The organism is Williamsia sterculiae (assembly GCF_900156495.1).
GTDB classification, from domain to species: Bacteria; Actinomycetota; Actinomycetes; order Mycobacteriales; family Mycobacteriaceae; genus Williamsia_B; species Williamsia_B sterculiae.
In genome coordinates this window covers 168,358-226,028 of sequence record NZ_FTNT01000006.1, presented here as the reverse complement: position 1 = coordinate 226,028, position 57,671 = coordinate 168,358, and the positions used below count along the sequence as shown (strand labels likewise).

The window sequence follows — 57,671 nt, the reverse complement described above, 5'->3', positions numbered from 1 at the left end:
GCGCGGTGCCTCGCTCGCCGTCGCGGTCCCGCTCGCCGACGTCGAGTCGGGAGACGACGAGCCACCCGAGGTGGCCGCGATGATGATCACGATGAACACGATCACCACCCCCAGTGCGGTGAGGATCTTGTGCCGCGCGAACCACGACCGCTTCCTCGGTGGCGGCCCCTGCGGATAGGGATTGTTCGGGTACGGACCGGGCTGGCCCGGGGGCATCTGGCTCATGGCGAGACCCTTTCGACGAATGGATGTCGGTCAGCCTGTCGCGGACACCCGGCCCGGCACCTCCGCCGATCGGCCCGGCATGGTCATCCCTTCGGTCGGTCGCGGGCCGTCGGTCGCCCGGATGGCCGATGCGTGTGTCCGACCGGCGCCGTAGCGTTCCGATGATGAGCAACGGGTGGGCCGGCGAGCGGCGTACCGGCGCGTCCGACGGCGTGCGGGCCGCACCACCACCGACGGCGCCGCGATCCGTGGCCGCGCGTATCCGCACGACGGCGTGGACCGTCGGCGCCGCCGCCCTGAGCCTGTTCTGCACGATCATGACCGCGGGGTTGGCGGGCTTCGCGCACACCCCCGGGTGGAACGTCGCCGCCGGATGTGTGTTGAACCTGGCCGCGGGGGTCGCGCTGATCTGGCGTCACCAGCATCCGTGGCGAGTGCTCGCGCTGGCAGTGGCCGGGCCGTTGTTCTTCGCCACCGACGCCACCGCGGCGCTCATCGCCCTGTTCGCGGTGGCGGCCGCGGTCCGCGATCGTCGTCTGGTGGTCTCGGCGGGTGCCGTGTGGATCGCCTGCGGTGTCTCGCTCACCTACGACGCGGTACGGCGTCGCGACTATTCGGTGTTGACCATCGGCAGCGCGCGACCGCGCGACGGGCAGGTGCCGGAGTGGAACCTGCCGCTGTGGCTGCCCTGGGTCGTCGCGACGGTGCTGGTGGTCGTGGTCGTGGGGCTCGCCCTGTTGCGTCGTGCGCGTTCGGATCTCGTGCAGGCGGAAACCGTTCTCGACGTCCGGACCCGCGAGTCGGAGGCGATGCGGCACCAGATGCTCAGGGCCGACGAACGGGCTCGTATCGCCCGGGACATGCACGACACCCTGGCCGCTACGCTGAGCCGGATATCGCTGACCGCGGGCGGGTTACAGGTCAACAGCGGTGACGGACCGGAACGGGTGGCCAACACGGCGTCGCTGATCCAGCGAACCGCCCACGACGGACTCGACGAACTGCGGCGCATCGTCGGGGTGTTGCGCGCGGGCGACGGTGCGGCGACGGCCGGGATGGACCGCGGTCTCGACAGCATCGGCGACCTGCTCACCGCGGGACGCGCGGTGGGGGTTCGGGTCACTCATCTCACCGATCTCGCCCCCGGGCAGGTGGGCCCGCTGACGGGGTCCATCTCCTACCGCGTGGTTCGCGAGGCCGTGACCAACGCGCAGCGTCATGCACCCGGGGCGCCGGTGTTGGTCGCCGTGCGCGGCGGGCCCGACGACGGGTTGTCGGTGGAGGTGCGCAACAGCCTTCCGGGCGCGGCCGAGGACACCGGGATCGTCGGTACCGGCACCGGACTGCGGGGACTGCGTGAACAGGCCACCGAGGTGGGAGGGAGCTTCTGCGCCGAGCGCGTCGGTGACGAGTTCGTCGTGACCTGCCTGCTGCCGTTCTTCTCCTGACGCATCCATCCGGTCGCCGCCGTGGTGGGCGCAGCTGTCCGCGGCCCCGCTACTGTCTGACCATCATGACCACACCGGCCATCACCACGGTCCTCGTCGTCGACGACGATCCGTTCGTCCGACGTGGGGTCGCCGACATCTTCGACCCCACGTCGGACATCAGGGTGGTCGCCGACGTGGACGACGGCGATCAGGTGCTCGCCGCGGCGCGGACCTTCCGTCCACACGTGGTGTTGATGGATCTGAGCATGCGGCGGATGGGCGGACTCGCCGCCATCGAACAGCTCATGACGCTGGATCACCCACCCCGGATCATCGCGATGACCGCCCTCGACGTCGACGATCAGGTGGTGTCGTCGGTGGTGGCGGGGGCGCACAGCTTCCTGCGGAAATCGGAGCCGCCTGCCACTTTCCAACTCGCGGTTCGTGCGGTGGCCGCGGGCAGCACGCTGTTCAGTGACGAGTCCCTGCGCGAGATCGTGCGCAGCGAGGCGGGTGTGCAACGGATCGGTGCCCGCGACATCTCGTCGCGCGGGGTCGCGGGCCTCTCCGACCGCGAGCGTGAGGTATTGGGTCTGGTGGCCACCGGTGCGTCCAACAGCGCGATCGCGCACCGCATGTTCGTCGGTGAGACCACGGTGAAGACCCACATCTCCAGCATCTTCACCAAACTCGACGTGACCAATCGGGTGGAGGCGGCGCTGCACGCCTTCCGTGCTGGACTGGTGCAGTAGCCGCCCGCACCTCACCGCGCACACCCCTGACCAGTGCGGACACTCACTCACGTGTTCTCACCGACCCTGCGATGAGTACGTGAGCGAAGTGTGATTTTCGGGTCACCTCGTGACAATTCCCCGCAACAACGGATTCCTACTGTGCTGTCAACGCCGACATCGCGTCGGCTTCGCGGCGCCGGTGCGTCGCGTCCGCAGGCCGTCGAAGGACTTCACCGTGACCGCACCCGCCCGTCCCCGCAAGCACTACATCACCGACTGGGACCCCGAGGACCGTGAGGCCTGGGACAACGGAAATTCCCGCATCGCCAACCGCAACCTGATCTGGTCGGTGATCTGCGAACACATCGGCTTCTCGATCTGGTCGCTGTTCTCGGTGATGGCCCTGTTCATGGGACCCGAATACGGCATCAACGCCGACCAGAAGTTCGTCATCGCGGCCACCGCGACGTTCGTCGGCGCCTGCCTGCGCATTCCCTACACCCAGGCGACCGCACGTTTCGGCGGCCGCAACTGGGCGATCTTCAGTGCGGTGGTGTTGCTCATCCCCACCGGTCTGACCCTCATGTTGATGATGAACCCCGGTGACTTCGGCTACGGCTGGTTCCTCGGGGTCGCGGCGCTCACCGGCTTCGGCGGCGGCAACTTCGCCTCGTCGATGACCAACATCAACGCCTTCTATCCGCAGCGCCTCAAAGGGTGGGCGCTGGGCCTCAACGCGGGCGGGGGCAACATCGGCGTCCCGGTGGTCCAGCTGCTCAGTCTGCTGATCATCTGGCTGTCGTCGGACCACCCGGAGATCCTCTGCGCGGTCTACCTGGTGGCTCTGGCCGTCGCGGGTGTCGGCGCGGCGCTGTACATGGACAACCTCGACCACCAGACCTCCAGCGCCAAGGCGATGGTCGACTGCCTCAAGCATTACGACTCCTGGCTGATCTCGCTGCTGTACGTCGGCACCTTCGGTTCGTTCATCGGCTTCTCGTTCGCGTTCAGCCAGGTCCTCAGCCTCAGCTTCAAGTCCTCCGGTCAGACGGCCACCGCGGCCGCGCTGTCGGCGGCTCAGATCGCCTGGATCGGACCGCTGCTCGGTTCGGTGTTCCGACCCATCGGCGGCAAGCTCGCCGACCGGTTCGGTGGCGGCAGGGTCACCTTCTACTGCTTCATCGGCATGGTCGCCTCATCGGTGTTGTTGGTGGTCTCCGGCATCGCGGCCGACGGTCATCCCAAACACAAGATCGAGAACGCCCAGCTGACCGGCTTCATCGTCGGCTTCATCCTGCTGTTCCTGATCTCGGGCATCGCCAACGGATCGGTCTACAAGATCATCCCGACCATCTTCGAGCAGAAAGCTCGGCAGAACGTGGGGCTCAACGCCCACGGCAAGATCACCTGGTCGCGGTCGATGTCCGGTGCGCTGATCGGCATCGCCGGCGCCATCGGCGCCCTCGGTGGGGTGGCCATCAACCTCGTACTGCGCAGCAGCTACAAGACGCATCAGTCCGCGACCGCCGCCTTCTGGGTCTTCCTCGGCTTCTACGTGGTCGCCGGAGTCATCACCTGGTGGTTCTACGCCCGTCGGGAGGTCGTGTTGGACGACGGGTACTCCGCTCCGGTGGACACCTCGATGTCGTCGCAGGCGCACGCCTGACGCCTCACGAATCCGCCGGTGTGGACGTTGCCGCGGTGAGAAACGACGAAGGGAAACAGACGATGGTGCGCAAGACGGTGGTCGTGATCGGTCACGGCATGGTCGGGCATCGCTTCGTACAGGCGATGCGGGACCGCGACGTCACCGGCGCGTGGCGGATCGTGGTGCTGTCCGAGGAGAGTGCCCCCGCGTACGACAGGGTGGCGTTGTCGAGTTACGTCGGTGCGTGGGACCGCGATGCGTTGGCATTGAGTGGTAACCGGTACGACGACGACACCTCGGTGGAACTGCGCCTCGGCGAGGGGGCGGCTGCGGTCGACCGCGACGACAGACGCGTCGTCACCACGATGGGCATCGAGATCGACTATGACGCACTGGTGTTCGCCACCGGTTCGTATCCATTCGTTCCACCGGTCCCCGGGTCGGACGCCGAGCGTTGCTTCGTCTATCGGACCCTCGACGACCTCGACGGCATCCGCACCGCCGCCGAGGCCGCCGGTCCGGGGGCCACCGGTGTGGTGGTCGGAGGCGGACTGCTCGGTCTGGAGGCCGCGAACGCCTTGCGACTGATGGGAGTCGAACCACATGTGGTGGAGTTCGCCCCGCGGTTGATGCCGCTGCAGGTGGACACCGGTGGCGGCGCTCTGCTGGCCGATCTGATCGGTGACCTCGGGGTCAAGGTGCACACGGGGGTGTCGACCACCGCGATCGCCGAGACCGACGACGGGTTGCGGGTCACCCTGGGTGACGAGTCCGTTCTCGACGTGTCACTGCTGGTGTTCTCCGCCGGGGTGCGCCCGCGGGACGCGATCGCCCGCGAAGCGGGATTGCCGGTCGGTGAGCGCGGTGGCGTGCTCGTCGACCAGGCCTGCCGTACCCAGGATCCCGACGTGTACGCGGTCGGTGAGGTCGCCGCGGTCGACGGGCGCTGTTACGGGCTCGTCGCCCCCGGGTACAGCACCGCTGAGGTGGTCGCCGATCAGTTGACCGGCGGCTCCACCACCTTCGCCGGCGCCGACATGTCCACCAAGTTGAAGCTGCTGGGCGTCGACGTCGCCAGCTTCGGCGACGCGTTGGCCGTGACCGAGCGCGCACTGGAGATCGTCTACAGCGACCCGGTGGCCGGGACCTACGCCAAGGTGGTCGTCTCCGATGACGCATCCACGCTGCTCGGCGGCATCCTCGTCGGCAACGCCGACGCCTACTCGCTGCTCAAACCCATGGTCGGGCAGAGAATTCCGGGTGATCCGTCGGCGCTCATCGCGCCTGCGGCCGGCAGTGCGGAGATCGGCCTCGGTGCCCTGCCCGACGATACGGAGATCTGTTCGTGCAACGGAGTCTCCAAGGGCACGATCTGTGCGGCCATCTGCGAGGGTGCCGCCGACGTCGCGACCGTGAAGGAAAAGACCTGCGCGGGCACCACCTGCGGCGGATGTCTGCCCAGCCTCAAGAAGTTGCTCGCCGACGCCGGGGTGGCGCAGAGTTCGGCTCTGTGCGAACACTTCTCCCACTCCCGACGTGAACTGTTCGAGATCGTCGTGGCCACCGGTATCCGACGCTTCTCGGAGTTGATCACCCGATACGGCACCGGCGCGGGTTGCGATATCTGCAAACCCACCGTCGCGTCCATCCTGGCCTCCACGTCCAGCGATCACATCCTCGACGACGACCGGGCTGCTCTGCAGGACACCAATGACCACTTTCTGGCCAACATGCAGAAGAACGGGTCCTACTCGGTGGTGCCGCGGATGCCGGGGGGCGAGGTGACGCCCGAACAGCTCATCGTCATCGGCGAGGTCGCCCGCGATTTCGGCCTCTACACCAAGGTCACCGGTGGCCAGCGGATCGACATGTTCGGTGCCCGGGTGGAACAACTTCCGCAGATCTGGCGACGACTCGTCGACGCCGGGATGGAATCGGGTCAGGCCTACGGCAAGAGTCTGCGCACCGTGAAGAGCTGCGTGGGCAGCAGCTGGTGCCGGTACGGGGTGCAGGACTCCGTCGGGATGGCGGTCACCCTGGAGCGGCGGTATCGAGGGCTGCGTTCACCGCACAAGATCAAATTCGGTGTCTCCGGATGCGCCCGCGAATGCGCGGAGGCACGCGGCAAGGACGTGGGGGTGATCGCCACCGAACACGGGTGGAACCTGTACGTCGCGGGCAACGGTGGGCAGCGCCCCGCCCACGCCCAGCTGCTGGTGTCCGGTATCGACGACGAGACGCTCATCCGGTACATCGACCGGTATCTGATGTTCTACATCCGCACGGCCGACCGCCTGCAGCGCACGGCGCCGTGGCTGGAATCGCTGGATGGTGGACTCGATCACCTCCGGGACGTGGTGTGCGACGACAGCCTCGGAATCGGCGGCGATCTGGAAGCGGCGATGCGGGCGCATGTGGACGGGTACCGCGACGAGTGGTCTGCGGTGCTGGAGGACGAGGAGAAGTTGTCCCGGTTCGTGTCCTTCGTCAACGCACCGGAGACCGCGGACCCGACCATCGCGTTCGGCGAGGAGTCGGGACGCAAGGTGCCGGTGTTGCTCGGTGCGCCGAGCTTCCCGGGAACGTGACGAGGGTCACGGGCCGAGCGGGTGTCCGGGCATATCGCCGGTGTGATCGGCAGGTTAATGCGGCGCCCACACGATGGAAACAAGCGGTTTACATGCGATCCGGACACTGGGTCGCGAGCACGTCGGCAGACACGAGGAGATGACGGACAGCGATGTCGGTGACGGATGACTTTCCCGCGAAGGAGCCAACCCCGGCCGCGACATGGACCGTGGTGTGTCCGCTCGATCGCCTGCTACCCGGATTGGGTGTGGCAGCGCTGCTCCCCGACGGCGGACAGGTGGCGGTGTTCCGGGTGTCCGCAGGCACGGACTCGACGAGCGGTGATCGTTTCGATCGGTTGTATGCGGTCGGCAACATCGACCCGTACGCGCGGGCCGCGGTGATGTCACGGGGCATCATCGGGGATCGTGCCGGCGAACCGACCATTGCGTCACCGCTGCTCAAACAGGTCTTCTCGCTGCGCAATGGGCGTTGCCTCGACGACGACCGCGTTGCGCTGCCGGTGCATCCCGTGCGGGTGGTCGACGGTGTGGTCCAGGTCGGTTCGGCCGTGACCGACGCCGTCGTCGACGACCGCGGCGACGGGGCTCGCGTCGGATGACGCCCGGCACCACGGTGACACCCCACCCAGACAACCCAGCCCATGCACGCAACCCCGAGCCGACAGATCACGTGCCGACGATGCGGTCCGGTAAGGAGGACGGTGTGGACACACCCGCTTCTTCCAGAACCACAGAGGTGGGCAACCCGCTCACCGGGTTCACCATCGGCATCACCGCCGCGCGTCGAGCCGACGAGTTCGCGGCCCTGCTGACCCGACGTGGTGCCGAGGTGCTGCACGCACCCGCCATCCAGATCATCCCGCTGTCCGACGACGCCGAACTCGAACGGGTGACCGCCGAGGTCATCGCCGATCCGCCCGACATCGTCATCGCCACGACGGGGATCGGCTTCCGCGGTTGGATGGAGGCCGCGGACGGCTGGGGAGTGGCCGAGGAGCTCGTCGCGGCGTTGCGTCGGTCCCGGGTGGTCGCACGCGGGCCGAAGGCCAAAGGAGCCATCCGGGCCGCTGGTCTGCGCGAGGACTGGTCACCCGCGGGTGAGTCCTCGTCCGAGGTGCTCGACCACCTCCTCGAGCAGGGCGTCGCCGGCCTGCGGGTCGGGGTACAGCTGCACGGCGCGACCACCGAGTGGGAACCGCTGCCCGACCTCGGTGAGGTGCTGAGGGAGGCGGGTGCGGAGATCGTGCCCGTCCCGGTCTACCGCTGGATCCCGCCGACGGACACCGCGCCCATGAACCGGATGATCGATGCGACCATCGCGGGTGACATCGACGCCATCACCTTCACCAGTGCCCCCGCGGTCGCGTCCATGCTCGGACAGGCCGACAGCACCGGGCGCCTCGACCCGCTGCTGCACGCCATGCGCACCACGGTGGCCGTGATGTGTGTCGGCAACGTCACCGCCGGCCCACTGCACGCTCTGGAGGTCCCCACGTACCAGCCGGAACGCTTCCGCCTCGGTGCGCTGGTCCGGTTGATCTCCGACGAGCTGCCGCGTCGTCATCCCACCTTGCGGGTGGCGGGACACGACATCAGCGTCCGCGGGTGCGCGGTGGTGGTCGACGGCGAGCTGCGCACGCCGCCCGGCGCGAGTTTCGCCCTGTTGAAGGCTCTGACGCGCATCCCCGGCCGGGTGGTGTCGCGTCGCGCGCTGCTGGCCGAATTGCCGGGCGGCGGCACCGACACGCATGCCGTGGAGATGGCCATCACCCGATTGCGTTCGGGGCTGGGCGATTCCAAGATGATCCAGACGGTCGTCAAACGCGGCTACCGACTCGCCGTCGACCTGGAGTACGACAGGGACGAACTCCTCGGTGACGATCACACCAGGGAGGACGGTGACGCCGTCCATGGCCGATGAGGCAGGAGCAGTTCTGCGTCGCACCCCGGTTCTGGTCGCCCACGGGACTCGCGCTGCCGCAGGGGTGGAGACCATCGCGCGGTTGGCCGACATGGTCGGGGAGCGGGTCGGCCCCACCCGGGTCGCCTTCGTCGACGTACTCGGGCCGTCACCGGCGGAGGTGCTCACCGAGGTCGTCAGGCCCGCGGTGGTGGTACCCGCGTTCCTCGCATCCGGTTACCACGTCCGCACCGACCTGCCCGCAGGCATCGTCGCATCGGGGCACCACGACACCGTGGTCACCCCCGCGCTGGGCCCGGACCCGGTTCTCGCGCAACTGATGATGCGCCGACTGCGCGAGGCCGGCTGGTGTCCGGGCGACGGCGTGGTGCTCGCCGCGGCGGGATCCAGCGACGCCCAGGCGCGTGCCGAGGTGCACGTCGCCGCCGACCAACTGGCCCGCCTCGTCGGTGGTGATGTCCCGGTCGGGTTCCTGACCAGTGCGGCGCCCACGGTCGTCGACGCGGTGACCGACTTTCGGCGGATCAACTCCGGCCGCCGGGTGTTCTTGGCCGCATACTTGTTGGCGCCCGGCCTGTTCCACCGCCGACTCGCCGAATGTGGCGCCGACGGTGTGGCCGACCCCCTGGGTGCGGATCCGATGATCGCGGACCTCGTCGCCAGCCGGATGGTGCTCAGTGACCAGCTGACGAGAAATCAAAGCGTGCCTGTCGCATCGACACCCGTCCGTCGTTGATCGGAACTCCCTCCGCGCGAAGGTTCTCCAACTGCGTGCGTCTGAGATGTGGTGCAGGACGCCCCGTCACACCGATCACCCGATGCCAGGGCAGGTCGGCAGAGTCGGTCCGCATGATCCACCCCACGATTCGGGGGCTCGACAATCCCGCGACGTCCGCGATGTCGCCGTAGGTGCCGACTTTGCCCGGCGGGATGGCGGCGACCAGAGCGCGTACCCGTTCGACATCGTCGTCGGAGATGGCGGCCACGTCGTCAGACCGTGTCGTCGGTGCGGTCGGCGTCGCGGATCAGGCGGCCGACCAGCTCGGGCAGTGCTTGGGGCACCATGTGGTCGCAATCCTCGGCGAGGTAGGTGAACTGCGAGCGCTCGGACAGCCCGCGGACCAGCTCGGGGCGCACGTACGGCGGCTGCACCCTGGTGGCCTGCACCAGCCAGACCGGTACCGACGGCGGCGGGATCACCCAGGGCGCGGCCAGTTCACTGAATGTGGTGACCACCGCCGCCGGACTGACCCGCCAGCCGAGCCGACCGCGATGATCGGTGATCAGGTGTTCGACGATCTCGGCCTCGACGGCCGCCTCACCCGCCTCCGACCACGCGCCGTTCAGTTTGTCGGCACGCGCGTCGGCGACGGAGTCGTAGTACCAGTGGTCGATGGTGTCGTCGGCTGCGGTGCGAGCCATCTCGGGATCGATCCCGATGGCCGGATCGAGCAGCACGAGAGAGCGGACCCGATCCGGCTCGCGGGCGGCCAGATGCAGTCCCAGCGCGCCACCGAAGGAGTGACCCACCACGATCACCGGTTCCGGACCGATCTCGTGGAGCAACTCCCGCAACGCGTCGACCTGTGCCCCGATGGACCACGGCGGGTTCCACGGCGAGAAACCGTGGCCCAACAGGTCGGGCGCGATGACCCGATGATCGGGCAGCTGCTCCGATGCCAAGGCACTCCAGCGTTTGCCGTGCCCGGTCACCCCATGGATCGCCAGGACCCGCGACCCGGACTCCGGGCCGAAGTACTCCACGTTCAGCCTGCTCATGCGCCCATCCTGCCCGAGTCGACGTGGATCGCGCAGGTCAGGGGGAGTGGATCACCACCGGTGTCGTACCCGCGTGTTCGAATGGGTGTACGCGACCGATCGGACCCGGGGAGGGGGTGGGTATGAGCATGCGTGGGCACACGCGACCGCGAGGCGCCGAGGTGCACATCGAACTGGTGTCCGCGCCCGTCACCGACCCGGTGCGCCGACGGTGGACCGGACCCGCCGCCGACCTGATCACCGGTCCCGTCACCGCTCGCCGCCCGGAGTCGGCGCCCGGTTGGGATCCGGTGGTGGTGCACGGAGGGCCGGGCACCGGCAAGACGTCGTTACTGGTCGACGTCGCGATCGCCAGGCTGACCGAGCCGTCGGTGGACCCGGAATCGGTGCTGGTCCTGGCGGGGAGTCGCCGGGCCGCGGTCGAGCTGCGTGAACAGATCACCGCCGGTGTTCTGCGTGGCGGCGGTGCCCGCGGTTCGCGGGCGACGCGGGAGCCGGTGGTCCGCACGGTGCACTCGTATGCCTTTTCGGTGCTTCGCCTTCAGGCGGCGGCGCTGGACCTACCCGCACCACGGCTGATCACCGGATCCGAACAGGACGCGGTGCTGCGCGAGTTGCTGGCGGGTGACCTCGCCGACGGGGCCACCCGATGGCCGCCCCGGCTGCGCCCCGCGCTGGCCACCGCGGGGTTCGCCCAGGCCCTACGGGATCTCATGCTGCGCGCCGCCGAACGTGGCGTGGGGCCCGACGACCTCGTCGAGCTCGGGCGCGCCCACGAACGTGAGGAGTGGGTCGCCGCCGGGCGCGCGTACCGCCAGTACGAGGAGACGACGTTGCTGCGCGCGGCGGTCGGGGTGGACAGCCCACAGACCGCCGCGGTGGACGCGGCCGAACTGATCGGTGCGGCGATGGGTGCGCTGGCGACCGACGACGTGCTGTTACGTCGAGAACGTGGTCGCGTTCGGCATCTCCTGGTCGACGACGCCCAGCACCTCGACCCGCAGGCCGCCGGGCTGATCCGGCTGATCGGTACCGGCGCCGACACCGCCGTGGTGGCGGCAGACACCGACCAGTCCGTGTACGGGTTCCGCGGGGCCAGCCCGGCCTTTGTCACCGACCTGCTCGACGATGGGCGTCGTGCGGTCGTCCTCGACACCTCGTTCCGCAGCAGTCCCGAGGTGCTCGCCGTGGGTGCGGCGGTTGCCCGACGTCTTCCTGGTGCGCGCCCGCACCCGTGGCCGGTCGTGGCCCGCGACTCGGACGCGGGGACCGCCACCGTCGCCGTCTACTCGTCGACGGCCAAGGAGGCCACCGCGGTCGCGGATCTGATGCGGCGCGCTCACCTCTTCGACGGTGTTCCGTGGTCACGGATGGCAGTGGTGGTGCGCTCGGTGCCGCGCGCCGCACCCGCACTGCGTCGGGCCATGCGGTCGGCGGGAGTGCCGGTGGTGGTGCCGACCACCGAGATCCCGCTGGCCCGCCAACGCGCGGTTGCCGCTCTGCTGCTGTCGTTACGGGCCGTCGAACACCGTCTGGACCCGGACGAGGTCACCCAGTTGCTCGCCGGGCCCATCGGCGGGGCCGACCCGACGGTGTTGCGTCGGCTGCGACGCGGGTTGCGCCGCGCGGTCACCGCTGGTGGTCGCGACGATCAGCGCACCTCGGCGGAGCTCATCGTCGACGTCATCGCCCGCGCCGCCGATCGCCCCGATGAGCCGGACCCCGTACTCACCGCCCTCACCCCTGCCGAACGCGGTCCGATCGACCGGGTGGTGGGCGTGGTCCGGGCGGCGGCCACGGGCCGCACCGCCCGACGCGGTGTCGAGGAGGTGCTGTGGGAGGCCTGGAACGCCACCCGGCTGGGCCCGCGCTGGTCGGCCACCGCACTGCGCGGCGGACCGGGCGCCGACCAGGCCGACCGCGATCTGGATGCGGTGGTGGCCCTGTTCGATGCCGCCGCCGACTTCACCGACAGCCTGCCCGCGGCGACGCTGGGCGGCTTCGTCGACCACATCCACCGGCTGCAGATCACCGGGGAATCGCGTTCGCGGCACGCCGATCTCGAAGCGGTGACCATCGTGTCCGCCCACGCCGCCGCCGGCCGCGAGTGGGACGTCGTCGCGGTCGCCGGGGTGCTCGACGGTCTGTGGCCAAGTCTGCGTAGCCGCGGAAGCATCCTCGGTACCCCTGCGTTGATCGACCTGCTCGACGGCATCGCATCCGACGCCGTGGACACGTTGTCGCGCAACGCCGTCGCGCTCGCCGACGAACGCAGACTGCTGCTGGTGGCCTGTACCCGCGCGCGGCGGTCGTTGGCCGTCACCGCGGTGGACGACGGTGGTGGTGACGCCGCTCCCTCGCGGTTCGTCGGCGAACTCGTCGCTGCGCTGCGTGGCACCGGCACCGATCTCGACGCCGACGTGCTCACCGACGACGAGCACGAGTCGGTGGAACTCCCCGTCGACCCCGGGGTGCGCCGGGTGCTCTCGTTGCCGTCACTGGTCGCGGCCCTGCGGTCCGCGGTGTGCACGGACCCCGACTCCGACCGCCGGCGCGCGGCGGCGGCCGAACTGGCCCGCCTGGCCGACGCCGGGGTGCCGGGTGCGCATCCGCGCGACTGGTACGGGCTGGCCGATCCGAGCACCGATGTGCCGCTGTGGGTGCCCGAGAACGGTCCGGTGGTCTTGTCTCCCTCGAACGTGGAAGCGCTGCAGCGGTGCTCGCTTCGATGGATGCTGGAACGTCACGGTGGTCGCGACGGTGACGCTGCTCCGGCGATCACCGGCACGCTCGTCCACACCCTGGTGCAGGCGGTGGCGGGGGAGATCCCGCCCGACGAGGTGACCGCTGCGCTCCGCGAGGTGTGGGACCGCGTCGACACCGGTGCCGCATGGTTCTCCGCGCACGAGTTGGCTCGCACCGAGACGATGTTGGTCAATTTCCAGAACTGGCTGCGACTGTCCCGTGACGACCTCGACGAGGTGGGGGTGGAGGTCGACGTCGACGCCATCCTGCCCGCGGTGGACGCTGATCCCGCCGCCCGGTCCGATGCAGTTCCCGCGCAGTCCGACCCCGAGGTGCGTCTGCGCGGTCGGATCGACCGGCTCGAGCGGGACCGCGACGGCCGGTTGGTGGTGGTGGACGTGAAGACCGCCAAGACAACCATCTCGGCGGCCGACGGTGCAGAACACCCACAGCTCGCGACGTATCAACTCGCCCTCGAGCTGGGTGGGGTCGCCGGGCAGCAGGCGGTGCCCGGAGGCGGCCAGCTGGTGTACGTCAACAACTCGAACCAGAAGACCGGGGCGGCGGTCCGCGAACAACCCGCGCTCACCCCGGAACTCGTCGACGTGTGGCGTCAATTGGTGCGCGGTGCCGCCCGGGGCACCGTCGGGCCGGTCTACCACGCGACGCCCAACCCCGGCTGCGGGCACTGTCCGCTGCACACCAGTTGTCCGGCGAAACTCCCCGGCAAGTCGGTGATCGATGACTGACGTGGACATCCGGGTGGGCGCACCGGCTCGGCCCATCTCGGCGCGCAGCCTGGCCGCGGCCCTCGGGCAACCACCGCCGACGGATGAACAGGTCGCGGTGATCGAGGCGCCGCTGGAACCGGTCCTGGTGGTGGCCGGCGCGGGCGCGGGTAAGACCGAGACGATGGCCTCCCGGGTGGTCTGGTTGGTTGCCAACGGACTCGTCGCACCCGACGAGCTGCTGGGGCTGACGTTCACCCGCAAGGCCGCGGCCGAACTCGCCGTCCGCATCCGCCGTCGATTGGCCGGGTTGGCGGCTGGGCCGGCGATGCAGAACTGGGATCCCGACGGCAGCATTCGCGCGATGTTGCGCGCGGCCGACCCCGAGGTGAGCACCTATCACGCCTACGCGGGCCGGTTGATCGGCGACTACGGGCTGCTGCTGCCGGTGGAACCGTCGGCGACTCTGTTGTCGGAGACGGAACTGTGGCAGCTCGCCTTCGGACTGGTCGCCGGTTGGCCGGGCGATCTGCAGACCACCAAGACCCCGGCGGGGGTCACCGAGGCGGTGTTGAAACTCTACGGTGAGGTCGCCGAGCACCTCGTCGACCTCGACGCGCTGGCCGACGCGGGCTCCACCTTGCGTGACCTCATCGACGACCTGCCGCCCCGAAAACGTCAGCGCGCGGACGTCCCGCAGACCCTTCGCGGTATCCAGGCCGTGATCGATGAACGCCGCGAGCTGATCCCGCTGGTGACCGAACTCGCCCGCACCATGCGTGAGCAGAACGTGCTCGACTTCGGCAGTCAGATGTCCTTGGCGGCGCGCCTGGTGCTCACCCATCCGGAGGTCGCCGAGGCCGAACGTCGCAGTGTGCGAGCGGTTCTGCTCGACGAGTACCAGGACACCGGGCATTCCCAGCGGATGTTGCTCTCGCATCTGTTCGGGACCCCGCCGGGCACCTCCGGACCGGGACCGGGGGTCGCGGTGGTCGCGGTGGGGGATCCGATCCAATCGATCTACGGCTGGCGCGGGGCGTCGGCGGCCAACCTGCCGCGCTTCACGCAGGATTTCCGAGCCTCCGACGGGTCGCCCGCGCGGCGTCTGGAGCTGTTGACCAGTTGGCGCAACGCGCGTAGCGCCCTGGTGTTGGCCAACGCGGCGTCGGAGCAACTGCGTGCCCGTGGTGTCCCGGTCAGTGTGTTGCGACCCCGCGACGACGCCCCTGCGGGGTCGGTGCGTCTGGCTCTCACCGAGACCGTCCTCGACGAGCGGGAGTGGATCGCCGACGGGATCGAGTCCGCCTACCGGTCCGCCGACGCGGGCGGGACGCGACCGCCGAGTGCGGCGATCCTGGTGCGCCGCAACGAGGATTCCGCCCCGCTGGCGGCGGCGTTGGAGAGTCGCGGTATACCCACCGAGGTCGTCGGCATCGGTGGTCTCCTGCACGTGCCGGAGATCGCTGACATCGTCGCGACGCTGCGGTTGATGGCCGATCCGTTGGCGGGCACCGCGGCCATGCGTCTGCTCACCGGTGCGCGGTGGCAGCTCGGGGCGGCGGACCTGGCCGCGCTGTGGCGCCGTGCCAACGACCTCGCCGCCATCGAACGGGCCCGTGCCGGAGGGGAACTCGTCGACGGCGACGATCTGCGGCGCGCCCTGGACGCGTCGGTGCCGACCGAGTCCGCCGACGAGGCCGGTCTCGGTGATGCGTTGGCCGATCCCGGTGAGGCCGAGCGGTACAGCCCCGACGGGTACCGCCGTATCGCCGCCTTCGGCGCGGAGATCGATGGCCTGCGCCGACGGATGGGACAGCCGTTGACCGAGCTCGTGGCCGACGCGGAGGCCACCATCGGCGTGGCGGTGGAGGCGCAGATCAAGGCCCGGCGGATGCGGGGTGCGGTGACCGGCCGCGAACATCTCGACGCGTTCGCCGGATATGTGGCCCAGTACGCCGATCGGTCGTCGGCGACATTGCCGGGCCTGCTCGCCTTTCTCGACGCGGCCGCGGCCATCGAGAAGGGACTCGAACCCGGCCGGGTGGAGGTGGCCGAGGAGCGGGTCCAGATCCTCACCGTGCACGCCGCCAAAGGGCTGGAGTGGGATCTGGTCGCGATCCCGCACCTGTGTGCCAACATCTTTCCCGGTGGACGGAGCGACGGCAGCTGGCTGGGCAGCGCACGCGAGCTGCCGCCGGAGTTGCGCGGCGACCTCGCGGTCACGGCGGGAGAGGGGTTCCCGCGGTTCGATCTCGACGGGTTCGATGATCGCAAGGACCTCGAGGAGCGGATCGCCGACCACAAGCAGGCGTTGCGGGACCGCAAGCTGGAGGAGGACCGACGGTTGCTGTACGTCGCTCTCACCCGGACCAAGGACGCGTTGCTCATCTCCGGTCACCAGTGGGGCGAGACCGGTGACAAGCCGCGCGGCCCGTCGCCGTTCCTGGTCGAGTTGTCGGACTCGATCGCGGAACTGTCGCAGATCCGACCGGAATCGGTGACGCGCGTGGTGGTGGAGCAGTGGTGCGACGCTCCCGACGACGGTGCCACCAACCCGTTGGCGGAGGTGGTCGTCAGGGCCGCCTGGCCGCCGGACCGGCTCGGCGACCGTCGACCGTCGGTGCAGGCCGGCGCCGACCTCGTCCTCGCCGCGATCGAGGAGCGGGGACAACCCACGCTGTTCGATCCCCCGGTGTCGGCGACGACATCGGACGGCGTCCCCGACGTCGAGCCGGTCGAGGCGGAGGTGGCGGAGGAGATCGCCGCGTGGCGGGCCGAGACCGATGCCCTGCTCGCCGAGTACCGCAGTGCCCAGTCGTGGAGCCTGACCCTGGAACTCCCGCACCATCTGTCGGTGAGCCAGCTGGTGGAACTGCGCACCGACGAGCAGGCCTTCGCGCGTCGGTTGCGCCGGCCGGTGCCGTTCAAGCCGAATCCGTTGGCCCGGAGGGGCACCGCCTTCCACGCCTGGGTGGAGCGACGGTTCGGCGCCACCCGACTGCTCGACGTCGACGAACTCCCCGGTTCGGCGGAGGGACCGGATGCGGTCGACGACGACCTCGCGGAGCTGCGTGCGAAGTTCCTCGCCTCACCATGGGCCGATCGCACTCCCGCGGAGGTCGAGGTGCCGTTCGAGACGGTCATCGGCGGCACCGTCGTCCGCGGTCGTATCGACGCGGTGTTCGCCGAGCCGGACGGCGGCTGGCTCGTGGTCGACTGGAAAACCGGCGCGGAGCCGTCCGCGGCGGGCAGACAGTCGGCGCAGGTGCAGCTGGCTGCCTACCGCGTGGCCTGGGCCGAGTTGGCCGGATGTGAGCTGTCGTCGGTGTGCGCGGCCTTCCACTACGTTCGGACGGGCACCACACTCGAACCGGCGGACCTGCCCGACGAACAGCAGCTCGCCGCCATGCTCATCCGCGACCGGTGATGACCGGTCGTCAGGAGGCGCGCTTCCAGACCTGCCAACCGGCCACGATCATCGGGATCTGCAGCGGCAACCGCGCCAGCATTGCCGCGCGCACCGCAGGCTTGTGCCAGTACATCCGCACCATGTTCAGGTTCGCCGGGTAGACCGCGATGAACAGGCCCACCGACGCCAGGCCGGACACCCGACGGGTCCTGGGCCAGAGGAGACCACCGGCGAGCCCGACCTCCACGACCCCCGATGCGAGCGTCGCGGTGCGTTTGTCGACGGGGATCTCGTCGGGGATGGTCTCGTCGAACCGCTCCGGTACGACGAAGTGCAACGTACCGACCGTCGCCAGCATGACCGCCAACAGCAGCGACTGTCTGCTGCCGTCGGACAGTCGAGTGGCGGAGAGCCGGGTGGCCGGGATCCAGGTCGGGGTACGACGTGTGCGCATGGGTCCACCATGCCCGATCCGCTGCGCCCGCCTACGTCGAGGTCTCGGGTACCGACGTGTCGCATCGGTGGTGGTCGAGGGTCTACAGTCCACTCCTGTGGCGACAGCTCCCGACTCGATCGGCTCGACCCTCTGATGGCCCGAGGGTTCCGGCGTAACCGGCCGGAGGAACTGACCAGCATGCCCGATCACGCCCTCGTCGGCGTGGTGCGCATCCCCGAGACCGAGAGCAGCCCGGTGACGGCGATCAGCCGCCGGGTGCTCTACGCGCTGATCGCGTTGTTCGCCGGAGTGCTGGTCGTCTACGTCGACCGGGACGGCTATCGCGACGCCCAGGGTAGTTCGATGTCCTTCCTCGACTGCCTCTACTACGCGACGGTCTCCCTCTCGACCACCGGTTACGGCGACATCACCCCGATCAGTCCGGGTGCGCGCCTGGTGAACGTGCTCGTCATCACCCCGCTTCGGGTGCTGTTCCTGATCCTGTTGGTCGGCACCACCCTGGCCGTCCTCACCGAACGGTCCCGTCAGGCATTCAAGATCCAGCGCTGGAGGAGCAACGTGCGCAATCACACAGTGGTCGTCGGGTTCGGCACCAAGGGCAAGACGGCCGTCTCGGCGCTGATGGCCGACGGGGTCAAGCCCGCCGAGATCGTGGTGGTGGACTCCAACGCGTCGGTGCTGGAGAGCGCCGCCGCGCGCGGGTTGGTCACCGTCCGTGGTGACGCCACCCGCTCCGACGTGCTGCGACTCGCCGGGACGCAGCACGCCTCGGCCATCGTCATCGCCGCCAACCGCGACGACACCGCGGTGCTGGTGACGCTCACCGCCCGGGAGTTGAACTCCAAGGCGAAGATCGTGACCTCGGTGCGGGAAGCCGAGAACACCCACCTGATGCGCCAGTCGGGCGCCGACTCGGTGGTGGTGTCCTCGGAGACCGCCGGTCGGTTGCTGGGTCTGGCGACCATCACCCCCACGGTCGTCGAGATGATCGAGGATCTGCTCACCCCCGACGCCGGTCTCGCCATCGCCGAACGTGAGGTCGACCGCGACGAACAGGGAGCATCGCCCCAACATCTGCGCGACATGGTGCTCGGGGTGCTGCGCGACGATCACCTCTACCGAGTGGACGAGCCCGAGGTCGACGCCATCGAAGAAGGCGATCGCCTGCTGTACGTGCGCCGCAGCAACTCCGAGAGCGCCCGCGACTGACCGGTGGCGGTTCCTCGAGTGCGCTCGCGCGGCGCGGCGCCGCCCGCACTCAGTAGGGTCGAGCGGGTGACCGCCTTCGAGTTGGACCTGCCTCCCTTGCTCTCCCGGTCCACCGTCGACCGGGCCGACGAGATCCGCGACGACACCGACAGACTGATCGCCGGTTGGCCGACGGCCCGGTTGGTGACCGTGGATCATCAGGGCCGGTATCCGGTCGGCGACGACGGTCCCCGCTGGATCCCGGCCACCGAACTCGGCGGCACCCCACCCGCCGGCGCGGTGCTGTTGGGGATCCGCGACGGCATCGACCTGTGGACGCTGCGGGTGGACGAGATCGAGGGCGAGTACAGCGACCTACGCGGCGGCGGTGTGCTGCTCGACGGTGATCAGGCCGGTCTGCTGGGTACCGCGGTGGCCATCCTCAACTGGCACGACGCGGCAGGGTTCTCACCGGTCGACGGCAAACCCACCGCGCCCGAGCGGTCGGGATGGGTGCGGCGCAACACCGCGACCGGTTCGCTGGAATTCCCGCGTACCGACTCGGCGATCATCACGGTCGTGCACGACGGTGGGGACCGGATCCTCCTCGGGCGGCAGGCCTCCTGGCCCGAACGGTGGTATTCGACGCTGGCCGGCTTCGTCGAGCCGGGGGAGTCGTTGGAACAGTGTGTGATCCGCGAGGTGCACGAAGAAGTGGGTATCGATGTCTGGTCTCCGCGCTACCTCGGTAGTCAGCCGTGGCCGTTCCCGCGGTCGTTGATGCTGGGATTCGAGGCGACCGCCGACCCCGACCAACCGCTGGCGTTCCTGGACGGCGAGATCGGTGACGCGATCTGGTTCCATCGCGACGAGGTGCTCGAAGCCCTCGACCGCGGGGACTGGACCCGACCCGCCACCACACTGTCACGCAACAGCGCCACCGACACCGCAGGCGCCCCCGACGCACGCCTACGGTTGCCGGGGTCCATCTCCATCGCCAGGGCGATGGTCACCGCCTGGGCGCACAACGGCAGCTGACCGGACGCCGTGCTTTGCGGCCGTTCAGGCGTCGGTGGTGACGCTCAGAGGGTGGCCAACTTCTTGGTGACGTCCACGATCGATGGATTGGTCGCGGTGGACCCGTCGGCGTACTTCACGGTCGGGACCACATGGTTGCCGCCGTTCACACTCCCGACGAACTGAGCCGCCTCGGGATGCCGTTCGATGTCCACCTCGTCCCAGGCGATGCCCTTGGCCTTCAGGGCCGTCTTCAGGCGTGCACAGAAGCCGCACCAGGAGGTGGTGTACATGGTCAACTTGGCGGGGGAATCAGTCACGGTCTGCTCAACGTCGTAACCCGAGGGGTTGTTCCGGGGGGTTGTCGGGACCGCTTGTCATACTGGCTGGCGTGCGCGCGACCGAAGGACTGGACCCCGAACAGCTCGCCGCGGTGACCGCGCCGCGCGGACCGGTCTGTGTGCTGGCCGGCGCGGGCACCGGCAAGACCCGGACCATCACCCACCGCATCGCCCACCTCGTCGGCAATGGTCACGTCGACGCCGGTCAGGTGCTCGCGGTCACCTTCACCGCGCGCGCCGCGGGGGAGATGCGCACCCGGCTGCGATCGATGCAGATCGGTGGCAGCGGATCGGTGCAGGCCCTGACCTTCCACGCCGCCGCGCTGCGGCAACTCCGCTACTTCTGGCCGCAGGCGGTGGGTGACACCCGGTGGGAGCTCGTCGACAACAAGTTCCCGCTGATCTCGCGCGCCGCACGCCGTGCCGGCCTCGACACCAGCACCGAGACCCTGCGTGACCTGTCCTCGGAGATCGAATGGGCCAAGTCGTCGCTGGTCTCGCCGGAGGCCTACCCCGAGACCGTGGCGAGGCTGCGGCGCGAGATCCCGTTCGCCGCGGAGAAGGTCGTCGCCGTCTACGAGGGGTACGAAGCCGCGAAGATCACCCCGGACGGTGACATGGGACTCGACTTCGACGACCTGTTGCTGTTCACCGCGCAGATCCTGCGAGACCATCGCAACATCCGCGAGGAGTTCGCCTCGCGATACCGCTGCTTCGTGGTCGACGAATACCAGGACGTCACCCCCGCGCAGCAGCAGTTGCTCGACACCTGGCTCGGTGAGCGTGACGACCTGACGGTGGTCGGTGACGCCAACCAGACCATCTACACCTTCGCCGGAGCCAGCCCGCGCTACCTGCTCGACTTCACCCGCCGCTTCCCCGACGCCGCGCTGATCCGATTGCACCGTGACTACCGATCCACGCCCGAGGTGGTCGGCCTGGCGAACCGGGTGATCGGGATGGCCCGCGGTCGGATCGCGGGCACCCGCCTCGAACTCGTCGGCCAGCGCCCCACGGGCCCCGGCCCGGAATTCGCCGAGTTCGACGACGAACAGATGGAGGCGCGAACCACCGTCGAGACCATCAAGAGACTGCTGGCCCAAGGGGTCCCGGCATCGGAGATGGCGATCCTCTACCGGATCAACGCGCAGTCGGAAGTGCACGAACAGGCACTGACCGAGGCGGGGATCCCATATCAGGTGCGCGGCGGCGAGGCATTCTTCCAGCGGGCTGAGATCCGCCAGGCGATGCGGTCGATCAGCCAGGCCGCCGCCCGCGACGACCTGCCCGCCGAGGCGGATCTGCTCGGTGTGTTGCGTGCGGTGCTCGCCCCCCTCGGACTGTCCGACGAGGCGCCCGCCGGTGCTCAGGCGCGACAGCGGTGGGAGTCGTTGCGGGCGTTGATGAACCTCACCGAGGAGCTGCTCGAGGTGACGCCCGATCTGACCCTCGCCGGGCTCGCCACCGAACTGCGCACCCGGTCGGATTCCCGACATCCGCCGACGGTGGCCGGGGTCACCCTCTCGTCGCTGCACGCGGCCAAAGGGCTCGAATGGGATGCGGTGTTCCTCGTCGGTGTGGTGGACGGATCGCTGCCCATCAAACAGGCGGTCGACGCAGGTGACGACGCGATCGAGGAGGAACGTCGACTGTTCTACGTCGGCGTGACCCGGGCTCGCGAACACCTGCACATCTCCTGGGCGCTGGCCCGTAACGAGGGAGGCCGGAAGAGTCGCAGGCGCTCTCGGTTCCTGGCCGGTTTGGTACCCGATGACTCACCGGCCTCCCGCATCGCCGAACCGGTCCGTAAGCGAGCGCGGCCGATGTGTCGGGTCTGCGGTAAGCCGTTGTTGGGCAAGACCGCATCGCTGCTCGGTCGATGTGAGAACTGCCCATCGGACATCGACGAGGGACTGTTCGTCGCCCTGAAGGAATGGCGCAGTGGTCGGGCCGCCGAACAGAAGGTGCCTGCCTTCGTGGTGTTCTCCGACAACACCCTGATCGCCATCGCCGAACAGCGACCCGGCGACGTGCCCGGACTGGTGGCCATCCCCGGTATCGGCCCCAAGAAGCTCGACCAGTACGGCGAGGACCTGCTCGGCCTGGTCCGTGCGCATTCCTGACCTGCACTGATCTTCCGGCGTTAAATGGGTTGTGCGGTCGTGTGCACTGCCTTTACTGTGTCTCACATAGGAACAGAGAGCGCCCTTGCCCTCTGGAAACTGCACCGGACGGACAGACGGATGACGTGGGAAGGAGTGGACCAGTGAATCTCATCAACGAGAACGCCAACGGCGGCAACATGTGTGTCGACTCCCTGCCCACTCGTGTGGGCGCGGGATCCGCTCCCATCGCCTCGCAGCGTCATCGCCACTCCTGGACCGCCGTCGCACCGGCCGCCCTCCAATTGGCAGATGCATGCAAGCCGTTGCCGCTCGACGCCACCCATGAATTCGCCGCAATCGCAGGCTTCGCCGCATTTACCGCGCGAGCCGGAAGGCGATTCCCGTGCCGCCCCGAGGACTCATGACCTTGTAGTCATCAGTCCGTCAGGGCATCCGAGGCCACGGTGAATCGCACCCCGCGAAGACCGTGGCCTTTGTCGTCTCCACCGCCGTCCGGCGGCTCCGACGAGATCGGTTCACCGATTCGCCAGCGCGAATTCCCACCCGAACCGAGAAACGTAGAACGCCGGAGGACATGACATGACCGAGACGCTCGATTTCGAATCCTGTATGGGGGCGAACTGCGCCTCCGAGATCCCCTGCCAGGTGGGGGATCCGGATCTGTGGTTCGCCGAGTCACCGGCCCGGCTCGAGCAGGCCAAGGCGCTGTGCGCCGACTGCCCGCTTCGTCGGGAATGCCTCGATGCCGCCCTCGATCGCGCCGAGCCGTGGGGTGTGTGGGGCGGAGAGATCTTCGAGCAGGGCCGCGTGATCGCGCGTAAACGCCCACGAGGTCGGCCCCGCAAGGTGCAGGCAGCGTGAACCCGCAGGTGAGCGACCGGGACGGCCGAACGGCCGTCCCGGTCGTCGTGCCTATGCGGGGTCGACACCGTCAGTCTCCGAGACCGGGAACCCATTCCTCCATGATCCTGCGGTAGGGGGCCTCGGCGTCGAGTTGCGCGGCGATGCCGACGCATCCTGCGAGCACCCGGAAGACCATCACGTATTCCTTGGGCACGTTGAGGTTTCGCGAGGTCCGGTACACGTCGCCGCGAACGTCGGTGGCCTTGCCCGCCGCATGCTGCAGCCACTTTCGGGTGAAATGAAACGACTCGCTGTACAGCGGATCGACATACGCCTTCAGGTATGCCTCGAGATCGGCCGGGGTGATCCGGTCCTCCCGCGACCGCAGGATGAAACCCTCCCGGACCATCTCCTCGCGGAGCGCGTCGTACTGACGATCGCGGGCCAACCGCAGGATCGGGCCGATGGCCGGGGGTAGACCACCGGGGTAGCGGCCGACGGCGCCGAAGTCGAACACCGCGAGTCTGCCGTCGTCGAGGACCTGGAAGTTGCCCGGGTGCGGGTCGCCGTGCAGCAACCCCACCCGTGACGGTGACGACACCTCGAACGTAGCCAGCAGGGCCGCCGCGCGGTTGCGCTGGTCCCGGTCGCCGTCGGCGATGATCTGCGACAACGGTGTGCCGACCACCCATTCGCTGACCATCACCTTGGGGGAGCTGGCCACCACCCGCGGGACCATGAAGTCGGGATCACCGTCGAAGGCCGTGGCGAACGCCCGCTGATTGGCCGCCTCACCCTGGTAATCGAGCTCTTCTGAGGTGCGTTCGATCAACTCGTCCATCATCGACCGCACGTCGGTGCCGGGCGACATCCGTTGCATCACCCCGGTCATCCGCGACAGGGTCTTCAGATCGGCCTGCAGTGCCACGTCGGCACCCGGGTACTGGACCTTGATGGCGACAGGTCGGCCATCGTGCCACACCCCTCGGTGGACCTGTCCCACACTGGCCGATGCGGCGGGGGAGTCGTCGAACTCGGTGAATCGGTCGCGCCACCGGGTACCGAGCTGTTGGTCGAGTACCTGATGCACCCGGCGGGCGGGCATCGGAGGGGCCTGGGCCTGCAGTTTGGTCAGCGCATCGCGAAATGGTTCACCGAACTCGTCGGGAACGGCGGCCTCCATCACCGACAGCGCCTGGCCCACCTTCATGGCACCGCCCTTGAGCTCACCGAGAACCGCGAACATCTGTTCCGCGGCGCGGGCCATCATCTCCTGGTTGATCTCGTCCTTGTCGCCACCGGCGATCCGCTTGCCGAACCCGGCGGCAGCGCGACCGGCCATCCCGATGGGCAGGGACGCGAGTTTGGCATTACGACGACCGCGGCCTTTGGTGATGTCCGACATCGTTCCCCTTCCGCGTTCGACCACTTCCAATGTAGTTCACCGTCCGACCGTGAATGCCGACCCGCTCGGTCGCTCTCCCGTGCAGGGACACAGCGGATGTGCAGACATGTGGCGCACGCGCATCCGCGATGGTCTCGGCCCGATCTCCACGGCTCTGTCCACGCATTGCGGCACGCCGGCCGACGTGTCGGCGAGGCCCTGCCGGATCTGTGCGACCTGATCGAACGCCACCGCCGCGACCATCGCGATCACCGATGCCGGCGCCCAACTGCTACGACCGACCCACTGGGCGGTCACCACGGGCCAATCGTGATCGTGGTCGGCCCGGTGCAGTTCGTCGCACCGCAGACAACTGCTGAGTCCGGGCAGCACCAACGGCCCGACCACCCCGACGCCGTCACACACCCGTGCCGGTAGATGAGGTATCCCATCGCGGATCATCGCCTCCACCACCAGCGGGTCGTGCACGAGGTGATCGGTGAGTATCACCAGGTCGCAGTCCCACCCGTGTAGTGACCGATGACCGTCCCGGTGGGTGCGGGGACGTTGGGTGGAACGCTCGACCTGCACACCCGCGTCACGGAGCAACGCGTGCAGAGCGGTGGTCACCGGCCCCCGGCCGTGCAACCGGATACGCAGCGATCGGGGAGTGGGTGTTGCGGGGTGCGCGTGGCCGGTGGTCGTCAGCACGTCGAGCAGATCGTCGACGTCGGCCGGGGTGAGCCCCACGGCGGCGGCGACGCGATACGCCTCGATCCGCGTGCGGGGCACACACAGGTCCTCGAGCAGGCGCAGGAACGCGTGGGAGTCGATGGATCCGGGCAGGTCGACGATCACCTCGCGGCCGGGGTGAGCACCGATCTGTACCCGACGACCGGGTCGGATGGCGATGGCCGCGCCCGGGTGCAGGGCAGGGGCGAGATCGGGCAGATCACGGGACGTCATGGCGGCACCCTGACAGGGTCGTCGTCATCGGTCGTCGCGGTGGCGGGGGTTGTGCACAGGGTCGACGGACGTCTCATCCGTCGTGGAGATCGCGTCCGCGCAGGTCAGCCCTTGGAGGAGCCCTGGTCGTCGTCGTCAGCCGGCGGCTCGGGTGATTCGTCCGGTTCTGTCGATTCCCCGGACGACTCCTTCTCTCTGGCGGCGGCCTCCTCGGCCATCGTCTTCTCCAGCTGGGCGATCGGGTCGTCGTCGAGCTCCCCGACATCGCCGCCGATGACGCGGTCGATGAATCCCGCCGGGTTGTCGAGATCACCGGAGTCGGGGATCAGGTCGGGGTGCGCCCACACGCCGTCACGGGTGGTGATGTCACTGCTCTCCACCAGCTTCGACCACAGGGTGGCCGCCTCACGCAGTTTGCGCGGGCGCATCTCCAGCCCGACGAGCGTCGCGAAGGTCTGCTCGGCCGGCCCACCGCTGGCCCGGCGACGACGCATGGTCTCGGTCAGCGCCGACGTACTCGGTAGCCGGTCATTGAGGGCGCGGAACACCACCTGCTCCACCCACCCCTCGATCAGGGCCAGCAGCGTCTCGAGTCGCTCCAGTGCGGCGGTCTGCTCGGGAGTGGCGCTCGGCTCGAAGGCGGTGCTCGCCGACATCAACTCCTCGATCTTGGAGGGATCGCTGAGCAACTGCGCCGGGTCGATGTTGGCAGCGGCGTTCTCGATCCCGGAGAAATCGATGGTGATCCCACGGGCGTACTGCTCCACGGTGGACAGCACCCGCTCGCGTAACCACGGGACGTGACTGAACAGGCGGACGTGCGCGGCCTCGCGGGCCGCGATGAAGACGATGATCTCCTGGGCGGGCAGTTCCAACCCGTCGGAGAATCCGGCGATCGCCTCGGGCAGCAGTACCGCGGTGCCCGGCGCGGCGAGCGGCAGTCCGATGTCGGTGGAGGTGAGTACCTCTTTCGCGAGCTGTCCGAGCCCCTGTCCGAGCTGGGTTCCGAACGCCATCCCGCCCATCTGGGTGAGCATGCCGAGCATCGGGCCGGCCATCTGCTTGGCCTCGGCCGGCAGGTTGTCCGTCCAGCCACCGGACAACTGTTCGGCCACCGGATCGCAGAGCCGCTTGAAGGTGGGCATGGCTTCTTCCAGCCACTGCACCGGGGTCCACGCCGCCGATGTGGTGACGCCCGCGGGCAACGAGGTCTGCTCGTCGAGCCACACCTCGGCCAGCCGCACCGCCTCGGTGACGGCCTCGGTCTCCTTGCCGGCAACCGGGGTGAAATCGCCGATCTGTTGACGCGCGAGGTTACTCGCCACCTGATAGTTGACCGGCCCCGAACCGGAGCCGGCACCGCTGGTCATGCCGGAGAACATCTGGCCGAGCTGGGAGAACATCTGGCCGAGTTGCGACGGGTCGAAGCCGGCACCGCCCGCACCGAGGTCGAAGCCGAAAGGGTTGTCCTGGCCACCGGAACCACCAGAGCCGCCGGAACCGCGCCCACTCCTGCCCTTGGCGTCGTCACCGTCGTCCCCGCTCGAGGAGAATCCGAAAGGCAAGTCGTTCATACATCCCACGGTACCGGCCCGAACGCCACGCTCCACGGGTCTGTGGTGCGCCAGACCCCTGAGTTCGCTGACAGCGCAGAACCGGCGACCGCAGCGCCGGGGCCGGTCGGGCCACGGCGGTGAACTACCGTGGTGCGGTGCCTGTGCTGCCCGCCCACCGACGGATCGTCACCGTCGCCGTCAGTGCCCTGCTGCTGGTGGTCCTGATCCTGGTCGGTGCGGTGGTGCGCGTGCCGTATGTGGCGCTGGGGCCGGGACCCACCGTGAACACCCTCGCCGACGTCGGCGGACGCGAGGTGGTGGAGGTGGAGGGAGCGCCGGAGAAGAAGACCACCGGGCACCTCAATCTCACCACCGTGTCGGTCGCGGATCGGATGACCCTGTTCGAGGCCATGGCCGCCTGGTTCTCGGGTCGACAGTCGCTGGAGCCACGCGAGACGGTGTTCCCGCCCGACAAATCCGACCAACAGGTGGAACAGCAGAACGCGCAGGAGATGGGTGGATCGCAGGACTCCGCGACCCTCGCCGCGCTGAGCTATCTGAAGAAGACGGTGTTGACCGTCGACGTGGACAACGGTGGTCCCGCGAAGGGTGCGCTGCGCTCCGGTGACCAGGTGACATCGGTGGACGGTACCGAGGTGGCCTCGCCGGAGGCGTTGCGGGACGCGGTGAGCGACAAGAAGCCCGGTACGCCGGTGCGGCTCGACATCGTCCGCGACGGGCAGTCGTCGACGGCCACCGTCACCCTCGGCTCCCGACCGGGACAAACCGACAAAGGCTATCTCGGCGTGACACCCCGGCTCCGGGCTGCCGCCGACGCGCAGAAGGTGACGTTCAACGTCGGCGACATCGGCGGTCCGTCGGCCGGTCTGATGCTCTCGTTGGCCATCGTCGACAAGTTGGTGCCGCAACAGCTCACCGGCGGCAAATTCATCGCCGGTACCGGGACCATCGACGAGAGCCGCCAGGTGGGCAGCATCGGGGGCATCACGCACAAGACCCTGGCGGCGCGGGAGGCCGGCGCCGGGTGGTTCCTGGTGCCCGCGGGCAATTGCGCGGAGGCCAAGTCGGACGCGCCGGGCGGTCTCGAACTGCTCAAGGTCTCCAGCCTGGATGACGCCATCACGACCCTCGGCGACCTGACCGCGGGAAAGCCCGCCCCGCACTGCTGAGACGCTGACCGCGGCGCGGGACGGTCTCAGAACTCGTCGGGGTCGTTCTCCAGCGTCGTCGCCAGGGCCTGGACCAGGCCGGGGGCGAGTTCGGGATGCTGCAGGAGCTCGATCGGGGCGTCGGGGTCGTCGCCGGGCGGCGGCTGCAGCTGCAACAGGCACAGGTTGCGACCGTCGCGCAGGGCACCGGCGGCCAACCGTGCGACGCGACCGTCCGGGTGTTCCTTGGCCAGTGAGATGGCGGCCCGGTCGGCGGCATCCGGGTCGTCGGCCAACAGCGGCTCGAAGGCGTCGTCGAGGTCGTCCTCGGCCTCCGGCGGCAACACGATGATCTCCTGCACCAGCGCACAACCGGCCACCGCTGCCGGCCAACTGGTGGTGGCCAACACGTGCTCGAGTTCGCCGAGCCCGCTGTCGGCGGCCACCGGCAACTGCTCCTGCGCGATGACCGTCAGCTCGGAGCCGTCATCGAGGCTGTCGGCGAGCTCGGGCTGACTCTGCGCGAGCATCGCGGTGGGGACCAGGGCGAACAAGGCGGCCGGTTGGCCCCAGCCCTCGGCGTCGACGTATTCGACGGCCTCGCGGATGGCGGCGCCCAGCGCGTCCGGAGACAGTTCGGTGCCAAAGGGATCGGTCACCGGGCAATCCTGTCATCCTCGCGGTCACCACGACAGCCGGGATGATGGTCGGTGCCCGTGTGGACACGGCACGCATCAGTAAAGTGACCGTCAACAGGGCCGGTATGTCGGTCTGGCCGACAGACGTGTGGGAGAAGACGAACGTGGGAGTACGTGGGCCGGCAGGGATGCCGACGCTGTCGCGCCGCGGCAAGATCCTGATCAGCATCGCCGTGGTGGTCCTGGTGGTGTTGCTGGTGGGGCCGCGGTTCATCGGGCTGTACACCGACTGGCTGTGGTTCGACGACATCGGCTACCGGAACGTGTTCAGCACCATCCTGTGGACGCGGATCCTGCTGTTCCTGGTGGCGGCGGTGATCAGTGCGGGCATCTTCTTCGCGGGGATGGCGCTGGCATACCGGTCGCGTCCCGTGTTCGTTCCGACGTCCGGGGCGGGTGACCCGATCGCCCGGTATCGCGCGGTGGTGATGGCACGGATCCGCTGGTTCGCGATCATCCCGCCGGCATTCGTCGGTCTGATCTCCGGACTGGTCGCCCAGGGTTCGTGGGCGACCGTGCAGACCTACCTGCACGGGACCAGCTTCGGTCAGAAGGATCCACAGTTCGGCATCGACGTGGGTTTCTTCGCCTTCGATCTGCCGTTCTACCGCTTCATCATCAACTTCCTGTTCGTGATCCTGGTGATCACCTTCTTGGTGAACGCGTTGACGCACTACATCTTCGGCGGCATCCGACTGGCCGGCCGGGCGGGTGCACTGACCACCGCGACCCGCATTCAACTAGGGGTCATCGCCGGACTGTTCGTGCTGCTCAAAGCGGTTGCGTACTGGTTCGACCGCTACACACTGTTGTCGAGCACCCGTAAGCAGGACATCTTCACCGGCATGGGGTACACCGATGCCCACGCGGTGTTGCCGTCCAAGCTGATCCTGATGGCCATCGCCATCATCTGCGCGCTCGCGTTCTTCGCGGGCATCGTGCTGCGCGATCTACGGGTGCCCGCCCTGGCGACGGTGCTGATGCTGCTCTCGGCGTTGGTGATCGGTGTGGGATGGCCGCTGATCATGGAGCAGTTCTCGGTGAAGCCGAACGCCGCGCAGAAGGAGAGCGAATACATCCAGCGGAACATCAACGCGACCAGGCTCGCGTATGGCATCGGGGACCAGAAGGTCACCTACGACCGCAACTGGACCGCCGAACCAACCGATCCGGCAGTGGTCAACGACGACACCGCGACCCTGTCCAACATCCGCCTGCTGGACCCCAATGTCATCGAGCCCGCCTTCACCCAGAGGCAGAAGCTCAAGAACTTCTACGGGTTCCCTTCGCAGCTGGCGGTGGACCGTTACACCGTCAACGGGCAGGAGCGCGACTTCGTGGTCGCCGCGCGCGAACTCGATCCGTCCAAGTTCGACGCCAATCAGCAGAACTGGCTGAACAAGCACACCGTGTTCACCCACGGCAACGGTTTCATCGCGGCGCCGGCGAACACCGTCGACGAGGCATCGTCGGATGCCGAGAGCGACCGCGGTGGCCTCCCGGTGTTCGAGGTCAGCGACCTGGAGAACTACCGGACGGCGGACTACCAGAAGACCGCGCCCATCAAGGTCACCCAGCCGCGCATCTACTTCGGCGAACTGATCTCCAAGGTGAACCCGGACTACGCGATCGTCGGATCAACCAACGGTGATCAGAAGGAGTACGACCAGGACGGTGCCAGCTTCACCTACAACGGTGGTGGCGGAGTGTCGTTGGGTAACTGGTTCAACCGGCTCGCCTATTCGGTGAAGTACACCGAACGCAACATCCTGTTGTCCGGTGCCATCAACCGAAATTCGAAGATCCTCTACAACCGGGACCCCCGCGACCGGGTCAAGAAGGCGGCGCCGTGGCTGACGGTGGACTCGAAGACCTACCCCGCGGTGATGGCGGACGGGTCCATCAAGTGGATCGTCGACGGGTACACCACGCTCGACAACTACCCGTACGCGCAGAAGACCTCGCTGCAGAACGTCACCACCGACGCGCAGGAACTCAACCAGGGGCAGACGGGGCGGACCCAGACCAATCGCGAGGTGTCCTACGTCCGCAATTCGGTGAAGGCCACCGTGGATGCCTACACGGGCAAGGTCACGCTGTATCAGTTCGACGACACCGACCCGGTGTTGAAGACCTGGATGAAGGTCTTCCCTGGGACAGTGAAATCGAAGGCGGAGTTCAACGCGGATCAGTCGTTGCGATCGCACATCCGGTACCCGGAGGACCTGTTCAAGATCCAGCGTGCGCTCCTCTCGAAGTACCATGTCAACGATCCGGGAACGTTCTTCCGTAGCAACGACTTCTGGTCGATCCCGGCCGATCCGACCAAGGACGACGCGACCGCGCAGGGCCTCAATCAGCCGCCCTACTACCTGATGGCGGCGGATCCGAAGACGCTGCAGCCCAGCTTCCAGCTCACCACCGTCATGAACGGCTTGAACAGCGGCTACCTGGCCGCCTACATGACGGCCTCCTCCGACCCGGACAACTACGGCCAGATCACCGTGAAGGCGTTGCCCACCACCAAGCAGACGGTCGGGCCGAGGCAGGCGCAGGAGAACATGAAGAGCGCCGGGCCCGTCGCATCCGACCGGAAACAGGTGGAGGACACCACTCGGGTCACGTACGGCAACCTGCTCACCCTTCCGGTGGGGCGCAACGGGATCCTGTACGTGGAGCCGATGTACACCCAGGCCAAGACCGATGATGCGGCGATCCCCAAGTTGTATCGGGTGCTGGTCTACTACAACGGGAACGTGGGGTACGCCTCAACGGTGGCCGGGGCCTTGCAGCAGGTGGGTATCAGTTCTGCGGCGGCGACCAAACCGGATCAGGACAACAGTTCCGGTCAGCAACAACAGCCCACGACCCAGCAACCGACCACCCAGCAGCCGTCGCAAGCGGGGACCACGACCCCGCCGTCATCGACGCAGAATTCGACCGTTCAACAGCAACGCGATGCGGCGGTGACGGCCATCGGCAAGGCGCTCGACGACCTCAAGACCGCACAGTCGAGCGGGGATCTGGGCAAGATCGGTGCCGCGATCTCCGAACTCGACAGGGCGCGGAATCAGTACGAGGCCGTTCCGACCAGCTGATCGGCTCCCCGGGCATATTCACAGTTCAGCGGGTGTGTCCGGGGCCACGCTGAGGCGATTTGCGTCTGTTGTGGGCGTCTGTGTAACGTTGCGTTCACCAACGCGGGGTGGAGCAGCTCGGTAGCTCGCTGGGCTCATAACCCAGAGGTCGCAGGTTCGAATCCTGTCCCCGCTACCACTCGAGAAGGATCCCGGTTCGCGCTCAACGCGGGCCGGGATTTTTCGTCGGAGCGACCGTCGATGTCGTCTTGTGCGGCGACGACGTGATCGCACTCGGTGCCGGCTGACTCACACGGCGTAAGAGATCACCAGGACACCGACTGCGAGGGCCAGAAAACCCAGGCAATTGAGCCAGAATTCCGACCCGAGGAAACGGGCCCGGATGTGCGCGTAGACAGCACATCCGAAGTAGCAGATGACGCCGACATTGGCGGTGAGACCGACACCCTCGTACCTCAACCCGGCGAGCAGTCCGGCCACGGCCAGCAGTTTGATCACGATCAGCGTCCACCACCAGTCGCGGGGAAGACCGACGCCGCTCAGACAACCGCGGATGAATGCGGGAGGGTGCATCGACATCACCGCGTCGATGAGCAAGACCGCTGCGAGGATGGCGGTCGGCCACCACAGGTCGGGCACATCGGTCATGACAACTCCTCGTGATCGGTGATGAGGCTGACGACGTCGCGGAACTGCGCGCGCCCGGACTCGTCGGACACCGCGCCGTTCGAGACGGTCATCAGGATGCCGAGGTAGGCGAGGTATATCGCCGCCGCTCGTCTGCCGGCGGAGGTCTCATCGACACCGGAGCGGACGAGCACTTGGTGGACCTCGCCGACCAGCGTGAGGCCGAGCTGCCGAAAAATCGTGGTGTCGTGGTCGCCACGGACGATGACCGCGGCGTATTCGCGGGATAGCTCGATGTCGCGTGCGAAATGGTCGACGAACGGTTCGAACAACGCGATGACGTCGTCGGGTAGGTCCGCAGATGGCATGTCGCCGAACGTCTCCGCGCGACTGCGGTGCACTGCTGCGATCCAGCTGTCGTAGATCGCGACCAGCAGTGCGTCCTTGTCGCCGACGGCCATCACGCTGCCTGCGCTGACCTCGGCCTTCGACGCGATCTGCCGCACCGTGGTCGCGGCGAAACCCTGTGAACGGAACAGGCTGTCTGCCGCGTCGAGCACCCGTCGTCGGGTCGCCTCCTTCTGGTCGACGCGCGACTGAACGTGTTCACTGAACATGTTCAGGACAATATCACCAGGTCGGTGTCCCGCGCCAACACCTGCCGAGAAGGGCCGGTGAACCCGATCGCGTCACCTCTGGCCGGACCTGTAAGCTCAACAGGTCCGACGCGGTCGGACCACCGACGCGGGGTGGAGCAGCTCGGTAGCTCGCTGGGCTCATAACCCAGAGGTCGCAGGTTCGAATCCTGTCCCCGCTACCAAATAGGAATGGTTGGAACCACGGTCCTCAGGGACCGTGGTTCTTTCTTTTTCCCACGGTAGGCGACCCCTGGGGCGTTCGACGCCATCACGACAGGTCGACGGTTGGTTGTGGCGTGCCGGCGTGCGTACGAAGGCAGGTCGCGCGGTACTTTGTGGCCCGTTTTGTCGGCACCTGTGACCTCTGGGACCGCTTCGGTCGACCTCTGCGCGGTGCTGAGGACACTGGTTTGGATTGGGTCATCCAGGGGTGTTTCCGTTCGGTCCTCAGGGTGTGCACGAGATCTGGATCGGCCAGCAACACGAATTCTGGTTGGCGGTCGCTGGCGATAATCTGATCGTCGTAGACGAAGAGTCGCTCGAAGACCGCTTGGTTCAGATCCCTGCGTCGGTCATCTGAGGCACTCTCGTCGTGCCAATGGACCTCAGTGACGAGGAAGACCAAGACGTGTTAAACAAGTCAGTTCAGAACGGCAATCAGCGTTACGGAATAAGGATCGCAAAATCTACACGTTTCAGCCGGATGGCAGGGGTGGTTATCATGGATACCCGGAGGAGCACACGCGGGACGTACCCAATGATGTTCTGAGACAATTCCGAGACAGCGGAGACATCTCCAACTCTGAGTACAACAGGCTTACCAAGGGGAAATGACGCCCGCAACGGTCGCACTGCGGCTTGAAGTGCGCGGTTCGCGGCACCCTGGAGGTCAGCACCCAGACTGGTTCGACGATGTCGTGCTCGTGGCGTACACCGTCCATCCTAATCGCGAACAGATTCTATTACGCGGCAATTTAGAACTGCAGCCAATGTTGGAATGGTTGCGCGACTGCGAGCAACAAATCAGGCAGCAACGTCCTTTGACTACGCAACGAGCGGGCGAAACAATAGGCCAGACGCTAGCTCGCTCATACGACGCAATAGGGGATAATCTGCCTCGGGATGACATCGACATCGCCTCCGAAGCTCTTTATCAATACAACGCGCATCACAACTTGTCAGTCGGCGCTCCGGGAATGAATAGTGTTCCACGACTTCTGCTCGGGCTGGGATCCGATGGAACAGAAATCGCCAATTCGATTACTGACATATCATCCGAATCTGCATGACGCTACGTGTTTAACGCGGATGAATTTTTCAAGACGTTGCCAACGCTTCCGAACGCTAGCGTGAACGACGTCTGACCGTGAACCATGTCGGGAAGGTTGGCCTCCCCGTTGGAACTGCCAAACTCCGCGGCTTGTCGACACGAGTTCGCGACCACCGCACACTCAACGGCTAAATCCAAAGTCCAACCACATGTAATCGCCACATGTGTCTGGCGCGGTAAGAACAACTCTCGATGACTTGATACTGCTCTGCGCCAACTGCCATGTCATGACTCATCGCGGCGCGACATGGAAGACGCCAGATGAACTACGCGACCTTGTCGACAGCGAATGACGGGACGTCTAGGGCGGAGGTAGACACCATCATAGTGCCGCCACGAGTCGACCCAAGTGACAGCTGATATGTAGCGACTTCCTGTGAAGGGGCAGGGTGAGGCGCCCGTCCCGGATGGTGGGGGCGGGCGCCTCTGCTTCGTTGACGTGATCGGTGGTGAGCGTGTCGTCGGTGACGCGCGGTCAGACTGATATGCGCGGGTTGATTGCCGCAGGACGGGGTGTTCGGCAGGAGCAGACCGCGTGTCTAGGATCGAGCGTCGCCCGACAGGGTCGGACTGCTCATAGCTGTTTCGCGGGTCGTTCCACGCGCTGCTTCCACCACGGTGGTCGACGAAGCGGCTTGTGGGGGTGTGACTACTCTTCGAGCACGGCCAGCGACCAGCACCAATCGGCCAGCTCGCGGGCGATCGCGACGTTGGCGACCACGTGGCGCTTGCGGCGCTCGCGGAAGAGGTTCCAGCGGCTGTGCAGTCGCCGGTTGCCGGCGTCGCCGCGGGTACGAGCAGCTGGTGAGGCGAGTTCCCAACGGTCGCGCGTGGTCTTGCCGACCACGTAGCGGGCACGGTGGTGCCAGGTGGCCTCGACGAGCAGCCTGCGGATGTGGGTGTTGCCGGTCTTGGTGATCGAGCCCTGCACCCGTGATGCGCCCGAGGAGTACTCCGAGGGAACCAAGCCGACGAAGGAGCCGATGTGTTGCTGGTGAACCGGTTCCAGTCGCCAAGTTCGACGGCGAGTGCGAGTGCGGTCAGGTTGGTGACTCCGCGCAGGCAGCCCAGTCGCCGAACGATCGGGGTGAACTCGCTGTCCGCGGCCATGACTGCGATCGCGTCGCCGAGCCGGTCACGGCGGGCCTTGACGGTGAGCACGGCGTCGTAGTCGGACTCGAAGGTCATCTGCAATGCCGGTGAATCGAACCGCTGACGACGCAGCCATGCCTGCTGGACCGTCGTCCACGCCTGGCCACCGGAGCAGACGATGCCCTGGCGCAGCAAGAGCTTCGACAACCGGGGACGGGCACGCATCAGGTCACCGCGCGCGTCCCCACGAGCACGGATCAGGTCGCGTGCGTGCTCCTGATCGACACTGCGACGAATTCGTCCAACCGGAGCAGGCGGGCCAGGTGTACTGCGTCCTTGGCGTCGGTCTTGACCCCATCACCACGGGGTCGCTAGAGCTTCGATGGCGCGACGACCTCGCACCGGGTCCCGGCTGCGGTCGGCGACTGCGACAGCCCGAACCCTGGTTGGGCCAGCCTCATAGGCCACCGCAACCGGCCCGGGAAGGTCACCGGGCCAGGATCGGATGTGCTCGTGTGATGGGGTCAGTCTGGTCTGGATGAGCTCGCCCGTGACGCCGTCGATCGCTGCTGCAACGACCGATCGTGCATGCACGTAGAGGCCCCACGCTCGTACGCTCGGTGAACACCGGGGCCTCCCACGAATGTCGGGATGTACCGAGCAGTCGACCCCTGCTCGGTACCCACGAATCTTGTGAATGAGGCCCCGGCCCGCAACCCCGTCACAGCGACCGTGCCGCTACGTACCGTCTAGGCGGCGGCCTGATCTGGTCATCGCATTCCAGACTGCATCAGCGGCAGCCAAGGAAGCGGAAGCTGACCGGGCACGCGCCGAGGCCAAAGCCGACGAGAAGCGCCAGCAGTCACACCAGGATCACTGAGGCCAAGTGTCATGGAGGGGGCCCGGCGGCGGTCGCTCGCCGGGCGCCTTCTGCATCATTCGTCAGGCTTATTCTTTGCGCTCAATGATGCGCTGGACCTGCTTGTCTCTGGCGAAGATGTACGAGCCGACTTCGCCGTCGTCGGTAATGCCCTCGATGTGGGCGCCGTCGGGCTCCCAGGTGATGTAATCACCCTCCCACGCGCACAAGAGTCCCGTCATCCGGGACGATCCTGTCGCCATCTGTGAGATCTGATATTGATACTGCCTCTGTGCGTGGAGATTCGGCCATCCCTTCACCGTTGCCTGCGGTTTCGATAGTGGTCGATGTTCGGTAGCGTCAGCTGGCCCAGTGAAGGCACGTGCTCCGTCGACTTCACGACGAGGTAATTACAGTTCGGCCGTTGGATCCTTGGCTGCGGTGTACCGGTCTCGTAGGAGTTTCATCGAGTAGGCAACGGCAGCGGTGACGAAGAACCCGGCGGTGAGCCACAGCCATCGCGCCAGATAAGGGTCTTGGGTCTGGCCAGTTGCGGCTTTGTACGCCAGCCCGCCTTGTCGGATGATGCCGGGCAGGAAGATCAGAAACGTCAGAGCGGTGGCTATGGCAGGCAGGCGAACATAGTTGCCTACGGAGTGTTGCGCCCTCGGATGTTGACCATTGTTGCGGTGCAGGATTCGATCCGCTAAAGCGTAGACGGGGAACGCGACGAGATCGTGCGCGACGATGGCGGCAACGAACCAGACGGCGATTGATTGCCACCACGAGGCGGGGTTCCAGAGTGCCGCGGGTTTCATCGTTGCCACGGCAGCCACCAGTGCGGCGAAGCCTGCAGTGAGTGTCAGCAGGTGCCACGGTGAGGAGCCATAGATTCGGGCGAATCGTGTCATAGGGCGTCCTCGAATTCGATCATGGTGACCCATTTGGTGTTGTGCACCCCGGGTAGAGCCGGAATGATGATCCGTGCCGGAAACCCGTGATCGAGTGAGAGATCTTGGCCGTTGACCTGCAGCGCCAGCAACGCGTCCGAGTCGTGAATCTGGTTTGCCTGCAGTGTCGCCTGGTTGAAGGAGCCAACGCGTTCAAGCGACGTCACACGGGTGCGGTGAGGGCTTGGCGTTCCCGCCATCCGCGCGAGGTCACGCAAGCGAACCCCGGTCCATGTTTGGGTGGTTGACCATCCCTCGACACATGCGATCGGCAATCGCGCTGTGTGCTGCGGCATTCCGGCAAGAGTTGCGCGGTCAAGCTTTATCGGGGCAGAACGGTTGCCGTGCACCGTGAGTGTCCAATTGCTTCCGGTCGTCGCTGGGTCGATGCCGGCCGCACGTGCGGTTCGATTGATTTGGAAGTCATTGGGTCCGGAACCGCTGTCTCGGCCGCGGGGGAGGAGAATCGCGAACTGGCGGGTCACACCGCCGATGGTTTGTCCGACTGTCAATGCGGCTATCAGAACAGCCCCGCCACCGACCACTCCGAGTGCGCCGCGGCGACTGATGGTCGCAGGACTGGGATCGGCTGCTACCAGACCGTCTGTGTCCGTAGGTTCTGGGTGCGTGTCGACTGTTCTAGTACGCGCCACCGCCCGCAGCGACATAGTTTTCAAAGACGACGCCATACGCGGAATCTTGAACGCGATGTGGACGATGAACCCGATGAGGAAAACCCACGCACCCCAGTAATGGGCGGTGTAGAAGTCGAATCCGAATATGTAGTCGTATTGGATGTTGAGGACGCCGGTCACGATTTCGAAGAGGATCCCGCCGACTAGCATCAGCAGTGAGAGCCGTTCGAGGAGCTGCGCGGTCGACCGCGCTGGTGGCCATGCGAACAACCGTGGAATGACCGACCACAGTTTCGCGATGACGACGGGGATGAGGATCAATCCCAGTCCGACGTGTAGTCCCTGTGTCAATCGGTACAACCATGACGGGTTGGTGGGCCAGTCGAAGTCGGGGAGTCTGAACCACCCGACGTGTGCAGGCATGGCTTGGCCGAACTGGGGTGAATACGCGCTGTAGGACAGCAGCCCCGTCACAATCACCACAGGCAAGGTGATCAGGAGGACGAGGCCGAAGACTGACGTCAACCATGGGCCGCGAAGCGGGCTGCGCCACCTGATCCGTCCCACACCCGGCGGCGGGTGCGCAGCAATCCACCGCCACAACCCACTGGGGAATCCGTACCGGTGAAAGCCTAGCGTCTGTGTCGAACGTGCGCGGCTGCCGTCGCCACGATCGTTACGGCCGGTTGGAGGGTTCTCCTGCGTCATTGGCGCGCCCGTCGTTGCGAACGTGCAGACATTTTCGTCGAACTTGTCGCGGCACGATTACCGGCGGTGCGCTCTCCGTCGAGGCGCATTCCGATGAGGTCATGCTCTTGGGGTCGTACGACAACCGACGAGCGGGACGCAGCGTGGGTGCTGATGGGACCAAGCAAATGGCGGGCCATCATTTCTCATCGACCTCCTGAGCAGCGAAGAGCTGTGCCTCGCTCAGGGCCTTAACGAGGGAACATCTGTTGGTAGCGACCGTACGAGATCCATGCCACCGACGCCACCGTCAAGCAGCATCGACTGGAAACGACCATCGCTCGCGCGCGGTTGATGTCGCCGCCGCAACCGCCGAGTCCCCACCTGACCATACAGTCCATCACCCGTGGTGGCGTACACGCGCTACCACGGTGTCAGCGGGCGAGAGTGAACACGATGACCCCGATGGCCGTGGCTGCGAACAGGATGGCTATGGCCGCGACGACAGCGATGGGAATGAGCAGTGGCCACTCACCAGCCGTCAACAGGGCCGGCCGGGTGCCGGGGGGGGGTGGCCACTGAACGACAATCGTGGAACACTGAGTGGGCGGAGAGGTTGAGGATCTGCCATCCGCATTCGACTGTTCCGGTCAACGAAGAGCTGCCATCAACAGTCGTAAATATGTTGCGGTGAAGCATTGTTGAGCTGGCCGCTCTCCCTCGCGTCTCAGGTGGTGACGGACATGAAGGCCCGCCCCTCGCAGCGACACGATCAACCTGTCGGCTGGCTGGAGCCGACCACTGAACTGCCGAGCCACGCGGTTATGGGCACGGAAGCGTTCGACAAAATCGAGCGCATAGCCCGCGAGACGACAATGCACGCCAATCACAGCTGGTTGGCGTTCGACGCCGACGGACTTCTCGTTGACTGGCAGGACATCGACTCCGACACCTGGGCGAACAACACCACACCTCAACAGTGTGTACACGTGTTCGCCGGGGGCGCCAATCGCCATTGTTGCAACGTCGTTGAGCAACAATGGCTCTTCCTGACGAAAGAGACACCACATGAGTTCGTATGTGACATTCAACCCCGCGACCGGCCGCACTCAGCGCGAGTTCGACTCGCTGACCGACAGTGACGTAGATGCGGTGCTCTCGCGGTCCGCGAGGGCGTTCGTTTCGTGGCGGGCGCTGGACCCGACTGCGCGGGCGTCCGCGTTGCGTCGCACGGCCGAGATCTACGAGGAGCGATCCGACGAGCTCGCCCAGGCCATCACCACCGAGATGGGTAAACCACTCGCGGAATCGGAGGGCGAGGTGAGACTGGCCGCGTCGATCTACCGCTGGTACGCCGACCACGGTCCCGATCTGCTCGCCGACGAGCCGCTGGACCCGCAAGGCGCCCAGGAGTCGATTGTGCAGACCGTGCCGGTGGGACCGCTGGTGGGAGTGATGCCGTGGAATTTCCCGTATTACCAAGTAGCCCGCTTCGTGGCTCCCAATCTGATGGCCGGCAACACGATCATCCTCAAGCACGCGGGTATCTGCGCGGCGTCGTCGGCGTTGATGGCCGAGATACTGCACGACGCCGGGGTGCCCGAGGACGCATACATCAACGTCTACGCCAGCTCGGATCAGGTCGCGGACATGATCGCCGATCCTCGAGTGCATGGAGTCTCGCTCACCGGCAGCGAAAAGGCCGGGGCGTCGGTCGCCGAGACCGCGGCACGCAACCTCACAAAGGCGGTCCTCGAACTGGGTGGTTCGGACCCGTTCATCGTGCTCAGCACCGACGACGTCGCCTCGGTCGCGCAGACGGCGGCCACTGCCCGCCTGTCGAACACCGGTCAGGCATGCAACTCGCCCAAGCGGTTCATCGTGCTGGACAAGTACTACGACGATTTCCTGACAGAGGTGGTGAAGGCATTCGAGGCGGTCACCATCGGCGACCCGGCTGACTCCGACACCGACCTCGGCCCACTATCGTCGGTCGATGCGCGCGACACCGTCGTCGACCAGGTTCGTACTGCTGTCGATCAGGGTGCGACCCTGCACATCGGCGGCTCACCGCTCGACGGAGACGGTGCCTTCATGCGGCCTGCAGTACTCACCGAAATCACCCCAGAGATGGACGCGTACTCCGAGGAGATATTCGGTCCGGTGGCCATGATCTACCGGGCGGAGTCCGTCGATGACGCCGTCCGGCTCGCCAATGACGTCTCGTTCGGACTCAGTGGTTCGGTGTGGGGTTCCGATCTCCAGACTGCACAGGCTGTGGCCGACCGACTCGAGGTCGGCATGGCGTATGTGAACGAGCACGGCACCACCCTGCCAGGGCTGCCGTTCGGCGGCGTCAAGCGCTCAGGCTTCGGCCGCGAGTTGGGGCGTTGGGGCATGGGCGAATTCGTCAACACCAAGCTACGCAGAACGTCGAAGGCGTGACAGTACGGCAACAGCTGTGGATTCCGTGGGGCTGGGACTCAATGGGGCAGTGATCGGTCCCTCACCTCGCCCGCGGGGGCAGAGGACGCCGATGTACTGCGGCCTGGACGGCCCTGTCAAATGCGATGGGTCTCGCGCGCAAACCGCCACGGCCCCCAGAGCGTGCGGCAAGCGTCTGAGCAGTAGCGCCCGACACTCAGTTCTCCGGGCCCGAACTGGGCTTGTGGTGATGACCTACGACTTCTCCAGGCTCGGCCCGGATGGCTTCGAGCAGTTGGTCTAGCCTCGCGCCCTCGCCAGCATCGGGGGTCGGGTTCGGATAGCGGCAACACAGGCGGTCGCTCAGACAGCGGCGAATATCGGCCCCTGGTGTGTGGGATGCGAGTATGGAACAGTGGAGTGATCCGGTAATAGTTCAGCGTTCACGAAGCTATCTCCCGAAACGTACGGGTACCGGTACATGCCGTTCGTTCCTCCTCTGTGCAGATGCGTCGCTACGCCGGGGCGGACGGTCTTCTACTTCTCCGTGTGGGTCTCTCATTGCCGATGACCGTGGCCGCTCCCGTTTTCGGGTGGTCGGTCAGGTGGTCGTGGTGATGCGGCCCTGCTGGAAGGGGATGCGATGACAGCACATTCGTGGGGTCACAGGACACGTCGCTGGCCACGGGCACTTCGCACCGTCACCGGGCAAGGACCGGTATCCGCGCCGATCGCGGTGGGCGACCAGGTCGACCTTGCTCTGGCCGACGGTCGGCCACGCGGCGGCGTGGTAGCGGCCATCCGTCACAGTCCGATGCCGTTCGTCGAAGTAGAGGTCAGCGGATCACGTACCCGCGTCCCGATACCGATGTCACAGGTCTGGACCTAGAACCCGTTGCTGCGTGCAAGGCAAGCACATTCGTTTGCCCGCACGACAACCGAGGATATTGCCGGGGCTGCGGCGTTACCCGTGCACCACAACGGTTGGGTATTTCAGAGAGGACGGTGAATCCATGACGTCACAACATCTTGCCGAGCCTGGTCGCATGACCGGGGCGACCGACAATAGCTACACCCCTATCGTGTTTGTTCGACAGAGCCTGCATAATGTGCTGCAGTCGCAGACTTTCGTCGTTGACGCCGAGCGCGACGGCGACGCCGAAGCGGTCGACCACTTCACGCGGGCTCAGCACAACAACATCCGTGCCGCCGAGACCGGCAAACGACTGTTGCAGACACGACTCGGCGGAGCCGGGAGCTCATGACTGACAAGCCCACGTCGCAACCCGATGTCCTGTGGCCCACGCCCAGCCCGCGTCGTCAGTGGTGGGAAAGGGTCATGTCGCGGCCGCATGTAGCGGCCGTGACAGGTCCAGGCGATTCGGCCGAAGACGCAGACCTCGACGCCGGCGGCGGTGTGACACCGGGTGCGACACCTCCCGATTCTGGTCAGACGAGCATGCGATCACAGACACCACAGCGTTCTCCACAGCGGTTGGTACTCCCCGCGAGGGCGGCGCTGGTTGGGGTGGTGTTGTTGCTGCTGATGTTCATCGCCGCGGTAGTAGGAGTCATATCCCACATGGTGGCATGATCAGACCGCCCGCCGAATGGCGGGGAATGATCCTGCAACGCTGTCACTGTGGCATTGCCCGCGCCTTCAATACCTTGCAGGAGGAGATGGCCTTGGGCTTCCAGGATCTCACGTCAACCGGCGGCTAGCCGCCTCGCTGGCAGAGGCCACCTGTCACGCGGGCACGGACTAATGCACCGCTGCAGCACTGACCCTGCCGGGACGTCGACGACGTCTCCCGACACGCGCTGTCGGCTCCCGTCAATACACCGACACCAAAATCCCCCCGACCCCGAGAACAGCAATGTCACCAGGAAGGCGGCACCGATATGACCAACACAACCCGCACTCTGAACTCCGCCCCAACCCAGCCGCCGCGACCCCATTCTGTGTCGACCATCGCCCATCAGGGCGCCGTGACGCGCGGAGACGTCGTCAACATGAAGCTCGTGGCGCTGGCGCTAACGTTCGCAATGGTGCTCACCGCAGTGAGTATCACGATCGCCGCCACAGCGTGAAGCGTCCGCAATCCGGTCCGTGCCGTTGCGGGTTCGTCGGCCGTGTGCGACACCAGAGGCGGGCTGCCGAAGTCGACGAAAGGTCGACTACGACCCCCTATCCCAGGTCCGAGGACTCGCGCGTGATCGGTGCCGCAGCCGATTGGGTGCGCCGTGGATGCGGCCCGACGGACACGATCACACGTCAGTTCATGGTGGATGACACAACGTTTTTCACCAGACTGCTCGACACTCTCAAAGACCCGCCGCCCAGCACACTGTCTAGTGCACAGCTAGACCTACTCCGCAATATTGCAAGTCAGCGCCTCCGAATGCATAGCACAGACGATCATTCACGGTGATGCACCCCAAGCCCACGCACGTCCTCGTTGACGAGCTGCTGGCGCCCAGGGACGACGCTGCCGCCCGCCACCACCGCTTGTTGGTTGCGCGTGGCGGGGGCTCCTCGTCGCGATAAACGCGAGGCTTGTGATAGCGATGAGCGTAGGGACCAACGCCCGGTGATCGACTACGGTGGATCTATTGCCTGTTCAGACTGTGAGCAGGATCGACCGCGCATCCGGTGGGATCGCCGATCCGTCATCGGCGTGGTCGACATGTGCGACGGCAGGATATGTGATGTCCGAGCAGGAGGCGCCGCCAGCGTCCGAGATCGCCGACATTCATCGTGAGATCGCTCGGTTGGCGCGAGAGGTGCATGGAACCACGCAGAATGCGGCGGACCCGCAGCAGGTGCTCAACAGCGTGGCGATGTCGGCGGTGGGATGGTTGCCCGGTATCGACCATGCCGCGGTGACTCTGGTGCTTAAACGCCGACCCCATCAGCTCTCGGAGCTGGAATCGACCGCGGCGACCGGCCCATATGCCGAGGAGTTCGACGCCTTGCAGCACGAGCACGGCGATGGCCCGTGTTCAGTGCGGTGTGGACCCATCACACCGTGGTCATCGACGACCTGCGCACCGAGCAGCGATGGCCCGAGTTCGCCGCCGCCGTTCTCGCCTCCACCCCCATCCGGTCGTGTATGTCCATTCAGCTGTACACCAGCGACCTGGAGCTGGGGGCGTTGAACCTGCATTCGGAGACGCCTTACGCATTCGACGAGACCGCCCAGGATCTCGCCCTGGTCCTGGGTGCGCACGCCGCGATCGCGCTGAACACGGCCCGACGAGGCGAGCAGTTCCGTAGCGCGCTGGCCTCGCGCGACATCATCGGCCAGGCCAAGGGCATGATCATCGAACGCTATGACACCAACGCGGTCAACGCGTTCGAGATTCTGCGCAAGTTGTCCCAGGACGCCAACATTCCTCTGACCACGGTCGCCCAGCAACTCGTCGACGCCGACCACCCCGCGCCCTGACATGCACTGCGGTGGGCACGGTCGGGTTTCTGATGTTGGCTTCGCCCCACGGTGAATAAGCGGGCGAGGACCTGACGGGCGTTCCTGGGGCTGCTAGTCAGAACCCCTCGAAACTACGAGACCATCGGTCCCAGGGTCCGACAGTCTCGTGCTATCCAGTGTGCCTTCCCGGGCTGGAGGTCAACCACCTCGGGCACACCAGCCGGGCCGATCGCCGAATCATGATGTCAGCCCTGACACGACGGCCGGGACGTCGCCACCAAACGCATGGTGCAGAAGATAGCTGCGAATGAGGGGCAACGCCGCGCCGCCGGCCACGACGTACACCCGATAATCCGGTGGGCAGTTGCGGACCCACCCCGACGACGTCATTTCTTGCCAGTCGACGAGCACCCCGTCCTCATCGAACTCCAACCGTGACCGGTTCGGAAATCGAACCGCGACCGTGGCCATCGCCTTAGCGACAGGCTCCATATGCACAGGCAACCGCATCCACCATCTCCTTTCAAGTTCTGGCCGACCCGGGACACCGCGTCCCGTTCGTCTATCCACTCCGATGTGATTTCCGCAAAGCATTCCGGCCAGATCGCCGACGTGCCCTCGGGCTGACCCCATCATCTGGTCTGCGGCCTTGCCGACCGCCACTGTGGTGCACGGGTTGTCGCTACTTTCACCCTTCGCGTGTCCTACGTGCGGGGTACACGTCGCGATAGATCGCCTGCTGCAGTCGATGCTCCCGGTCGCGTAACACCGCGTCCTGGTCGATGTGTCGGGTGAGGTGAGCGAAGACCCAGGCCGACACGAAACAAAACCACAGCGGTGGCCGCGGTGACGACCTGATCGCTCGCCGCGGCTTCGATAGCCAACGCCAATGCTGCGATGGCCAGCACAGCAGTGAACAGGGCGAGCCAATTGGTGACAGCCAACAAGCGAACTCGGCGCAGACGACGCCGAGTGGGCGTATCTCGTTTCATGAACCCTAACCTTTCCGCTACGGCGGCATCGTCCTGCGAACAGTTAGTTACTGCAATGCCGGGTGCCGTCATCTGCACCCAGTCATCTGAGGTGACCGATCACGGTCTAGGGCGAGAGCAACGATGGTGGTCAGCAGCACGCATGCGGGGCTTGCGGGACTGTGTGGCAGAGCCTTTCCGTCCTCACATGGTGCCTGCAGCAGTAGCGCGGGCCGCGTTCCGACATTCACCACGCTCGTTGGGCCACAACGATCCGGGGATGCGCTGGCATGCTGATCGGCCGTAGAAAGGTTCTTTGGTGCGATCGGAGAACCCATGTGACTGTCACGACAGAAGACGGTAGTGATGCAAGTGCGACAACGGCATTGAGATTCTGCCACCACCGCCGACGAGTTCAACCTCGAGGTAACTGATCGGACTGTGTCGCACGGCGACCACAACGCCGGCGCGGCTACTGCCGTCACCACCGATCACCACCACAGCGTCGCCTATCGCTGTGGGTCGGTGGCCTGTGCTGCGACTCATACCTAGCGGGGTCTGCACGAGCCGTCCGCGCCGGCGATCCATCACACCCACAGTCGTGACGTCGACGTCCATATGCCGCAGCCTGTCTCCCATGTGAACACAACAGAATCCCTCACCAAGTGACCGCGACAAATGCGCACAAAAGAGAAGGAACCGGCGACCAGCAGATCTGCTGGGCGGCTGTGACGGGCTGAACCAACGTCGGCTCGACCATCCTGACACACCCCGGGCCCCAGCACCAGACCACCGCATCACCGGGCCAACCAATAGTCAGATCTGCAAGGCGAGACCATTGTCGGTCGAAGGGCCCTGTCCTTCAACGCGACGCGCAAATCTCCTCAGCGGTGGCATGATTGCGATCATGAACGTGCCAGATACTGATTGGCTCAAAGATCGCCACGACATGGTTTTCTTCGCGATCCGATGGGCGCCGTTCGGCGGCGGCGCCCCCGAAGACATCTGGACGCAGTTCGGGGTCGCCGAGCGCGTGTTCTTCCTGCGTCTGCGCCAGCTTCTGTCAGGCCAACGTCCCGCTGGGGCTGACGATCTGACCTGGACGCGGTTGCGCGCGGTATGCGATGCCCGGCTCGACGTACCTGCACCGCCAATCAGCCACACCGGTGACGCGACGCCCGCCTAGGAATTCACGACCTGACGCGGGGTCACGCCCCTTCCTCCTTGACGTCGCGTCGGCGGCCGCTGCTCGTTCCCCGCACTCACGCGTCTGCGCTGTGGCGAAGCAACCCCGCTATCCGTGCTAGCACAGTGACCAGTGGATTCGCACGCGCGATCTGAAACGCGTTGCCTACGAGCAACCTCAAGGCTCGCGAGAGGGGTGTGGCTTCTGTTCGTTGCCACTGCGGTCATCGACATGACGGCGCCTCGCGCGGCGGGTAGATACGGGGTGGCGAAAACGGCCCAGGAGTGACCGTTGGCCTGGCTGATCGGTATTGTCTGCGGTCGCGTGACCGTTGTCTTCGGGCATGAGCACCTCCGACGAATCGCTGTCCAACTCGGGCCCTGCAGTCTGAAGGGAACCCTCGCTTGTTTTTCTTGTCGCCCTTTCCGTGGACGAAATGTGTCACACAGGCGAATGCCGATAGTACGCGCCGAGTCTCATCACCGGTGTTCGGTAGCCGCTGACCGTTGGATCACCCACACCGCTCTGGCCCCCTCTCGCGCCCCAGGTGACACAGCATTCACCAGAGGTTCCCCGAGTCGTCAGACGTTTGAGTCGATTGCTCCGCTCGCGCAGCTCCTCGAGTTCTTTCACCAAGTCAACGTTCATGCCGCCGTGCTGGCCTCGCCAGTTGTAGACAGTGGCCGGCGAGATATGCAACTCGACAGCGATCTCGTCGCTGTTCTTACCGGCTGCGGCCCGTTCGTCCGCTTGCCCGAACTTTGCACACGATGTCTTCGGCTGAGTGGTGCTTGTGTCCTGCCATGGATCAATCGGCCTTCCATGCCCTCACCAGGGCAATCAGGACTCTCAATCGACTCGGACCGGTTCACAGGGAACATGCCAGCAGCGTGAAGCGGCAGCCTAAGAAGCCGAGCCGATCGGGCACGCGCCGAGGCCAAAGCTGACGAGACACGTCAGCAACCACGCCAGGATCGTTGACGTCTGAACGTCACGCGGAGAGGGTTGGCGGGAGGCGGGGACATCACCGCCGACCCCCTCCGGCCCGTTCTTCGCGATCGCCGGGCTCACTCTTCGCGGTCGACGATGCGCTGAACCTGTTTGTCCTTGGCGACGACGACAGAGCCCACCTCGCCGTCACCGGTAATGCCCTCGATGTGGGCACCGTCGGGCTCCCAAGCGATGTAATCACCCACCCGCAAGGCAGTTCCGTCGTCAAGGACAATCCTGTCACCGTCCCTGAGATCCGATACTGATACCGCTTCTGTGTGTGAATTTTCGGCCATATTTTCACCGTACCGTTTAACGCATCTGCGTAGCGCGCGGCGGATCGAGAGGCGCTGTACCGAGCATCGAGCCTGCTCGTAGTGTGGCCGCGCAGGTCAAGGGACGGTCTGACACTCAACTAGTTCTGGATCGGACCATCAGACGGTGGACGTGTTCTAAGAGTGCGTTCTCGCGTCGGCTCGCTGGTGGACCGCTATCAGCGTCAGTCGCGTGACCCGCCGCTGGAGTACGCCGGTGTTCTCGTCACTGATGACATACTGCTCGATTACCTCATGGGATCCCCGGTCGCGGCGCCTGCCTCACCCCAGGTGCCGACATGAGAGGGAATGGATCCATGAAATATCAGGCGGTCGATCAAACCGCACTAGCCCTCCCCAGCACGCTCATTCCGTGCCATTGCCAGTGGCAGCGACCAGCGAACGTCGAGAATGCCTCCCGACCTCTAGCCGACTCAATATCAGGGTGTGGGGTGGTCTGCCTCGACAAGACGGGTTGCGACGGCGGTGAGGGGGATGTTGGAGTCTTGGGACAGTTTGGTGAGAATGTTGAATGCGGCTATCGCATTGGTGTTGTAGCGCTCCATGATCATTCCTTTGGCCTGGCCAATGATGTCACGAGATGCGAGGGCGCTGCGGAACTGTTCGCCGCGGCGTGCGGTGTTGATTGCGATGGCGGCGTGGGTAGCCAGGACGATAGCGAGGCTCTGTGTGTCGTCGTCGGAGTAGGCGTGCGGGGCGTCGGAGTGCAGGTTCAGCGCCCCGAGTTCGAGGTCGCTGGTGTAGAGCTGGATCGACATGCAGGACCGAATGGATGTGTTGTCGGCGACGGCGCGGGCGAATTCGGGCCACCGTGTCTCGGTGGTGACGTCATCGATGACGATGGTGTGGTGGGTCCAGATAGCGGTGAAGCAGGGTCCGTCACCAAATTCGTGCTGTAGGGAATCGAATTCCTCGGAGACGGGGTCGGTAGGGGCGGTCGATTCCAGTTCCGCCCGTTGGTGTGGTCGGCGTTTTCGGACTAATGTCACCGCGGCGTGGTTAGTTCCGGGCAGCAACGCCACCGCTGAGGCGGTGATGGCGCGCAGCACATCGGCGGGGTCGGTCGTGTCGTTGGTGGTGCCGTGAGCGTCGCGGGCCAACTGGGCGATCTCGCGATGAATGTCCGGGACTTCTGCGGAACTATCGCTGATCATGAAGGCACCTTTCACTCGGTCGGATAGGCACGCGTGCGCGCTGCGAAACCGCGGACGCCGTGCCACAGCTCGCCGACTGAACCGATAGCGAACGGCACTATACCGCGCTCAGTGGCCAGCCGTCGGTTGTTCCTACTCGCACCTTCAAACCGCACCGTTGCGATGAGCTGGTGACGGTTGCGGTACCTGTCGATTAGTCAGGAGGTGTTGTGGGGATACCGACCAGGGACAGAACGTGGTGGGCGGTTGATCCCGGCGGGGCGATGAGGATGAGGTCGCTGTCTTGTCTGCGTGCCTGGGCGCGGGCTTCGGCGAGCATCCGTAGGCCGGCCGATCCGAGGTAGGTCACCGCGCTGAGGTCCACACGCAGTGCGCGGGTTCCCGAACGACTCTGTCCGATGATGCGCCCGGCGAGGGTGGGTGCGTGGAGCGCATCGACGTCACCACAAACCACCAGCTCACCGTCGTCGTCGAAGTCGATATGGAACTGGACGGGGTCGAGTTGGTGCGGTGGGGTGTGGATGACGGCGGGATCGGTGACGATGCGGGCGGATCTACTCAGTGGGTAGGTGAAAGACGCTCGGGTTCCGCTGTCACCGGGTGTGACCGTGGCAGTGGTGATGAGCGCGGAAACAAATCCCAGCCCCCTCGACGGCTCGGAGGAGTGCTCGTTGGCTACCCATTGACCATGATCAATCACCTGCACGTCCAGGACTCCGCGGTTGTCGAGCACTGCTGCCACCTCCAGCGGTCCGCCAGTAGGGCCGTAGGCGTGATCGATGGCGTTCTGCACGTATTCAGACACGGCATGGTCGACCACCATGATATCGGTGTGATCGGCCCCCACTGCGGCTAACCACTCTCGTAACCGCGTCCGTACCGACCGGGCGGCCGGCGCGTCGGCGTGGACCTGTTCGTGGAAGGGTGGCGCGACCGTCGTGCGTTGGGCTCCCAGTAGTGTGACGTCGTCGCTGTACCCACTATTGCGCAGTAGTAGCTCCAGGGTCTGTGAGCACAGGCGGTCAATCGGGCGTGCAGTGTCGTCGGGAATGGCTTCCCCGGCCAACACCCGGGTGGCGACGGTAGCGAACTCGGTTGTGGATTCCGGAAGCCGTCTGCCGGGTCGTTCGACAACGCCGTCGGTGTACAACAGGACCGCGTCGCCGTGTCCTAGTGCATCCGTTCGTGTAGTGAATCGTTGCCCGCGACCTAGCGGGGTGGCACCGGTGGGCTCGAGGAAACGCGGCGAGTGCTTCGAGATGAGCAACGGTGGGGGATGCCCGGCGGTCGCGTATTCGAGCGCCCCTGTGATGGTGTTCAGGTGCGTGATGCAGAGGGTCGCGAATTCGGCGCCGGGAATGTGCTGGGCGAATTCCTCGACGGCGGTGAGCGCATCGCTGATGCCGGAGCCTCGGATGAGTTCGAGGCGAGTCGCGGTACGCAGCTGTGACATCACCGCGGTAGCGGCGATGCCATGGCCAACGACATCACCGACCACCAAGATCACTGCGCCGTTGTCGGTGGCGATCGCGTCGAACCAATCACCACCCGCGGCGGTGTCCTCGGTCGCCACGAGGTATTCGGCGGCAATGTCAACGCCCGGCAGGACAGGCACCGACGGGGCCAGCAGCGCCTGCTGCATCACCGTCGCCGAACTACGCACTTGTTCGTAGCGTTGCGATACCTCGGCCAGCTGTTGTTCGGCGGCCAAGCGGGCGCGGACCCGTGCCGTGACGTCTTGCAGTACCAGGTCGACACCGTCGATGGCGCCGTCGTCGTCGCGGCGGGCCGAGAAGGTGAAGTCCCAATAGACGTCCTGGGTTGTTCCTGAGCCATCGAGGTCGATGGCGATGCGCCACTCTTTGCCGTGGTGGGTTTCCCCGGTGTGATAGACGTGGTCGAACGCGTCGAACACGAACTGTCCAAGGACCTCGGGGAAGGCTTCCCGTACCGGTTTCCCGGTCGCGTCAGCCTTCGGAATCAACTGTCGATAAGCGTCATTGAGGGCGATCAATCGATGATCGGGTCCTCGCAGCGCGGCCAGCATCACCGGCATCGTCTCGAACACCCACCGCACATCGTAGGGATCGCCAACCAGATCGTCCCAACTTGTCCCAGGCATTCGGCCCACTCTCGCCATGACTTCTGCGTCGCGTCCTGCGCAGACTCCGAAGTCTCTACTCGAAGGCTAGCGCGCCCACGGCCGTCGCTGGTGGTTCGAACAGACATGTGCCACGATAGAGCGACCGGGATCGGTTCAGTCTGTCCAGCCGTCCAAGCTGTGTTGTGGTTGAGCGTTTTCGTGGCAGGCATCGGGTCCGATTCGCGTGGGCCGTGTCAGCCTCTCAGGTCCGGGTCGCTCATTTGTCACACCCCTCACATTTCAGCGCGGAGGGACGGACCGTGTCCAACTACCCACCTGCGGTTGTCCGTTGGCTCGCAGCCGGGGCGTCACCCCCATGCGCCGACGTCGCCGCTCTCGTCAAGTGCACGTGGCCTGACAGCAGCGAGGAGTTCACCCACGCCGCCGGTCGACTGCTACAAGCGCTGCACGAGGACGGCAAGGCGTTACCACACGCCGCTGACTGTGACATCGCGCAATTATTAACTCACATAATTCAATTCGGTCTGGCTCACCGATGAGACCGGACTGATACGTGATACGAGACGTCAAGTCGTTGGCATCGAGAATTGGCGGCTCGATCACAGATGCGGAGCGACGATGATGAATGCGAACGGCCGGGCAGTGATGACACCCGACTCCGACCCTGAGGAGGCCCGCGTCATCGACTTCGCCATGCAGTGGGCAGGTTGCGGGTGCGGTCCGTCGGACATCATCAACCGCGACTTTGGTATGGGCAGTGAGGACTTCTTCAGCAGGTTGTTGGCGATCTTGGAAGATCCGTCGCCGACGTTGCTGACCAGTGCGCAAGTGACAGCTCTCCGCGCAGTTGCACGGTGGCGAATTCAGCTACACCGCATGGGTGATCGCCCGCCTCTCAACGCTTTCCCCGGCGTCCCGCAACCATCTGACGTCGCGCCGGCATTCCCTACAGTCATGGACGGAATTGGGGTTCAGAACCGAACGTCAACCGCGGCGTCGTGGGGTGTGTCATGATGAGCGCACCGGCAACGGTTCAGACCGAATCAGCCACCCAGGGTTCTCCTGGCCGTCGGGTCTCAGCCGCGGCAAGCGATGCACCAGCATTAACCCGTTTCGCGGCGTGAGAGCCTTCCTCCCCTCGATCACTGACGGCGCCTGTTTCCAGGCGCCGGGAATGTGGTCGGCCAGCCGAAATCGGGTGCACATGAACGTTACGAGCGTTGCCGCTAGGGACCATCACCGAAACCGCGCACAGGCAGCCCCCGTGGGGATGGTGCGAAACTCGGATCCCGCCGGGGCCGCGGTGGGAGACCCCATCACAGTAATAGCCGTGGACGGCAGCCGTTGGCACGGTGTTATCGTCGCGATCCGCCACAGCCCAATCTCATATGGGGAAGTGCGACTCAACGGTGTGAACAGCAAAATTGCACTGCCCCTCTCAGCAATCCAGCATTACCGGACGATCGCGTGAACCCCCGGCACGTGTTCTGTCGTCGCTGGTCCAAACGCGCGGTCCGCGCAACCTGCGGCCGTGCTCCGCGTGGTGGAGGTGGTGGGGGAGGGACGCCTTCTGCGCCCCAACATCAGCCCGGACCACATAGGGGGTTGGTTTCCACGCCGAACCGTCAGACGAGGTCGGGAGAGCGATTCTGACGTCAAGCCCCGTGCATGCCGCCGAACCAGGCTTCACCGACAAAGAAGGTTCCTGTGACCGACCCACGCCACTCCCCCGACCCCGACGACGCCCGCGGTGCTGCCCAGAAACGTCTCACTGATCAACGGCGGTACCAGGTGGGCACTGGTGCACTGAGTTTCGACCGTCGCGGCAGCGGCACCCCACTGCTCCTGGTCCACGGACTCGGCGCGAGCTGGTTGTCGTGGTCGCCGATCCTCGATCGACTCGCCCGGCACCGCGACGTGATCAGCCTGGATCTCCCCGGATTCGGTGACACTCCACCACTTCCGGGTGAGGTGACGATCGACTCGCTCACCGATGCAGTCTCTGACTTCATCGACGCCCACGACCTCGCAGGCATCGACACCGTGGGCAGCTCGATGGGTGCGCGCATTGTTCTCGAGCTAGCGCGCCGCGGTGTGGGCGGCGATACCGTCGCGCTGGATCCCGGTGGTTTCTGGAGGCCCGGTGAGCTCCGCTTTTTCAGCACCACGCTTAAGGCGTCGTTGCCGCTGGTACTCGGGCTGCAACCGGTGATGCCCGTGCTCACCGGTAACCCGGTCGGACGCACCGTGTTGCTGTCGCAGTTCTCAGCGGCGCCTTGGAAATTGCCTGCGTCGGTCGCGCTGCACGAGATGCGTAGTTTCAAAAAGGCGGTGTCACTGCACGATGCACTCGACGCACTCGTCGACGGGCCGCTGCAGCAGGGCGCACCGCCTGGGACAACCCCGGGGCGGGTCACCATCGGCTGGGGGCGCAAAGACCACGTCACGCTTCCCGCGCAGGCAGCACGGGCGCGCGCGGCGTTCCCGGGCTCCGAACTGTACTGGTTCGACAAGTGCGGCCACTTCCCGATGTGGGATCAGCCGACCCAGACCGTGCAACTCATCCTGAGCCACACCGGGTAAAATCCGTTGCTATACCTAGTCGCCCATGCTGTGCACCCGGATCTGTTGACGAGCTACATCGCGAAGTCGGGTTGGTTGTATGCGACGAGTGCGACAATCCTCGCGCGCTCTCTGCCACCACCGTCATCCTGGCTCGAAAATCGAGATCTGTCAGCGCAGACGACTAATGACTCCTTCGGCCCCGAGTACTGGCTCTTCGGCGGATACGTCGTTGGCAGAAAGGTCAAACTACATGACACGAGACACGCCCACACGACGCCGTCTGCGCCGAGTTCGCATAGCTTCTGTCGCCAATTGGCTGACCCTGTTCGCTGCGGTATTGGCCACCGCCGCCCTGGCGTTGGCGATCGTGGCCGCGGCAAGCGATCAGGCCGTCGCGACGGTCGCGGCGACGATCATTGCTGTCGTCCTGTACGTGTCGGTTTGGGTTTTTGCTCACACCACCCGACGCGTCGATCACGACGCGGTCTTACGCCACCGGGAGCACCGACTGCAGCGGGCCATCTATCGGGACGCCTACCCTGCCCGCCGCACACACGAGCGGTGAGACCGCTGACACGTGTGGCAGCCTCGGTCGGTCCGATGCTCTCGCTAGGCGACACTCCCGGATCAAGTCGACAGGCCGGAGCACCGTCCCGACTTATCACGCCCACACGGAACGACGCGAGTCGAGCTGGCTCGTATTGGCTCAAGAAGCGGAGAAGGCACGGGTAATCACGCGCGGGACCCGCGTCGGTGAGTCCCAATTAGGAGGAAGAGTTATATGAGAGCGGTTGTGTACAACGGTCCACGCGATGTGTCAGTAGACGAAGTTCCTGATGCGAGGATTGAGAAGCCCACCGATGCGGTGGTGAAAATTACGGCAACCAACATCTGCGGTTCAGATCTGCACATGTACGAAGGCCGCACCAGCCTCGGCGCCGGATCGATCATCGGTCACGAGAACGTAGGGGAGGTCGTCGAGACGGGACCCGGTGTGTACTCGGTGCAAGTGGGTGATCGAGTCGCGTTACCGTTCAACATCGGATGCGGCTTTTGTGACAACTGCACCACGGGTCTGACCGCGTTTTGCCTGACAGCTAATCCACCGACGGCTGGCGCTGCTTACGGTTACGCCGAGATGGGACCATACAACGGAGGTCAAGCGGAGTACCTTCGTGTCCCGTTCGCCGACTTCAACGCACTGCAGCTACCCGAGGACAGCGTCGACAGAGAAAACGATTACGTCATGCTGACCGACATATTCCCCACCGGTTGGCACGGCACCAGACTGGCGAAATTACAGGCGGGTGAAACCATCGCTGTGTACGGCGCGGGCCCGGTCGGTCTCATGGCCGCGTACTCCGCCGACATCCAGGGAGCGAGCCAGATATTCGTGATCGACCACCTCGCAGAACGTCTTGCCCTGGCGGAGCAGTTTGGGGCGACCGCAATCAGCACCGCAGACGGTGACCCAGTCGAGCAGATCAAGGGACTCACGGGTGGCGTAGGGGTCGACCGCGGCGTCGAAGCCGTCGGTTACCAAGCCCACGATTCATCTGGCGTTGAACGATCGAACTTGACGATGAACGCACTCGTCAATGTCGTCAAACCTACCGGCGGGATCGGTGTCGTCGGGGTGTTCCTCCCTGAGGATCCCGGAGCCAAGGATGAGATGACGCGCAACGGACACATGAACTTCGATTTCGGCAAGTTCTTCTTCAAAGGCCAGACCATTGGCACCGGACAAGCCAACGTGAAAGCCTACAATCGCCAGCTCCGCGATCTGATTCATCGCGGCAAGGCAACACCGTCACGGTTGGTGTCTCACAACCTGGGCCTGGCCGACGCCCCTGAGGCATACCAGCACTTCGACGCCCGCGACACGGGGTGGACGAAAGTGGTCCTCAACCCCACACGCGGCTAGCGCCCATCAGTCTAGGAGTCCTCATATGGCGGACCTCGTCGCCGTTGCGTTGGTATGCAGTCTCAAAGCGCGCCCTGACGCATCAAGTAGTGAAACGATCGCACAGCACGTAGCAACAGAACTCGACAAGCATGACGTCAGTACGCAGATCATTCGTATCGCGGATTTTGATGTCAAACCCGGTGTCGAGACCAATATGGGGAACGGTGACGACTGGCCCGAGATACGAGCACAGGTCGCAGTGGCCGACATCCTGCTCATCGCGACCCCGACCTGGATGGGCCACATGTCCAGCATCGCCCAACGCGTACTTGAACGCCTCGATGCGGAACTGTCGTTCACCGACTCCGAAGGTCGGCCAGGAATGGTCGGCAAGGTCGCTACAGTCGCCGTTGTGGGCAACGAAGATGGCGCCCACAAAATTGTCGCCGACGTCTTCCAGGCCCTCAACGACGTCGGGTACTCGATTCCCGCGCAGGGCTGCACCTACTGGAACGACGAAGCAATGGGATCGCGAAATTACATCGACCTTCCCGCCGTGCCCGATCCGGTTATATCCACCACGGCCGCGTTGGCCCGCAACGCGGCACATCTTGCGCGACGACTTCGCGGCGAGGCTTATCCGCCCTACGCGTGACAACCTGATTGGCTCCCGGACTTTGGTTCTGTCGAGAAACGCGATAACGAGACAAGAGGAGCGGCGTAGTTGCGGATCGGCTCTGTCCTGACCTCCTGGGTCTTTCGCACAGTCGGCGGTAGTGCTAGCAGACTCGGATGTGTTCGACGCTAGGCACTACAGACCGTGGTTGCCAGGCGCGTTCTTTATCTATTGTCATTCGGAGGTTCCAATAGGGTCTGGCGAGAGTTGTAAGTATTACGAAGCTCGCGTCGTCTGGCTTCCGGTGACGTCTGGACGGCCCACATTATTCGACGCACGAGAACGAACTTCGTCGACGAGCTCAACGGGCGCCGCCCAAGAGATGCTCCCAGCCCCTTCGCTATGTGTACACCGGTGCGATGGACGAATGGGCGCCGCACCTGAACTGCGCGGTATGACAACGGCGTCAGGCGACTTGCCTTTCTCGGAACGGCGGCAGGGACAGAGTCGGTGGAATGATCCGGCGTCCCTGGGTTGGGTCGCAGTTGACCGCCCGGGGGCAGGTGCGAACTCCAGTCAGGTGAGCCGACGTCCACTGGGTCGGACCTGTGTGTCAGAACTCTTCAAGATGCGGAGCACCGTCGACTTGCCGAGCCCGAGTCGTTCGGCCACATCCAGTGCGCTCAGTCTGGACGTGTACAGCTCGACCGTCTCGCGTCGATGTCGCTCTGTGACACGCGATCGGAAACTCTTGCGCGGGGATGGTCCCTGTTCAGGCCGCTTATCATTGCGATGAGGGGCGTTGACGATGGCTTGAGAGAGCACTACCACATAGGAATGGTTAGAACCACGGTCCTCAGGGGCCGTGGTTCTTTCTTTTTCCCACGGTAGGCGACCCCTGGGGCGTTCGACGCCATCACGACAGGTCGACGGTTGGTTGTGGCGTGCCGGCGTGCGTACGAAGGCAGGTCGCGCGGTACTTTGTGGCCCGTTTTGTCGGCACCTGTGACCTCTGGGACCGCTTCGGTCGACCTCTGCGCGGTGCTGAGGACACTGGTTTGGATTGGGTAATCCAGGGGTGTTTCCGTTCGGTCCTCAGGGTGTGCACGAGATCTGGA

General features: G+C 65.8%; 49 protein-coding genes, 2 tRNA genes and 1 pseudogene (1 of these 52 running past the window's edge). 31 read left to right on the top strand and 21 right to left on the bottom strand.

Annotated features, from left to right (window positions below; translation table 11 throughout):
- Window positions 1–225, bottom strand: partial view of a DUF4352 domain-containing protein gene (locus tag BW971_RS11895; protein WP_234974372.1) — the 5' portion only. It extends 414 nt beyond the left edge of the window; the window shows 225 of its 639 coding nt (coding positions 1–225); its start codon is at window positions 223–225; the stop codon falls past the left edge of the window.
- 164 nt (window positions 226–389) lie between these two features.
- Between BW971_RS11895 and BW971_RS11890 the strand changes: the two genes are divergently transcribed.
- From BW971_RS11890 to BW971_RS11860, 7 genes are all read left to right on the top strand, one after another.
- Window positions 390–1,673 (top strand): sensor histidine kinase, encoded by a 1,284-nt coding sequence (locus BW971_RS11890; RefSeq protein ID WP_083709846.1) that lies wholly within the window; start codon window positions 390–392, stop codon window positions 1,671–1,673.
- A gap of 65 nt (window positions 1,674–1,738) precedes the next feature.
- Window positions 1,739–2,407, top strand: a complete 669-nt coding sequence (locus BW971_RS11885; RefSeq protein WP_076479755.1) for a response regulator transcription factor — start codon at window positions 1,739–1,741, stop codon at window positions 2,405–2,407.
- Window positions 2,408–2,624: 217 nt separating this feature from the next.
- Window positions 2,625–4,055, top strand: coding sequence for a nitrate/nitrite transporter (locus tag BW971_RS11880; protein ID WP_076479886.1), 1,431 nt, complete (start codon window positions 2,625–2,627; stop codon window positions 4,053–4,055).
- 62 nt (window positions 4,056–4,117) lie between these two features.
- Entirely contained in the window at window positions 4,118–6,625 is a 2,508-nt protein-coding gene (gene nirB, locus BW971_RS11875; RefSeq protein ID WP_076479753.1) for a nitrite reductase large subunit NirB, read from the top strand.
- Window positions 6,626–6,777: 152 nt separating this feature from the next.
- Window positions 6,778–7,227, top strand: a complete 450-nt coding sequence (gene nirD, locus BW971_RS11870) for a nitrite reductase small subunit NirD (protein WP_076479751.1) — start codon at window positions 6,778–6,780, stop codon at window positions 7,225–7,227.
- A gap of 80 nt (window positions 7,228–7,307) precedes the next feature.
- Window positions 7,308–8,549, top strand: coding sequence for a uroporphyrinogen-III synthase (locus tag BW971_RS11865; protein WP_076479749.1), 1,242 nt, complete (start codon window positions 7,308–7,310; stop codon window positions 8,547–8,549).
- Window positions 8,539–9,285, top strand: a complete 747-nt coding sequence (locus BW971_RS11860; protein WP_076479747.1) for a sirohydrochlorin chelatase — start codon at window positions 8,539–8,541, stop codon at window positions 9,283–9,285. Before BW971_RS11865 ends, BW971_RS11860 begins: the two co-directional genes overlap by 11 nt.
- Here BW971_RS11860 and BW971_RS11855 read toward each other — a convergent pair.
- Both BW971_RS11855 and BW971_RS11850 read right to left on the bottom strand, forming a co-directional pair.
- Complete coding sequence (locus BW971_RS11855; RefSeq protein WP_076479745.1) at window positions 9,224–9,535, bottom strand: MGMT family protein; 312 nt, start codon at window positions 9,533–9,535, stop codon at window positions 9,224–9,226. The two genes, BW971_RS11860 and BW971_RS11855, sit on opposite strands and share 62 nt — an antisense overlap.
- Window positions 9,536–9,539: 4 nt before the next feature.
- Window positions 9,540–10,328, bottom strand: a complete 789-nt coding sequence (locus BW971_RS11850) for an alpha/beta fold hydrolase (RefSeq protein ID WP_076479743.1) — start codon at window positions 10,326–10,328, stop codon at window positions 9,540–9,542.
- A 122-nt stretch (window positions 10,329–10,450) separates the two neighbouring features.
- Here BW971_RS11850 and BW971_RS11845 point away from each other — a divergent pair, with 122 nt between their 5' ends.
- Together BW971_RS11845 and BW971_RS11840 are read left to right on the top strand one after the other, a co-directional pair.
- Window positions 10,451–13,822, top strand: a complete 3,372-nt coding sequence (locus BW971_RS11845; RefSeq protein WP_076479741.1) for an ATP-dependent helicase — start codon at window positions 10,451–10,453, stop codon at window positions 13,820–13,822.
- Window positions 13,815–17,228 (top strand): ATP-dependent helicase, encoded by a 3,414-nt coding sequence (locus tag BW971_RS11840; protein ID WP_076479739.1) that lies wholly within the window; start codon window positions 13,815–13,817, stop codon window positions 17,226–17,228. Before BW971_RS11845 ends, BW971_RS11840 begins: the two co-directional genes overlap by 8 nt.
- Window positions 17,229–17,238: 10 nt before the next feature.
- Here BW971_RS11840 and BW971_RS11835 read toward each other — a convergent pair whose 3' ends face one another.
- Window positions 17,239–17,568: a DoxX family protein gene (locus BW971_RS11835; RefSeq protein ID WP_143690331.1), complete on the bottom strand. Its 330-nt coding sequence runs from the start codon at window positions 17,566–17,568 to the stop codon at window positions 17,239–17,241.
- Between the two features lie 276 nt (window positions 17,569–17,844).
- On the opposite strand from BW971_RS11835, the gene BW971_RS11830 reads away from it, so the two are divergent.
- Together BW971_RS11830 and nudC are read left to right on the top strand one after the other, a co-directional pair.
- The gene (locus tag BW971_RS11830) at window positions 17,845–18,876 is read left to right on the top strand and encodes a potassium channel family protein (RefSeq protein WP_407701215.1); all 1,032 of its coding nucleotides are present in this window, start codon (window positions 17,845–17,847) and stop codon (window positions 18,874–18,876) included.
- Between the two features lie 66 nt (window positions 18,877–18,942).
- The gene (gene nudC / locus BW971_RS11825) at window positions 18,943–19,893 is read left to right on the top strand and encodes an NAD(+) diphosphatase (protein WP_076479733.1); all 951 of its coding nucleotides are present in this window, start codon (window positions 18,943–18,945) and stop codon (window positions 19,891–19,893) included.
- A gap of 44 nt (window positions 19,894–19,937) precedes the next feature.
- On the opposite strand, the gene BW971_RS11820 is transcribed toward nudC, so the two are convergent.
- The gene (locus tag BW971_RS11820) at window positions 19,938–20,165 is read right to left on the bottom strand and encodes a mycoredoxin (protein ID WP_076479884.1); all 228 of its coding nucleotides are present in this window, start codon (window positions 20,163–20,165) and stop codon (window positions 19,938–19,940) included.
- 89 nt (window positions 20,166–20,254) lie between these two features.
- Between BW971_RS11820 and BW971_RS11815 the strand changes: the two genes are divergently transcribed.
- The 3 genes from BW971_RS11815 (at window position 20,255) to BW971_RS11810 (ending at window position 23,200) form a co-directional block, all read left to right on the top strand.
- On the top strand, window positions 20,255–22,336 hold the full coding sequence (locus BW971_RS11815) for an ATP-dependent DNA helicase UvrD2 (protein ID WP_407701217.1): 2,082 nt from the start codon (window positions 20,255–20,257) through the stop codon (window positions 22,334–22,336).
- A 143-nt stretch (window positions 22,337–22,479) separates the two neighbouring features.
- Complete coding sequence (locus BW971_RS21190; protein WP_143690326.1) at window positions 22,480–22,743, top strand: hypothetical protein; 264 nt, start codon at window positions 22,480–22,482, stop codon at window positions 22,741–22,743.
- Between the two features lie 175 nt (window positions 22,744–22,918).
- The gene (locus tag BW971_RS11810) at window positions 22,919–23,200 is read left to right on the top strand and encodes a WhiB family transcriptional regulator (RefSeq protein WP_076479729.1); all 282 of its coding nucleotides are present in this window, start codon (window positions 22,919–22,921) and stop codon (window positions 23,198–23,200) included.
- Between the two features lie 70 nt (window positions 23,201–23,270).
- Here BW971_RS11810 and BW971_RS11805 read toward each other — a convergent pair whose 3' ends face one another.
- The 3 genes from BW971_RS11805 to BW971_RS11795 form a co-directional block, all read right to left on the bottom strand.
- Window positions 23,271–24,587 (bottom strand): ABC1 kinase family protein, encoded by a 1,317-nt coding sequence (locus BW971_RS11805; protein ID WP_076479727.1) that lies wholly within the window; start codon window positions 24,585–24,587, stop codon window positions 23,271–23,273.
- A 36-nt stretch (window positions 24,588–24,623) separates the two neighbouring features.
- The gene (locus BW971_RS11800; protein ID WP_076479725.1) at window positions 24,624–25,532 is read right to left on the bottom strand and encodes a hypothetical protein; all 909 of its coding nucleotides are present in this window, start codon (window positions 25,530–25,532) and stop codon (window positions 24,624–24,626) included.
- A gap of 104 nt (window positions 25,533–25,636) precedes the next feature.
- Window positions 25,637–27,106 (bottom strand): zinc-dependent metalloprotease, encoded by a 1,470-nt coding sequence (locus BW971_RS11795; RefSeq protein ID WP_076479882.1) that lies wholly within the window; start codon window positions 27,104–27,106, stop codon window positions 25,637–25,639.
- A gap of 143 nt (window positions 27,107–27,249) precedes the next feature.
- On the opposite strand from BW971_RS11795, the gene BW971_RS11790 reads away from it, so the two are divergent.
- Window positions 27,250–28,278, top strand: coding sequence for a YlbL family protein (locus tag BW971_RS11790; RefSeq protein ID WP_076479880.1), 1,029 nt, complete (start codon window positions 27,250–27,252; stop codon window positions 28,276–28,278).
- A 26-nt stretch (window positions 28,279–28,304) separates the two neighbouring features.
- Here the strand turns inward: BW971_RS11790 and BW971_RS11785 are convergent, their stop codons facing one another.
- Window positions 28,305–28,916 carry a PPA1309 family protein gene (locus BW971_RS11785; RefSeq protein WP_076479723.1) on the bottom strand — a complete coding sequence of 204 codons (612 nt, stop codon included), beginning with the start codon at window positions 28,914–28,916 and terminating at the stop codon, window positions 28,305–28,307.
- Window positions 28,917–29,059: 143 nt separating this feature from the next.
- On the opposite strand from BW971_RS11785, the gene BW971_RS11780 reads away from it, so the two are divergent.
- Window positions 29,060–32,053, top strand: coding sequence for a UPF0182 family protein (locus BW971_RS11780; RefSeq protein WP_076479878.1), 2,994 nt, complete (start codon window positions 29,060–29,062; stop codon window positions 32,051–32,053).
- 101 nt (window positions 32,054–32,154) lie between these two features.
- A tRNA-Met gene (locus BW971_RS11775) sits at window positions 32,155–32,231 on the top strand.
- Window positions 32,232–32,341: 110 nt separating this feature from the next.
- Here BW971_RS11775 and BW971_RS11770 read toward each other — a convergent pair.
- Window positions 32,342–32,701, bottom strand: coding sequence for a DoxX family protein (locus BW971_RS11770; RefSeq protein WP_076479721.1), 360 nt, complete (start codon window positions 32,699–32,701; stop codon window positions 32,342–32,344).
- The gene (locus BW971_RS11765) at window positions 32,698–33,297 is read right to left on the bottom strand and encodes a TetR/AcrR family transcriptional regulator (protein WP_076479719.1); all 600 of its coding nucleotides are present in this window, start codon (window positions 33,295–33,297) and stop codon (window positions 32,698–32,700) included. Before BW971_RS11765 ends, BW971_RS11770 begins: the two co-directional genes overlap by 4 nt.
- A gap of 126 nt (window positions 33,298–33,423) precedes the next feature.
- Between BW971_RS11765 and BW971_RS11760 the strand changes: the two genes are divergently transcribed.
- The 3 genes from BW971_RS11760 to BW971_RS22255 all read left to right on the top strand — a co-directional run bounded on the left by BW971_RS11760 (window position 33,424) and on the right by BW971_RS22255 (window position 34,941).
- Window positions 33,424–33,500 (top strand) — tRNA-Met (locus BW971_RS11760).
- Window positions 33,501–34,148: 648 nt separating this feature from the next.
- A complete protein-coding gene (locus tag BW971_RS21185; protein ID WP_143690325.1) occupies window positions 34,149–34,607 on the top strand; it encodes a hypothetical protein in 459 nt (152 codons plus the stop codon).
- Between the two features lie 205 nt (window positions 34,608–34,812).
- Window positions 34,813–34,941, top strand: coding sequence for an HNH endonuclease (locus BW971_RS22255; protein WP_143690324.1), 129 nt, complete (start codon window positions 34,813–34,815; stop codon window positions 34,939–34,941).
- 356 nt (window positions 34,942–35,297) lie between these two features.
- Here BW971_RS22255 and BW971_RS11755 read toward each other — a convergent pair.
- The 4 genes and pseudogenes from BW971_RS11755 to BW971_RS11745 all read right to left on the bottom strand — a co-directional run bounded on the left by BW971_RS11755 (window position 35,298) and on the right by BW971_RS11745 (window position 38,775).
- Window positions 35,298–36,368, bottom strand: a pseudogene (locus tag BW971_RS11755) (IS110 family RNA-guided transposase).
- Between the two features lie 320 nt (window positions 36,369–36,688).
- Window positions 36,689–36,841: a hypothetical protein gene (locus BW971_RS21485; RefSeq protein ID WP_159441855.1), complete on the bottom strand. Its 153-nt coding sequence runs from the start codon at window positions 36,839–36,841 to the stop codon at window positions 36,689–36,691.
- 168 nt (window positions 36,842–37,009) lie between these two features.
- On the bottom strand, window positions 37,010–37,510 hold the full coding sequence (locus BW971_RS11750; RefSeq protein WP_083709811.1) for a hypothetical protein: 501 nt from the start codon (window positions 37,508–37,510) through the stop codon (window positions 37,010–37,012).
- Window positions 37,507–38,775 (bottom strand): molybdopterin-dependent oxidoreductase, encoded by a 1,269-nt coding sequence (locus tag BW971_RS11745; protein WP_234974381.1) that lies wholly within the window; start codon window positions 38,773–38,775, stop codon window positions 37,507–37,509. The genes BW971_RS11750 and BW971_RS11745 overlap by 4 nt, the downstream gene beginning before the upstream one ends.
- 839 nt (window positions 38,776–39,614) lie before the next feature.
- Between BW971_RS11745 and BW971_RS21480 the strand changes: the two genes are divergently transcribed.
- From BW971_RS21480 to BW971_RS21910, 6 genes are all read left to right on the top strand, one after another.
- Window positions 39,615–40,013 carry a hypothetical protein gene (locus BW971_RS21480; protein WP_234974371.1) on the top strand — a complete coding sequence of 133 codons (399 nt, stop codon included), beginning with the start codon at window positions 39,615–39,617 and terminating at the stop codon, window positions 40,011–40,013.
- Window positions 39,940–41,316 carry an NAD-dependent succinate-semialdehyde dehydrogenase gene (locus BW971_RS11740; RefSeq protein ID WP_076479717.1) on the top strand — a complete coding sequence of 459 codons (1,377 nt, stop codon included), beginning with the start codon at window positions 39,940–39,942 and terminating at the stop codon, window positions 41,314–41,316. Before BW971_RS21480 ends, BW971_RS11740 begins: the two co-directional genes overlap by 74 nt.
- A 1,025-nt stretch (window positions 41,317–42,341) precedes the next feature.
- Entirely contained in the window at window positions 42,342–42,560 is a 219-nt protein-coding gene (locus BW971_RS21170) for a hypothetical protein (protein ID WP_143690323.1), read from the top strand.
- Window positions 42,557–42,889, top strand: coding sequence for a DUF6480 family protein (locus tag BW971_RS22250; RefSeq protein WP_407701214.1), 333 nt, complete (start codon window positions 42,557–42,559; stop codon window positions 42,887–42,889). Before BW971_RS21170 ends, BW971_RS22250 begins: the two co-directional genes overlap by 4 nt.
- Window positions 42,890–43,197: 308 nt before the next feature.
- The gene (locus tag BW971_RS21165) at window positions 43,198–43,386 is read left to right on the top strand and encodes a hypothetical protein (RefSeq protein ID WP_143690322.1); all 189 of its coding nucleotides are present in this window, start codon (window positions 43,198–43,200) and stop codon (window positions 43,384–43,386) included.
- Between the two features lie 908 nt (window positions 43,387–44,294).
- A complete protein-coding gene (locus BW971_RS21910) occupies window positions 44,295–44,744 on the top strand; it encodes a GAF and ANTAR domain-containing protein (protein WP_234974370.1) in 450 nt (149 codons plus the stop codon).
- A gap of 219 nt (window positions 44,745–44,963) precedes the next feature.
- Here the strand turns inward: BW971_RS21910 and BW971_RS11720 are convergent, their stop codons facing one another.
- Both BW971_RS11720 and BW971_RS22085 read right to left on the bottom strand, forming a co-directional pair.
- Window positions 44,964–45,236: a hypothetical protein gene (locus tag BW971_RS11720; protein WP_143690321.1), complete on the bottom strand. Its 273-nt coding sequence runs from the start codon at window positions 45,234–45,236 to the stop codon at window positions 44,964–44,966.
- Window positions 45,237–45,414: 178 nt separating this feature from the next.
- Window positions 45,415–45,546: a hypothetical protein gene (locus tag BW971_RS22085; RefSeq protein WP_268811124.1), complete on the bottom strand. Its 132-nt coding sequence runs from the start codon at window positions 45,544–45,546 to the stop codon at window positions 45,415–45,417.
- 1,058 nt (window positions 45,547–46,604) lie between these two features.
- Between BW971_RS22085 and BW971_RS11715 the strand changes: the two genes are divergently transcribed.
- On the top strand, window positions 46,605–46,883 hold the full coding sequence (locus BW971_RS11715; RefSeq protein WP_234974369.1) for a hypothetical protein: 279 nt from the start codon (window positions 46,605–46,607) through the stop codon (window positions 46,881–46,883).
- Window positions 46,884–47,324: 441 nt separating this feature from the next.
- Here the strand turns inward: BW971_RS11715 and BW971_RS22245 are convergent, their stop codons facing one another.
- The 4 genes from BW971_RS22245 to BW971_RS11700 form a co-directional block, all read right to left on the bottom strand.
- Window positions 47,325–47,696, bottom strand: a complete 372-nt coding sequence (locus tag BW971_RS22245; RefSeq protein WP_143690330.1) for a transposase — start codon at window positions 47,694–47,696, stop codon at window positions 47,325–47,327.
- Window positions 47,697–47,950: 254 nt separating this feature from the next.
- A complete protein-coding gene (locus BW971_RS21155; protein WP_143690320.1) occupies window positions 47,951–48,169 on the bottom strand; it encodes a hypothetical protein in 219 nt (72 codons plus the stop codon).
- A 458-nt stretch (window positions 48,170–48,627) separates the two neighbouring features.
- Complete coding sequence (locus tag BW971_RS11705) at window positions 48,628–49,362, bottom strand: GAF and ANTAR domain-containing protein (protein ID WP_076479870.1); 735 nt, start codon at window positions 49,360–49,362, stop codon at window positions 48,628–48,630.
- 193 nt (window positions 49,363–49,555) lie between these two features.
- Complete coding sequence (locus BW971_RS11700) at window positions 49,556–51,430, bottom strand: SpoIIE family protein phosphatase (RefSeq protein WP_234974368.1); 1,875 nt, start codon at window positions 51,428–51,430, stop codon at window positions 49,556–49,558.
- A gap of 1,743 nt (window positions 51,431–53,173) precedes the next feature.
- Between BW971_RS11700 and BW971_RS11690 the strand changes: the two genes are divergently transcribed.
- The 4 genes from BW971_RS11690 to BW971_RS11675 all read left to right on the top strand — a co-directional run bounded on the left by BW971_RS11690 (window position 53,174) and on the right by BW971_RS11675 (window position 56,592).
- Window positions 53,174–54,049, top strand: a complete 876-nt coding sequence (locus tag BW971_RS11690) for an alpha/beta fold hydrolase (RefSeq protein ID WP_234974367.1) — start codon at window positions 53,174–53,176, stop codon at window positions 54,047–54,049.
- A 232-nt stretch (window positions 54,050–54,281) separates the two neighbouring features.
- Window positions 54,282–54,596, top strand: coding sequence for a hypothetical protein (locus BW971_RS11685; protein WP_143690319.1), 315 nt, complete (start codon window positions 54,282–54,284; stop codon window positions 54,594–54,596).
- A 249-nt stretch (window positions 54,597–54,845) separates the two neighbouring features.
- Entirely contained in the window at window positions 54,846–55,955 is a 1,110-nt protein-coding gene (locus BW971_RS11680; RefSeq protein WP_234974366.1) for a glutathione-independent formaldehyde dehydrogenase, read from the top strand.
- Between the two features lie 25 nt (window positions 55,956–55,980).
- Complete coding sequence (locus BW971_RS11675) at window positions 55,981–56,592, top strand: flavodoxin family protein (RefSeq protein WP_076479699.1); 612 nt, start codon at window positions 55,981–55,983, stop codon at window positions 56,590–56,592.
- Window positions 56,593–57,671: the final 1,079 nt, after the last annotated feature.

Coding starts and splice junctions, on each gene's coding strand:
- BW971_RS11810 (WP_076479729.1), top strand. CDS start 22,919: ATGACCGAGACGCTCGATTTCGAATCCTGTATGGGGGCGAACTGCGCC.
- BW971_RS11885 (WP_076479755.1), top strand. CDS start 1,739: ATGACCACACCGGCCATCACCACGGTCCTCGTCGTCGACGACGATCCG.
- BW971_RS11835 (WP_143690331.1), bottom strand. CDS start 17,568: ATGCTGGCGACGGTCGGTACGTTGCACTTCGTCGTACCGGAGCGGTTC.
- BW971_RS11800 (WP_076479725.1), bottom strand. CDS start 25,532: ATGACGTCCCGTGATCTGCCCGATCTCGCCCCTGCCCTGCACCCGGGC.
- nirB (WP_076479753.1), top strand. CDS start 4,118: ATGGTGCGCAAGACGGTGGTCGTGATCGGTCACGGCATGGTCGGGCAT.
- BW971_RS11765 (WP_076479719.1), bottom strand. CDS start 33,297: ATGTTCAGTGAACACGTTCAGTCGCGCGTCGACCAGAAGGAGGCGACC.
- BW971_RS22250 (WP_407701214.1), top strand. CDS start 42,557: ATGACTGACAAGCCCACGTCGCAACCCGATGTCCTGTGGCCCACGCCC.
- BW971_RS21485 (WP_159441855.1), bottom strand. CDS start 36,841: ATGACGGGACTCTTGTGCGCGTGGGAGGGTGATTACATCACCTGGGAG.
- BW971_RS11830 (WP_407701215.1), top strand. CDS start 17,845: ATGCCCGATCACGCCCTCGTCGGCGTGGTGCGCATCCCCGAGACCGAG.
- BW971_RS11685 (WP_143690319.1), top strand. CDS start 54,282: ATGACACGAGACACGCCCACACGACGCCGTCTGCGCCGAGTTCGCATA.
- BW971_RS11845 (WP_076479741.1), top strand. CDS start 10,451: ATGAGCATGCGTGGGCACACGCGACCGCGAGGCGCCGAGGTGCACATC.
- BW971_RS11865 (WP_076479749.1), top strand. CDS start 7,308: ATGCGGTCCGGTAAGGAGGACGGTGTGGACACACCCGCTTCTTCCAGA.
- BW971_RS11820 (WP_076479884.1), bottom strand. CDS start 20,165: ATGTACACCACCTCCTGGTGCGGCTTCTGTGCACGCCTGAAGACGGCC.
- BW971_RS11750 (WP_083709811.1), bottom strand. CDS start 37,510: ATGACACGATTCGCCCGAATCTATGGCTCCTCACCGTGGCACCTGCTG.
- BW971_RS21170 (WP_143690323.1), top strand. CDS start 42,342: ATGACCGGGGCGACCGACAATAGCTACACCCCTATCGTGTTTGTTCGA.
- BW971_RS11850 (WP_076479743.1), bottom strand. CDS start 10,328: ATGAGCAGGCTGAACGTGGAGTACTTCGGCCCGGAGTCCGGGTCGCGG.
- BW971_RS11720 (WP_143690321.1), bottom strand. CDS start 45,236: ATGCGGTTGCCTGTGCATATGGAGCCTGTCGCTAAGGCGATGGCCACG.
- BW971_RS21480 (WP_234974371.1), top strand. CDS start 39,615: ATGAAGGCCCGCCCCTCGCAGCGACACGATCAACCTGTCGGCTGGCTG.
- BW971_RS11715 (WP_234974369.1), top strand. CDS start 46,605: ATGAACGTGCCAGATACTGATTGGCTCAAAGATCGCCACGACATGGTT.
- nirD (WP_076479751.1), top strand. CDS start 6,778: ATGTCGGTGACGGATGACTTTCCCGCGAAGGAGCCAACCCCGGCCGCG.
- BW971_RS11795 (WP_076479882.1), bottom strand. CDS start 27,106: ATGAACGACTTGCCTTTCGGATTCTCCTCGAGCGGGGACGACGGTGAC.
- BW971_RS11740 (WP_076479717.1), top strand. CDS start 39,940: ATGAGTTCGTATGTGACATTCAACCCCGCGACCGGCCGCACTCAGCGC.
- BW971_RS21155 (WP_143690320.1), bottom strand. CDS start 48,169: ATGGCCGAAAATTCACACACAGAAGCGGTATCAGTATCGGATCTCAGG.
- BW971_RS11840 (WP_076479739.1), top strand. CDS start 13,815: ATGACTGACGTGGACATCCGGGTGGGCGCACCGGCTCGGCCCATCTCG.
- BW971_RS11770 (WP_076479721.1), bottom strand. CDS start 32,701: ATGACCGATGTGCCCGACCTGTGGTGGCCGACCGCCATCCTCGCAGCG.
- BW971_RS11890 (WP_083709846.1), top strand. CDS start 390: ATGAGCAACGGGTGGGCCGGCGAGCGGCGTACCGGCGCGTCCGACGGC.
- BW971_RS11805 (WP_076479727.1), bottom strand. CDS start 24,587: ATGTCGGACATCACCAAAGGCCGCGGTCGTCGTAATGCCAAACTCGCG.
- BW971_RS21165 (WP_143690322.1), top strand. CDS start 43,198: ATGACCAACACAACCCGCACTCTGAACTCCGCCCCAACCCAGCCGCCG.
- BW971_RS11675 (WP_076479699.1), top strand. CDS start 55,981: ATGGCGGACCTCGTCGCCGTTGCGTTGGTATGCAGTCTCAAAGCGCGC.
- BW971_RS11705 (WP_076479870.1), bottom strand. CDS start 49,362: ATGATCAGCGATAGTTCCGCAGAAGTCCCGGACATTCATCGCGAGATC.
- BW971_RS21185 (WP_143690325.1), top strand. CDS start 34,149: ATGACGCCCGCAACGGTCGCACTGCGGCTTGAAGTGCGCGGTTCGCGG.
- BW971_RS11860 (WP_076479747.1), top strand. CDS start 8,539: ATGGCCGATGAGGCAGGAGCAGTTCTGCGTCGCACCCCGGTTCTGGTC.